The 57,671-nt window shown below is 40.1% G+C and carries 48 protein-coding genes and 1 tRNA gene (2 of these 49 only partly in view); 43 read left to right on the top strand and 6 right to left on the bottom strand.

Annotation, left to right across the window (positions count from 1 at the left end; translation table 11 throughout):
• The 6 genes in view from ABDW32_RS11765 to ABDW32_RS11740 are tightly spaced (at most 28 nt apart) and all read left to right on the top strand, a layout consistent with a single transcriptional unit that may run on beyond the window.
• Nucleotides 1–305, top strand: partial view of a stage II sporulation protein M gene (locus ABDW32_RS11765; RefSeq protein ID WP_343562584.1) — the end only. It extends 658 nt beyond the left edge of the window; the window shows 305 of its 963 coding nt (coding positions 659–963); its start codon lies off the left edge, out of view; it ends in the stop codon at nucleotides 303–305.
• A complete protein-coding gene (locus ABDW32_RS11760; RefSeq protein ID WP_343562582.1) occupies nucleotides 296–1,207 on the top strand; it encodes an ABC transporter permease in 912 nt (303 codons plus the stop codon). The genes ABDW32_RS11765 and ABDW32_RS11760 overlap by 10 nt, the downstream gene beginning before the upstream one ends.
• 28 nt (nucleotides 1,208–1,235) lie before the next feature.
• The gene (locus ABDW32_RS11755; protein WP_343562580.1) at nucleotides 1,236–2,081 is read left to right on the top strand and encodes a DUF4129 domain-containing protein; all 846 of its coding nucleotides are present in this window, start codon (nucleotides 1,236–1,238) and stop codon (nucleotides 2,079–2,081) included.
• Entirely contained in the window at nucleotides 2,078–3,271 is a 1,194-nt protein-coding gene (locus tag ABDW32_RS11750; protein WP_343562578.1) for a DUF4350 domain-containing protein, read from the top strand. The genes ABDW32_RS11755 and ABDW32_RS11750 overlap by 4 nt, the downstream gene beginning before the upstream one ends.
• Nucleotides 3,268–4,257: a MoxR family ATPase gene (locus tag ABDW32_RS11745; RefSeq protein ID WP_343562576.1), complete on the top strand. Its 990-nt coding sequence runs from the start codon at nucleotides 3,268–3,270 to the stop codon at nucleotides 4,255–4,257. Before ABDW32_RS11750 ends, ABDW32_RS11745 begins: the two co-directional genes overlap by 4 nt.
• Nucleotides 4,257–5,585, top strand: a complete 1,329-nt coding sequence (locus tag ABDW32_RS11740; protein ID WP_343562574.1) for a DUF58 domain-containing protein — start codon at nucleotides 4,257–4,259, stop codon at nucleotides 5,583–5,585. The genes ABDW32_RS11745 and ABDW32_RS11740 overlap by 1 nt, the downstream gene beginning before the upstream one ends.
• Here the strand turns inward: ABDW32_RS11740 and ABDW32_RS11735 are convergent.
• Nucleotides 5,578–5,982, bottom strand: a complete 405-nt coding sequence (locus tag ABDW32_RS11735) for a Dabb family protein (RefSeq protein ID WP_343562572.1) — start codon at nucleotides 5,980–5,982, stop codon at nucleotides 5,578–5,580. The two genes, ABDW32_RS11740 and ABDW32_RS11735, sit on opposite strands and share 8 nt — an antisense overlap.
• A gap of 82 nt (nucleotides 5,983–6,064) precedes the next feature.
• Nucleotides 6,065–7,318 (bottom strand): methionine adenosyltransferase, encoded by a 1,254-nt coding sequence (metK, locus tag ABDW32_RS11730; RefSeq protein ID WP_343562570.1) that lies wholly within the window; start codon nucleotides 7,316–7,318, stop codon nucleotides 6,065–6,067.
• 307 nt (nucleotides 7,319–7,625) lie between these two features.
• On the opposite strand from metK, the gene ABDW32_RS11725 reads away from it, so the two are divergent.
• The 24 genes from ABDW32_RS11725 to ABDW32_RS11610 all read left to right on the top strand — a co-directional run bounded on the left by ABDW32_RS11725 (nucleotide 7,626) and on the right by ABDW32_RS11610 (nucleotide 31,916).
• On the top strand, nucleotides 7,626–8,504 hold the full coding sequence (locus ABDW32_RS11725) for a diacylglycerol kinase family protein (protein WP_343562568.1): 879 nt from the start codon (nucleotides 7,626–7,628) through the stop codon (nucleotides 8,502–8,504).
• Nucleotides 8,505–8,508: 4 nt separating this feature from the next.
• Nucleotides 8,509–8,859 carry a translation initiation factor gene (locus ABDW32_RS11720; protein WP_343562566.1) on the top strand — a complete coding sequence of 117 codons (351 nt, stop codon included), beginning with the start codon at nucleotides 8,509–8,511 and terminating at the stop codon, nucleotides 8,857–8,859.
• A gap of 433 nt (nucleotides 8,860–9,292) precedes the next feature.
• Nucleotides 9,293–10,117, top strand: coding sequence for a MotA/TolQ/ExbB proton channel family protein (locus ABDW32_RS11715; protein ID WP_077437322.1), 825 nt, complete (start codon nucleotides 9,293–9,295; stop codon nucleotides 10,115–10,117).
• A 101-nt stretch (nucleotides 10,118–10,218) separates the two neighbouring features.
• Nucleotides 10,219–10,881 carry a biopolymer transporter ExbD gene (locus ABDW32_RS11710; protein WP_077437321.1) on the top strand — a complete coding sequence of 221 codons (663 nt, stop codon included), beginning with the start codon at nucleotides 10,219–10,221 and terminating at the stop codon, nucleotides 10,879–10,881.
• A 24-nt stretch (nucleotides 10,882–10,905) separates the two neighbouring features.
• On the top strand, nucleotides 10,906–11,463 hold the full coding sequence (locus tag ABDW32_RS11705; RefSeq protein WP_077437320.1) for a biopolymer transporter ExbD: 558 nt from the start codon (nucleotides 10,906–10,908) through the stop codon (nucleotides 11,461–11,463).
• A 33-nt stretch (nucleotides 11,464–11,496) separates the two neighbouring features.
• Nucleotides 11,497–12,387, top strand: a complete 891-nt coding sequence (locus ABDW32_RS11700) for a TonB family protein (RefSeq protein WP_343562562.1) — start codon at nucleotides 11,497–11,499, stop codon at nucleotides 12,385–12,387.
• A 330-nt stretch (nucleotides 12,388–12,717) separates the two neighbouring features.
• Entirely contained in the window at nucleotides 12,718–13,644 is a 927-nt protein-coding gene (locus tag ABDW32_RS11695) for a substrate-binding domain-containing protein (RefSeq protein WP_343562560.1), read from the top strand.
• Nucleotides 13,645–13,669: 25 nt separating this feature from the next.
• Nucleotides 13,670–15,475 (top strand): tetratricopeptide repeat protein, encoded by a 1,806-nt coding sequence (locus ABDW32_RS11690; protein ID WP_343562558.1) that lies wholly within the window; start codon nucleotides 13,670–13,672, stop codon nucleotides 15,473–15,475.
• A 119-nt stretch (nucleotides 15,476–15,594) separates the two neighbouring features.
• Nucleotides 15,595–15,969, top strand: coding sequence for an NADH-quinone oxidoreductase subunit A (locus ABDW32_RS11685; protein WP_343562556.1), 375 nt, complete (start codon nucleotides 15,595–15,597; stop codon nucleotides 15,967–15,969).
• Between the two features lie 66 nt (nucleotides 15,970–16,035).
• Nucleotides 16,036–16,587 carry an NADH-quinone oxidoreductase subunit B gene (locus ABDW32_RS11680; RefSeq protein ID WP_343562554.1) on the top strand — a complete coding sequence of 184 codons (552 nt, stop codon included), beginning with the start codon at nucleotides 16,036–16,038 and terminating at the stop codon, nucleotides 16,585–16,587.
• Between the two features lie 3 nt (nucleotides 16,588–16,590).
• Nucleotides 16,591–17,085, top strand: a complete 495-nt coding sequence (locus ABDW32_RS11675) for an NADH-quinone oxidoreductase subunit C (RefSeq protein ID WP_343562552.1) — start codon at nucleotides 16,591–16,593, stop codon at nucleotides 17,083–17,085.
• Between the two features lie 12 nt (nucleotides 17,086–17,097).
• Nucleotides 17,098–18,333: an NADH-quinone oxidoreductase subunit D gene (locus ABDW32_RS11670; RefSeq protein ID WP_343562550.1), complete on the top strand. Its 1,236-nt coding sequence runs from the start codon at nucleotides 17,098–17,100 to the stop codon at nucleotides 18,331–18,333.
• On the top strand, nucleotides 18,326–18,847 hold the full coding sequence (locus ABDW32_RS11665) for an NAD(P)H-dependent oxidoreductase subunit E (RefSeq protein ID WP_343562548.1): 522 nt from the start codon (nucleotides 18,326–18,328) through the stop codon (nucleotides 18,845–18,847). Before ABDW32_RS11670 ends, ABDW32_RS11665 begins: the two co-directional genes overlap by 8 nt.
• 1 nt (nucleotide 18,848) lies before the next feature.
• Nucleotides 18,849–20,204 carry an NADH-quinone oxidoreductase subunit NuoF gene (gene nuoF, locus ABDW32_RS11660; RefSeq protein ID WP_343562546.1) on the top strand — a complete coding sequence of 452 codons (1,356 nt, stop codon included), beginning with the start codon at nucleotides 18,849–18,851 and terminating at the stop codon, nucleotides 20,202–20,204.
• A 30-nt stretch (nucleotides 20,205–20,234) separates the two neighbouring features.
• A complete protein-coding gene (locus ABDW32_RS11655) occupies nucleotides 20,235–21,254 on the top strand; it encodes a 2Fe-2S iron-sulfur cluster-binding protein (RefSeq protein WP_343562544.1) in 1,020 nt (339 codons plus the stop codon).
• 9 nt (nucleotides 21,255–21,263) lie between these two features.
• Complete coding sequence (gene nuoH, locus ABDW32_RS11650) at nucleotides 21,264–22,307, top strand: NADH-quinone oxidoreductase subunit NuoH (protein WP_343562542.1); 1,044 nt, start codon at nucleotides 21,264–21,266, stop codon at nucleotides 22,305–22,307.
• Nucleotides 22,308–22,319: 12 nt separating this feature from the next.
• A complete protein-coding gene (locus ABDW32_RS11645) occupies nucleotides 22,320–22,829 on the top strand; it encodes an NADH-quinone oxidoreductase subunit I (protein ID WP_108634602.1) in 510 nt (169 codons plus the stop codon).
• Between the two features lie 11 nt (nucleotides 22,830–22,840).
• Nucleotides 22,841–23,338, top strand: coding sequence for an NADH-quinone oxidoreductase subunit J (locus ABDW32_RS11640; protein WP_343562539.1), 498 nt, complete (start codon nucleotides 22,841–22,843; stop codon nucleotides 23,336–23,338).
• Entirely contained in the window at nucleotides 23,338–23,667 is a 330-nt protein-coding gene (nuoK, locus tag ABDW32_RS11635; protein WP_077437306.1) for an NADH-quinone oxidoreductase subunit NuoK, read from the top strand. The genes ABDW32_RS11640 and nuoK overlap by 1 nt, the downstream gene beginning before the upstream one ends.
• Before the next feature lie 19 nt (nucleotides 23,668–23,686).
• Nucleotides 23,687–25,609, top strand: coding sequence for an NADH-quinone oxidoreductase subunit L (gene nuoL / locus ABDW32_RS11630; RefSeq protein WP_343562536.1), 1,923 nt, complete (start codon nucleotides 23,687–23,689; stop codon nucleotides 25,607–25,609).
• Nucleotides 25,610–25,624: 15 nt separating this feature from the next.
• Nucleotides 25,625–27,067, top strand: coding sequence for an NADH-quinone oxidoreductase subunit M (locus ABDW32_RS11625; RefSeq protein WP_343562534.1), 1,443 nt, complete (start codon nucleotides 25,625–25,627; stop codon nucleotides 27,065–27,067).
• Between the two features lie 18 nt (nucleotides 27,068–27,085).
• Nucleotides 27,086–28,462: an NADH-quinone oxidoreductase subunit N gene (locus ABDW32_RS11620; RefSeq protein WP_343562532.1), complete on the top strand. Its 1,377-nt coding sequence runs from the start codon at nucleotides 27,086–27,088 to the stop codon at nucleotides 28,460–28,462.
• 174 nt (nucleotides 28,463–28,636) lie between these two features.
• Nucleotides 28,637–31,129, top strand: a complete 2,493-nt coding sequence (locus ABDW32_RS11615) for a DUF5686 family protein (RefSeq protein ID WP_343562530.1) — start codon at nucleotides 28,637–28,639, stop codon at nucleotides 31,127–31,129.
• A 4-nt stretch (nucleotides 31,130–31,133) separates the two neighbouring features.
• Nucleotides 31,134–31,916: an enoyl-CoA hydratase-related protein gene (locus ABDW32_RS11610; protein WP_343562528.1), complete on the top strand. Its 783-nt coding sequence runs from the start codon at nucleotides 31,134–31,136 to the stop codon at nucleotides 31,914–31,916.
• Between the two features lie 230 nt (nucleotides 31,917–32,146).
• Here ABDW32_RS11610 and ABDW32_RS11605 read toward each other — a convergent pair whose 3' ends face one another.
• Nucleotides 32,147–33,040 (bottom strand): AraC family transcriptional regulator, encoded by an 894-nt coding sequence (locus ABDW32_RS11605; RefSeq protein ID WP_343562526.1) that lies wholly within the window; start codon nucleotides 33,038–33,040, stop codon nucleotides 32,147–32,149.
• A 126-nt stretch (nucleotides 33,041–33,166) separates the two neighbouring features.
• On the opposite strand from ABDW32_RS11605, the gene ABDW32_RS11600 reads away from it, so the two are divergent.
• From ABDW32_RS11600 to ABDW32_RS11565, 8 genes are all read left to right on the top strand, one after another.
• Nucleotides 33,167–34,555 carry a sugar porter family MFS transporter gene (locus ABDW32_RS11600; RefSeq protein ID WP_343562525.1) on the top strand — a complete coding sequence of 463 codons (1,389 nt, stop codon included), beginning with the start codon at nucleotides 33,167–33,169 and terminating at the stop codon, nucleotides 34,553–34,555.
• Nucleotides 34,556–34,624: 69 nt separating this feature from the next.
• Nucleotides 34,625–37,993, top strand: a complete 3,369-nt coding sequence (locus ABDW32_RS11595; protein ID WP_343562523.1) for a DUF5107 domain-containing protein — start codon at nucleotides 34,625–34,627, stop codon at nucleotides 37,991–37,993.
• Nucleotides 37,994–38,001: 8 nt separating this feature from the next.
• Nucleotides 38,002–40,791, top strand: a complete 2,790-nt coding sequence (locus ABDW32_RS11590; protein ID WP_343562521.1) for a sugar-binding domain-containing protein — start codon at nucleotides 38,002–38,004, stop codon at nucleotides 40,789–40,791.
• 247 nt (nucleotides 40,792–41,038) lie between these two features.
• Nucleotides 41,039–41,617, top strand: a complete 579-nt coding sequence (locus tag ABDW32_RS11585; RefSeq protein ID WP_343562520.1) for a sigma-70 family RNA polymerase sigma factor — start codon at nucleotides 41,039–41,041, stop codon at nucleotides 41,615–41,617.
• Between the two features lie 83 nt (nucleotides 41,618–41,700).
• Nucleotides 41,701–42,870 carry a FecR domain-containing protein gene (locus tag ABDW32_RS11580; RefSeq protein WP_343562518.1) on the top strand — a complete coding sequence of 390 codons (1,170 nt, stop codon included), beginning with the start codon at nucleotides 41,701–41,703 and terminating at the stop codon, nucleotides 42,868–42,870.
• 182 nt (nucleotides 42,871–43,052) lie between these two features.
• Entirely contained in the window at nucleotides 43,053–46,367 is a 3,315-nt protein-coding gene (locus ABDW32_RS11575) for a TonB-dependent receptor (protein ID WP_343562516.1), read from the top strand.
• 11 nt (nucleotides 46,368–46,378) lie between these two features.
• Nucleotides 46,379–48,217: a RagB/SusD family nutrient uptake outer membrane protein gene (locus tag ABDW32_RS11570; protein ID WP_343562514.1), complete on the top strand. Its 1,839-nt coding sequence runs from the start codon at nucleotides 46,379–46,381 to the stop codon at nucleotides 48,215–48,217.
• A 19-nt stretch (nucleotides 48,218–48,236) separates the two neighbouring features.
• Nucleotides 48,237–49,589: a DUF1735 domain-containing protein gene (locus tag ABDW32_RS11565; protein ID WP_343562512.1), complete on the top strand. Its 1,353-nt coding sequence runs from the start codon at nucleotides 48,237–48,239 to the stop codon at nucleotides 49,587–49,589.
• 488 nt (nucleotides 49,590–50,077) lie between these two features.
• On the opposite strand, the gene ABDW32_RS11560 is transcribed toward ABDW32_RS11565, so the two are convergent.
• Nucleotides 50,078–50,149 (bottom strand) — tRNA-Glu (locus ABDW32_RS11560).
• Nucleotides 50,150–50,242: 93 nt separating this feature from the next.
• On the bottom strand, nucleotides 50,243–50,902 hold the full coding sequence (locus ABDW32_RS11555; protein WP_343562510.1) for a 4'-phosphopantetheinyl transferase superfamily protein: 660 nt from the start codon (nucleotides 50,900–50,902) through the stop codon (nucleotides 50,243–50,245).
• 166 nt (nucleotides 50,903–51,068) lie between these two features.
• On the opposite strand from ABDW32_RS11555, the gene dcd reads away from it, so the two are divergent.
• Together dcd and ABDW32_RS11545 are read left to right on the top strand one after the other, a co-directional pair.
• Entirely contained in the window at nucleotides 51,069–51,605 is a 537-nt protein-coding gene (gene dcd, locus ABDW32_RS11550) for a dCTP deaminase (RefSeq protein ID WP_120260458.1), read from the top strand.
• 1 nt (nucleotide 51,606) lies between these two features.
• Entirely contained in the window at nucleotides 51,607–52,716 is a 1,110-nt protein-coding gene (locus tag ABDW32_RS11545; protein ID WP_343562507.1) for an MBL fold metallo-hydrolase, read from the top strand.
• Between the two features lies 1 nt (nucleotide 52,717).
• Here ABDW32_RS11545 and ABDW32_RS11540 read toward each other — a convergent pair whose 3' ends face one another.
• The gene (locus tag ABDW32_RS11540; protein WP_343562505.1) at nucleotides 52,718–53,956 is read right to left on the bottom strand and encodes a glycosyltransferase; all 1,239 of its coding nucleotides are present in this window, start codon (nucleotides 53,954–53,956) and stop codon (nucleotides 52,718–52,720) included.
• A gap of 121 nt (nucleotides 53,957–54,077) precedes the next feature.
• On the opposite strand from ABDW32_RS11540, the gene ABDW32_RS11535 reads away from it, so the two are divergent.
• The 3 genes from ABDW32_RS11535 to ABDW32_RS11525 form a co-directional block, all read left to right on the top strand.
• Nucleotides 54,078–56,672, top strand: coding sequence for a phosphatidylglycerol lysyltransferase domain-containing protein (locus ABDW32_RS11535; RefSeq protein ID WP_343562503.1), 2,595 nt, complete (start codon nucleotides 54,078–54,080; stop codon nucleotides 56,670–56,672).
• 76 nt (nucleotides 56,673–56,748) lie between these two features.
• On the top strand, nucleotides 56,749–57,381 hold the full coding sequence (locus ABDW32_RS11530) for an AcvB/VirJ family lysyl-phosphatidylglycerol hydrolase (RefSeq protein ID WP_343562501.1): 633 nt from the start codon (nucleotides 56,749–56,751) through the stop codon (nucleotides 57,379–57,381).
• 76 nt (nucleotides 57,382–57,457) lie between these two features.
• Nucleotides 57,458–57,671 carry the beginning of an Atu2307/SP_0267 family LLM class monooxygenase gene (locus ABDW32_RS11525; protein ID WP_343562499.1) on the top strand. 827 nt of this gene lie beyond the right edge of the window, so 214 of the gene's 1,041 nt are visible here — the first part of the coding sequence; it begins with the start codon at nucleotides 57,458–57,460; its stop codon lies beyond the right edge, outside the window.

The raw sequence follows: 57,671 nt of genomic DNA, 5'->3' as shown, positions 1-57,671 counted from the left end.
CGATTGAAATTGCAGTGATCATTGTCGCTGGAGGTTGTGGTCTTGCGATAGGAAATAGTATCTTGTTTCCAAAATCTTATACCCGATTGGCTTCTTTTGTACAGACTGCGAAAATTGCCATGAAAGTATTGGTCAGTACGATACCATTTTTTATTATAGCAGGTACATTAGAGGGATTTGTCACAAGATACTATGATGTATCACTATGGCTGAGCTTATCCATCATACTCATATCATTACTCGCTATCTTATTCTTTTATGTTATTAACCCCTATCGATTAGCAAAACGGTTTCAATGGAAGTAGAATTTGAATTTCAGAAAGAACGGAAGATAGGCGATTTTGTCCAAAATTTTATAGATCTTTTTAAATTGATCTATAAACATTTTGTATCGACAATATTTGGGCTCTCTGCATTACCGTTGGCAGTAATCGCGTTGGTATATTACTTCCTCTCGACCAAAATTACATTTTCTGCAAATAGCAGCTCGTTTGAAGATATTGATGGGTTTACTTGGGCCTTGTTACTGGTTTTGGCATTACTCGGGCTTGGTTTATATGTCTATGGTATTTCTATTGAATATTTTATTCTGCTGAAGGAACGTAAAAACACACTATTTACGGGAAAAGAGGTTCTGCAAAACTTCCGCGCCAATATAGGTCGCTATTTTATGTTCTTATTTGCGATGATTTTGGCTTTGATCGTTGTGTCTATACCATTGGCAATTATCGCGGCCATCTCCATTTTTATTCCGTTTATTGGGAGTTTTGCGATTGGTATATTGATGTCAATCGTGGGAATCTGGTTATTTAGCTCATTCTTATTTTATCGCGAGGGGTATTCCGATCTGGGAAGCTGTTTTACTGATGCCTATGTTATGTTGAGCAAAAAGCTGATCCAATATGGTGTTGCAACGTATATCGTCAATTTTATCTTCCAAATGGCTGTTATGATGATTTCTGTAATTCCCTTAATCATTATTTCCCTTATTTCTTACAATTTTTTAGGATTGGAAACCGCTTTTTTTGATTCGTCCTGGGGAAAATTATTGATGACTTTTGGGGGGATGTTTATTACGTTGTTTACCCTTTTCTTATATATGGCGGGTGTATTGGCCAATGGTATAATTTATGAAACAGCAAAGGATCTCAAATTTGGTGAACGTATTTATGGCATGATTGATCGGATTGGAGGTCGTGATGACTAGAATATCATTTGTTATTTCCTTTATTTGTATGCTGCTATTAAGTGGCTGTGATCCGAAACCCCAAACAGAGGAATCTGAGGCTTATTCTGCAGACACGGTGGCTGTTGATTCAGTTATTTCCATCTTGGATTCTGCAGATGTCGCTTTAGATTCTGCCGCGACGGACGCTGTCGCAGAATCTAAAGCTGAAGGTAGTAGCAATGCAATTTGGGATCCTCATTTATTTGATTCTATTCCCAAATATAGTCAAGAGCGGACGTTTAAAATGGATCCCTACCCAGAAATTATCAAGCGTTATGAACATGCTGATTTTGTTTATTCTGAAAATATAAAAGATAAGGTTAGTGTATTGCAGCGTATCTTAGCCCGTATTTCGGAATGGCTCGGAAGTATAATGCCTGATAATAGGTATAAATTTAACGAAGAATTCGGATACGTCTTTGCTTTTTTAGCATTGATAGCGCTCGCTTTTGTGCTCTATAAAGTGCTTTATAATAAAAACCAGTATTTCATTAAACATGAGTCAGAAGAAGATGCGCTGAATACATTGACTTATGTGGAGCGAAACTTGATGAACAGCGACCTCCGACCATATATTAATGATGCAATCGCACAGAGAAATTATGCTTTGGCCATTCGTTACCTGCAATTATTGAATATTCAAAAGTTAGCGCAAGAAGGCCACATCAAATGGAAGCATAGTAAAACAAATGCAGAATTTGCAAATGAGATACAGAGCAATTCCTTGCGAGACGGATTCGAGGAGTGTACCAGAATATTTGACCATGTTTGGTTTGGGCAATTTGAATTAGAGGAGTCAGATTTTAGCCGGTATGAACAATTATTTCACCAATATCAAAATCAAATTAAATGAAAGGATCAGTAAAATTTGGATTGATATTATTGGGCATTGTTCTGTTGTTGATCGGTATCATTGACATAACGAGTAAGAAACCGATTATTTGGGATCGCACTTTCGATGCGAAAGATAAAAATCCTTTTGGTGCTTATGTGCTCCGGCATGAATTAAGACATATTATTGATCAGCATAATGAGGATGTAAAACGTCCATTATATCAATATCTGGATAGTATCAAAGGAACAGATAAAAACCTTTTATTTTATACTTCATATTTTTCCTTAGGTGACGCCGCAGAATATAAATTACTAGACTATGTGTCCCGAGGAGGGAAAGCAATGATTATCGCGGAAGCGATTGATCATAATCTTTTGGATACCTTATTCATTAAGATCTTTGACTTTTATGGTTATAGAAAAGGAGTTGATATTAAAAGTCATTTAAGGGTCAAGCTGACGAATGATAACAGTAAAATTCATTATGCAAAATCAGATTTAAGTGTGGTCTTTAGTAAACTCCCTAAGAACACGACTATTCTGGGAGGAATCACTTATCAGGATTATTTATTGCCTAATTTCGTTGAGGTACAGATAGGCAAGGGCAAACTGTATTTGCACCTGACTCCTGATTTATTTGGAAATTATTATCTGCTGAATTCAGCCTCTCAATACGCGTATGCGGCAAAGTCATTATCTTATATAAACGATAAACCGATTGCATGGTACGATTTTAAAGCTAACAGGGACCAGTATAGTACACCATTGCGAGTATTGTTAACCAATACGGGGTTAAGGCAAGCATGGTATATATTATTGTGTGGACTTATCCTTTTGCTTGTGTTCAAGAGTAAAAGGGAACAACGAGCAGTGGAGATTGTCAAACCGGAACCTAATCTTTCCAAAGAATTTTGCGAGACAATTGCGACCTTATATTACGAAAACGGTAGCCCAGGTAATATGGTTGGTAAGAAAATAGATTATTTCTTACATGATATACGAAACCGTTTTCATATGGATACCCTTGCGTTAAGAGAAGAGCGGTTTTGTGAGGAATTGGCAGAAAGATCAGGGGTATCTCTAGCTGAAACACAATATCTAATCGGTCTAATCATTCGAATGCAGGGCACACAGCAGAGGGATTTGGAGGGATTAAAACAGATTAATGAAAATATAGAAGATTTTAAACATAAAGCAAAAATGATATGAGTGACTTCGATAAATATATATCTTTTGAAAATCGGATTGATATATCGGGTTTGTATGATAAAATGGCTCAAGTAAAGTCGGAGGTAAAAAAAGTTATCGTTGGACAGGATAAATTGATTGATATGTTATTGATTTCGATTTTGGCGTCCGGACACTCTTTAATAGAAGGTTTACCTGGTGTTGCGAAAACTTTATCGGCCAAATTGATTGCGAAGACCATCAGTAGTGAATTTAAACGAATTCAGTTTACCCCCGATTTGATGCCCTCGGATGTAACAGGATCATCTATACTTGATCTAAAAAGCAATGAATTTGAATTTCGAAAAGGGCCTATTTTTGCCAATATTGTTTTGATTGACGAGATCAATCGTGCGCCGGCGAAAACGCAAGCTGCTCTTTTTGAAAGTATGGCTGAACATCAGGTTTCAGTCGATGGAAACACGTATATTCTGCCTGTTCCATTTATTGTGTTCGCTACGCAAAATCCAATCGAACATGAGGGAACCTATCGGCTACCTGAAGCACAACTGGACCGTTTTCTTTTTAAGATCAACGTGGATTATCCGGAACTTGAACAGGAACTTGAGATTTTAAAAGAACATCATGCACAAAAGGCATTGAATAAAGAGGATCAGGTCAACAATGTGGTTTCAGCGGAGGAGATTTTTTCGTTTCAGCAACTTATCAAATCAATTTTTGTACACGAAGAATTGTTGAGTTATATTGCTCAGGTAATCATAAAAACGCGTACCAATCCAAGCTTAACGTTAGGGGCTTCGCCACGGGCTTCTATTGCCTTGCTGGAATCGGCCAAAGCATCTGCGGCTTTGAGTGGAAGGGATTTTGTGACACCTGAAGACATTCGGAGAGTAGCTGCTGCGGTTTTAGGTCATCGGGTGATGCTGACTCCTGAGCGAGAAATGGAAGGTTTTACAACTTCTTATGTTATTGATCAAATCATTAATTCTGTAGAAATTCCAAGATAATGGGGAAATTAAGGCAGCTCTTTCTAAGCAATCAGTTTTTCTATTCCTTGTTGGGGATAGCAACATGTTTTGTAATTTCTTTTTTTATAAAGGGGTTGTTTCTTGTTGCCTGGATTGTGTTTTGGCTGTGGCTGGCTGTATTGATTTTTGATTTTATCTTATTATTCGCAGGCAAAGGACGTATCGAAATTACAAGGGTATATCCCGAGAAATTGTCGAATGGAGATGAAAATCAGATGAAATTAATTGTCAATTCCTTTTATCCGTTTCGTACAGCGATTGACATTTTAGAAGAGTTTCCCATACAACTGCAAATGCGGAACAATGAATTTTTTACTCGATTGTCCCCATACCAAAGCACTGAAATTTCTTATTTAATGCGACCAACGCAAAGAGGAATCTATGAATTTGGTCGATGTATGGCGCTGGTGAAACGTTTTGGCTTTTTTAAAAGGAGATTTGTAACCAATCAATCGAAACAAATCCCATGTTATCCATCCTACATCCAATTGAGAAAGTATCAGCTTTTGGCGACGAGTAATAGGCTAAACGAATTGGGAATAAAACGTATCCGCCGCATTGGGTCAGCAATGGAGTTTGACCATGTCAGGGAGTATGTTCAGGGAGATGATTACCGTCATATGAACTGGAAGGCGACAGCAAAGGTCAAAAAATTAATGGTTAATCAGTATGAGGAGGAGAAATCCCAGCCAATCTATTCATTCATAGATCTGGGGCGCGCTATGCGAATGCCTTTTGATGGTCTTACACTATTGGATTATGCCATTAATGCTTCACTTGTTCTTTCAAATGCAACAATATTAAAGCAAGATCGTGCTGGATTGTTGAGCTTCTCGAAAGATGTGAATGTTTTTATTCCTGCTGAAAAGAGAAATAACCAAATGCTTAAAATTTCGGAAGCACTATATCAGGTGACTACAAATTTTGAAGAACCTGAATATGGCAAACTTTATAGCTATGCAAAAGCGCATATTAATAAGCGTTCACTGATTTTTCTCTATACTAATTTTGAGACATTAGACTCCTTGAGAAGACAAATGAATTATCTTTCCATGTTAAACCGGAGTCATATCATTGTTGTTATCGTCTTCAAAAACGTTGAAGTGGAAGACTTGGCTAGAAGCACTCCCAAAAAGACGATTGAAATCTACAATCAGATTATTGCTGAGAAATTTATCTATGAGAAGCAGCTTATCGTTCAGGAACTGATCCGTAATGGATTTCAGACCATCTACACTGCACCAGAAAATTTGACAATAAATTCCATCAATAAGTATCTAGAAATAAAGGCACGTGGACTTATTTAATGATGGAAGTATCTTTAACCATGACTTTAGTCCAAAAATGCTGATATTTTTCAATTGCTTTTAAATGGATAGGGTGTGTTTCATATACAGTAATGTCATTAAGATCCTTGAATGTAACAATCAATGTATAGTCGAAGCTATTATCAACAACTGGTCGTGCATTTGTTGGCGCTGGAATGCCATAATTGAGTGTTTTAATCCTGTCAATTTTTCGGAGTTCTTCAAAAAAACCGATAAAGTCCTTTTTATCTTTCTCACTGATGTCTTTCTTCAGCCAAAAATTCACAACATGGATAATTGTATTGGATTGCAGGTCATTATCTGACTGCGTCGGATTTGCCCATGTGGGTGCGGTGACAAGCACCATAGGTGCAAGCAGAAAATTACGTCTTTTCATTATGATACGGTTTAGAATTGTTAAGATACGAAAAAAGGGAAACAATATTGTTCCCCTTTTATATTTTGAAAGATCTAGCGTTTTATAAACCAAACTCTGCCTTTACTTTATCAATGTAATCCAATTTTTCCCAAGTGAACAGCTCAACTTCGACCTGTTTTTTCTCCCCTGTAGAGCTTTCGAACTCTTTGGTGACTTTCCTTGGTGTTCTTCCCATATGCCCATACGCAGCAGTTTCGGAATAGATTGGATTTCTAAGCCCAAGACGTGTTTCGATGCCATAAGGAGTCATATCAAATAGGCTCGCTATTTTATCAGCAATCTGACCATCTGTGAGATTTACTTTACTTGTGCCATAGGTGTTGACGTAAATTCCCATAGGATCCTTTACACCGATCGCATAAGATATCTGAACGAGGATTTCGTCAGCTACCCCAGCAGCTACTAAATTTTTGGCAATATGACGTGTGGCATAAGCCGCGGAACGATCTACTTTGGAAGGGTCTTTTCCAGAAAAAGCACCACCACCGTGTGCACCCTTACCCCCATAAGTGTCCACAATAATCTTACGGCCGGTAAGACCAGTGTCGCCATGTGGGCCACCGATAACGAATTTTCCAGTAGGATTAATATGGAACTTGATTTCATCATTAAATAACAGTTGAAGCTCTGGTTTTAACTGTGCTTTAACACGGGGAATCAAGATGGTTTTGATATCATGTGTAATCTTATCCAACATGATTTGTTCACTGTCGAAATCATCGTGCTGTGTCGAAATAACAATGGTATCAATTCTTTTTGGTTTATGGTCATCGCCATATTCCAGTGTTACTTGCGACTTCGCATCTGGGCGCAAATATTTTATTTCATTGTTTTCCCGACGTAGCTCGGCTAGTTCGTATAAAAGACGGTGGGAAAGGTCCAGCGCTAGTGGCATGAAGTTCTCGGTTTCATTATTTGCATAACCAAACATAATACCTTGGTCACCAGCCCCCTGCTCTTGTCTCGTCTTACGATCTACACCCTGATTGATATCTGCAGATTGCTCATGGATTGCAGATAATACACCACAAGAATTTGCTTCAAACATATATTCAGACTTAGTGTAGCCAATTTTTTGGATGACAGAACGTGCTATTTTCTGTACATCTAAGTAGATGTTTGATTTAACTTCGCCAGCAAGAACCACCTGTCCAGTAGTCACTAATGTCTCAATAGCAACACGTGAATCTTCATCCCATGCTAAAAAATTGTCTATTAATGCATCTGAAATTTGATCCGCTACTTTGTCCGGATGCCCTTCAGAAACAGATTCTGACGTAAATAAATAAGCCATGCCTTACGTAATTTTTAATATTGGATTTGCGCTAGAAATGAAATAACAGCAAAGTGATAAGAGCCGTGATAGCGAGGGGTTTTTAGCACTTTTTTACTGTGGTTGCAATCTCCTTGTCGTTGCTTTGTGTATGCAACAGCACGCAAATCAGTCCACATTCTATTTTTGTTGCGACAAAGCTACGATACTTTGTGGGATATTTAAAATCAAATTTGTCTTTTAATTTTAAAAAGCGCACAAAATGCTGCTGGAACGGTACAAAGATTACATTATTTTAAGAAATTGGTAATTTCCGTTATCTTTGGATATGTCAGAACGTAAACAAATATTGTTTGTTATTAACCCTATTTCAGGAGGAAAACGTAAAACGTCCTTTAAAAAACAGGTATTGGATGTGCTGGATTTGCAGAAATTTGATCCTACTTTTCAGCAAACCGCAAGGCCCAACCATGCTTATGAAATTGGATTGCAAGCTATCCAGGAAGGGTATGATGCGGTAATCGCCGTCGGTGGGGATGGGACGATCAATGAGTTGGGCTCTGCTTTGGTTGGTTCCGGGATACCTTTGGGTATTATTCCGGAGGGTTCAGGTAATGGTCTGGCACTTTATTTAGGCATCCCAATGAATGAAGCGGCAGCGATTCGCCGTATAAATCGTTTTGAATCGATCGAAGTCGATTGCGGTGTCATTAATGAACGCCGTTTTTTTAATATTGCGGGACTAGGCTTCGATGCCTCAGTAAGTGAAAATTTTGCCAACGAAAACATCCGTGGTCCTCTGGGCTATATGAAATCTGTTTTTAATGTGCTCAGCAAATATCAGCCGGCACATTATAAATTGACGATAGATGGACAGGTGTATGAAAGGCAGGCTTTTATGATTAGTGTGGCTAATTCGCCTCAGTATGGAAACAATGCTTATATCGCGCCACAAGCTTCAGTCAATGACGGTATACTAGATGTCTGCATTGTACATAAGTTCCCCTTGTATATTTTACCTAAAATGATTTTTCATTTGTTTAATAAGTCTGCGGACCAATCAAGCTATGTGGAAATTATACCAGGAAAGCATATCGAAATTGAGGTAGATTCTATTTCACCAGTGCATGTAGATGGTGAGCCTATTGAGCTAGGAGATAAGCTTAATATTTCAATTATGCCGAAAGCGATAAAAATTATTTGTTAAAATCATGAGTAAAAATAAGAAACAGTCCTACGAAGGCGTTGTATATTCGACAGACGACAGTTATAATTATCAGTTTGCTGATTCTTTACAGGAGATGGAGACATTACCTATAAATCAGCAGAATCTTAAAGTACAACTCGACCGCAAAATGCGAAAAGGCAAAGTTGTTACGTTAGTAACTGGATTTGTGGGAAAAACGGCAGATCTTGAAGTCTTGGGTAAATTATTAAAACAAAAATGTGGTGTAGGCGGGACTGTTAAAGATGGAGAGATTGTAATCCAAGGTGAATTTAAGCAAAAGATCTATGAGTTGTTACTTAAAGAGGGATATCGCGTGAAATTGGTTGGTGGTTAAACAACTATATCTGTGCGAATCGTATTAAATCTAATGGATTGTTTATTAGGTGAATATGATGCATAATAGATGTAGAGAGGTTGTAAAAAACATGAGTAATCACTTACTTTTTGTCGCTTAAATTCCTCGTTTTTCTTGCATATCAAAAAAAAAATGGTTTTCATTGTAAAATAATTATTGCTACTAAGCGATTTAGCTGATGAGTAATAAGGATTATATAACGGGAACTGCTGAGAAAAATAACACTAATAATGGTGTATTCAGTTTGAAAAAACAAATTTGATTTTTTTTATATATTTGAGATGAATATTTTAAATTTGACATTAAATATTAAATTTGCTTTGCAAAATTGATTTCAAAAGCGAGTAAGAGTGCATATAATTTAAACAACATTATATATTTAAACAACAGTAAAAAACTAAAAATTAGAAAAATGGCAAACGCACCTAAAACTGCTGCAAAACAAGAGAGCAACAACGGAGGATCTTTCTTTGCTCAAGCTGCAATCATCATCTGTTTCATCGTGGGTTTCTGTGTATGGAAATTTGTGATGGGTAATCCAACTAACTTCGTTGATAACAACCCTGAAAATGCTCCTAATCCAGGTAACTACTTAGGAATGGTTTACCATGCTGGGGCTATCGTACCTGTTTTGCTTGGTTTATTCTTAATGGTTTGGGTTTTCTCAGTAGAACGTTTAATCGTTATCAACAAAGCTTCTGGTACTGGAAATGTAGGAAACTTTGTTAGAAAAATTCAATCTTTGATTAATGGTGGAAACATCGATTCAGCTATCGCTGAGTGTGACAAACAAAAAGGTTCAGTTGCAAACGTAGTAAAAGCTGGTTTATTGAAATACAAAGCCGTATCAGCTGACACAAATGTTGACACTGAAAAAGCTACTATCGCAATTCAAAAAGAAATCGAAGAAACTACAGCATTAGAAATGCCAATGTTAGAGAAAAACTTGAACGTAATCGCAACATTAGTTTCTATTGGTACATTATGTGGTCTATTAGGTACAGTAACAGGTATGATCAAAGCCTTCTCGGCATTGGCAACCGGTGGCGCTCCAGATTCAGCTAAATTGGCGAATGGTATCTCTGAGGCCTTGATCAATACAGCTACAGGTATCGCGACTTCAACATTCGCTATTGTATTGTATAACATCTTTACTGCAAAAATCGATAAATTAACTTACTCTATCGACGAAGCTGGTTTCTCAATCGTACAAACATACGCTGCGAACCACAAATAAGAACTGTGATGAAAATTTTTGATTTTATTTTATGGAAATCAAAAATGTAAAGCATCATAGGATAGAAGATTGAGTTTTTAATTTAAAAAGAAGAATTTAAAATGGGTAAAGCAAAAGTAAAAAGAGCCAGTACGTCAATCGACATGACAGCGATGTGTGACGTATCGTTCTTGCTGCTTACGTTCTTCGTATTAACGGCGACAGCGCGCCAACCGGAAGCATTGACGGTGGATACCCCAGCATCAACTACGAAAGATAAATTACCTGACTCTAATGTGGGGATGATTACAATCGGTGATGGTGGAAAAGTTTTCTTCGGAACGACAGATCAACAAGTTCGTGTAAAAGCTTTAGAAAGAATGTCTGCAAAATATGGCATTGGCTTTTCGCAAGAGGACTACGATCATTTCAAACTGATGGAAAATTTCGGTGTACCAATGTCTAAGTTGAAAGGGTTATTGGCTCTGGATGGCAGCAAGCGCACTGAAAAAGGCGTACAAACTGGTATTCCAATCGACAGTACAGAGAATACTTCCAACGAGTTGTATTACTGGGTACAAAACACACGTTTAGCTGCTGAAGAAGTAAATAAAGAAAAAGAGTCTGCGGATAAGAACTTTGTTCACCCAGGTCCTTTGAAGATTGCTATCAAAGCTGATGCGAATGAAAAATATCCTTCTGTAAACCAGGTTATTGAAACATTGCGTAATCAAAAGCAAAACAAATTTAGTTTCATCACTGGCATGCGTGCTGAGGAAAAATAATTGACGATTTAATAAGAACAAAAAATGGCAGAATTAAATCAGGATAGTGGTAAAAAGGGCAAAGGCGGGAAAGTTCGGTCCAAGAAAAATGGCGGTAAGGTCGATCTTACAGCCATGGTGGATTTGGCCTTCCTATTGATTACCTTTTTCATGTTGACCACATCTTTAAATAAACCACAAGCGATGGACGTGGCGATGCCAGATAAAAATAAAGTTAAGGATGAGCCTCAGCCTGATTTGTTGACAGCTGACAACCGTTCATTAACAGTTTTATTGGGATCTGATAACAAAGTCTCTGTGATTTACGGACAAGTAAAAAATCCTATCGAAGGACCAACAACTGTTGGTTACGGAGCTGATGGTATTCGCAAGGTATTAATGGAGAAAAAAGCCTATGTACCACGCGTTGCAGGCGGTAAGGATTTGATCGTTATCATTAGACCGAGTGATAAAAGCACGCAGCGTAACTTAGTTGATATTCTTGACGAAATGAAAATCGTTGATATCAAGCGTTACATGATTGCTAAAATCAGTCCAGAAGAAGTGGAGGTTTTAAAACGTGACAATATCTACAATGATTAATCATTATTAGGTAGCACGATAAAGTATAAAAATATGATAGGGTCAAAATTAGATATTTTTAAGAAAGAATGGCTTGAGGTCGTTTTTCAGGGACGTAACAAGGAATACGGAGCGTATGAGCTGCGTAAGCTTGCCCCTAAAGCGACTAATAGAGGATTACTTGTCGTTATCGGTGTAGTAGTTCTTGCCAGCCTTCTTCGTCTTTTCGGAGATAAAATTTTTCCGAAGAAACCTGTTGAAGCACCTCCGGCAGTAACAGAAGTTACCTTGGAAGACCTTGAAGAGATCAAGCCACCAGAACCACCAGAAGAGGAACCACTTCCACAAGAACCAGAAGAGAAACCTCAGCAAGTGGCAATGGATGTGCCGAAAGAAGATCTGATTCGTTTTCCTGAGCCAAAAGTAGCTCCTGCAAATAAAGTTGTAGAAGAAGTGGCTTCACAGGAAGAGTTGAAGGATCCGAATAAAACTCCGGCACGTATTACGTTGAAAGGTAGTCCAACAGGTACTTCAGTAGCACGTGGTGAGTTTGGTTCAAAGAAACAAGATGGTGGAATCACTGGTGTTTCAAAAGGTGATCCAAACGGGGATCCAAACGGGGATAAAATCTTTACAGCAGTAGAGGTTAATCCTGAGCCAATTGGAGGTATGAAAGCATTTATGTCCTGGGTTTCTTCTAACTATGATTATCCACAAGCGGCACAGGAAAATGGTGTTAATGGTGTTGTGGAAGTTTCTTTCGTTGTTGAGAGAGACGGTAGTTTGACAGATATAAGTGTTAAACGCGATTTGAAATATGGTACAGGCGATGCAGCTGTTAAGTTGTTGAAGAAAGCTAAGAAATGGAAACCGGGTATTCAAAATGGTCGTCCAGTACGTGTAGCTTACACCTTACCAATTCGTTTGAATCTTCAGACACAATAGAATGACAGATTTTAATTCGAATAATAATTCTAATTATAGACAGAAATCGCCTTTAAAGCGATTTCTGTCTATTTTAGGACTATTTATGTTTGGCTTTTATTTTGTTTTGGGCCTATTGATTATTTTTTGGGATAATTTTCCCATAGAAATTAATCCAACTTACAAAACCGTTTTTGGCGTTGTATTGATCCTTTATTCTTTTATGCGGTTTGTACGGCTTTGGCAAAACAATTTTAATTAGCTGCTAGCAGCCTTTTTAAATTTCAAACAACTCTCTTCAAAAATTAAACTATTCTTTTATTTTAGTTGTCTTATTATATGATGTATTGTATGAGAAAATATAGTGTAATTCTTGTGATGCTCGTCGTTAGTTTGGGGACGTTGGTTTCCTGTAAGGATCGGGCAAAGAGCAATAAAGGGAGTGAAGATATCCTTACTGGCAAATTGCCGGTCTTGGTTGATCAGACGTTGTTCCCGATCATCAAGGAGTCTGCAGATGTTTTTGAAAGTTCATATCCGAATTCCAGTCTTGAAATTATGGCAAGGCCAGAAATCAAAGTCGTTAATGCTTTATTGTCGGATTCAGCTTATGTGGTTGTATTGACTAGAAAATTAAATGCCCAGGAGAATGACTATTTTAAGAAACGTGGTATCCAACCTAAAATTTTTCAGATGGCATCTGACGCTGTGGTATTAATTAATAATCGTAGCAGCGCGGATACTATAATGACCCAAAAGAACGTTAAGTCTTTGTTGGAAGGCAATTTAGCTGGACAACGTTTGATTTTTGACAATGCGAATTCTAGTACTTTACGTTTTTTAAAAGACTACTACAACATGGGAAAAATTGATCCGAAGGCTATATCAGCAATGAAAGATAGCGAGGATGTGATGAAGTACGTCAGTGAAAATGCTAATGCTGTGGGGGTTATCGGTTATAATTGGTACTTGAAAGCAGTTGAAAAAAATTCGCAATTATTGGATAAAATTCGTACATTGAGCATCGAAAATGTTAGTGGGAGGGCAGACAAGGCACATTTTTATAAGCCATCACAGTCAACCATAGCCGACGGACTGTATCCGTTCATAAGACCGGTTTACATCATGAATTATCAACCCAATATGGGGTTGGGTTTAGGCTTTAGCGCTTTTTTGACAGGAGATCGCGGGCAACGCATTGTATTAAAAGCAGGATTGGTTCCTGAAACAATGCCCGGACGTGAGATCATTATTAGAGATGAGAGTTATATTAAATAGATAATAAATAGTACAAAAATAGATTATGACAAACAGTAAATTATTATTTAGTCTTTTATTGGCTGGATCTGTGGGCACAGTAAGTGCGCAAAGTTTGAAAGATGCTAGAGCAGCCATCGAGGCTGAAAACTATGGTAAAGCGAAAACTATTCTTCAACAGTTAGTGACTAAGCAACCTAAGAATGGAGATAATTATTTCTATTTGGGTCAAGTTTATTTGGTAAACGACAGAGCGGATTCTGCCGCAGCGATTTTCAACCAAGGTTTGACTGCCGATCCAAAGGCGACAATCAACAACGTAGGTTTAGGTTATGTTGACTTATTGAAGAAAGACAAAGCTAGCGCTGAATCCAAGTTTGCTTTGGCAACTGCAAAATTAGGTAAAAAAGATTACGAACCATTATTGGAGATCGGTCGTGCATATATTAATACACCCGAGCCCGATTACGCAAAAGCTTTGGAATATTTAACCCAAGCAAAAGCAAAAAATACAAAAGATATTGCGATTCCTTTAGCATTAGGAGATGCTTATCGCGGCTTGAGAGAAGGTTCCTTGGCTTATACCAGCTATGGTGATGCGATGGATATCGATGCAAACTCGGTTAAAGCGAAAGTTGGTCAGGCAATTATCGTTCGTGGCGCACAAGCTTATGATGAAGCTGTAACTCAATTGGAGGCGATTGCGGCTGAAACACCAACTTATGCACCTACGTACCGTGAATTGGCGGAAACTTACTACCAATGGTCAAGAATGCCCGGAACTTCGGATGAGAAATATGTGGAGTTGAATAAAAAGGGTGTTGCGCAATACAAGAAATACCTAGAAACAGCTGGAGATAATTCGTTGGAGGCAAAAATTCGCTATGCCGACTTTTTGGTTTATTCTCGTCAATATGACGAATTACAGACTGTTTCAGAAGAGTTAGCCAAAAATCCGTCGGTAGATCCAAAAATCTATCGTTATTTAGGATATATTGCTTTCCAAAAAACAAAAGATTATTCGAAAGCATTGGAATATTTGAATCAAATGTTCAGCAAAATGGAAAAAGACCGTGTAATTCCTTTGGATTACATGTACTTGGGAATGGCGCAAATTGCTGCTAATAGCCCGAAACCTGCTGCTCCGGCTGCGGGCGCGGATAGCACTGCCACTGCTGCTCCTGTTTTGACTCCTGAAAATACGGCAAATATTCAAAAAGGAATTGCTGACATCAAAAAGGCAATTGACGGTGATAAAGAATTATTGGGTGAAGTTGCAGAATTAGCGTTTGCGAAATACCAAGATCAAGAGTTGCAGACAGCGGCTTCTTTATTTGAATTGGTTGCGCAGTATAAAGACAATCCAACCTACTTATACGATGCTAATTATTTTGCAGGAGAGGCTTATTATCAAATAGGTGCTAAAGAAGAAGGTGCAAGCAAAAACGAAGAAGGTGCAATTGTAAACCAAGAGCAAAAAAATAAAGCGATTGCAACATTGAACAAAGCAATCACGTTTTTGAATGTTATTGAAACTACGGATAATAAAGAGGCTCAAGATAAGTATCTGATTAATGCACTTTATTATAAAGCATTTTCAGCATTGACTGCGGATAATCTTGAAAGTCCGAAGGGTGACTTCGTACCAATGTTCCAAAAGTTGATCGATACGATCAACCAAAGGGGAGCGCAAGAGAAAAATAAAAACTATTTGATTGATGCTTATACTTACATTGGTCTTTTCTATTATATGAAACAAGATGTAGCGAAAGCGAAGCAAAACTTGCAGAAAGTACTTGAATTAGACCCAGCAAATGAAGGTGCAAAAACGTATTTAGATGCTTTAAAATAAGCTTAACTAAAATCATTCTAAATTAGGCTCGGATCTCTTGATCTGAGCCTTTTTTGTTTTGAATTTAGCTATGGAATCTCTATATTTAAAGACAGTTACCAATATAAATTCTGATTGAGATGGAGCACGCCAATAGTATGCCGATAGATTACTTACCTATATTTATACAGCTTATTGTAGCCGTAGGATTCGGAGTAGGTACCATAATTATTACACACCTTATCGGGCCAAAAGTCAGGACCGAAAATAAACTGGGCGCATTTGAGTCTGGTATTGAAGTCGTCGGAAATGCGCGGCAACCTTTTTCAATTAAGTATTTCTTGGTAGCAATCCTGTTTGTCATTTTTGACGTTGAGGTTATATTCATGTATCCATGGGCTGTCAACTTTAGAGAAATGGGCTTTCAGGGCTTAATCGAGATGTTTATTTTCATGGGATTGCTCTTATTGGGCTTTATCTATGTTATTAAGAAAAAAGCATTGAATTGGGACTAAGTTAGTGTCCGCTAATAATTGGCTACAAGGGCCGATTGTACTTAAACCTTTATAAATCGTCTTTTCATGAGTGATATAAAATTGGCAGAAGCTCCTCCGGGAGTAGAAGGCGCAGGATTCTTTGCGACCAGCTTGGATAAAGCGATTGGGCTGGCGCGTGCAAACTCGTTGTGGCCCTTGCCTTTTGCGACATCCTGTTGTGGTATTGAATTTATGGCTACGATGGGTTCTACCTACGATTTGGCTAGATTTGGAGCTGAGCGACCAAGCTTTTCTCCACGTCAGGCAGATATGCTGTTGGTCATGGGGACCATAGCAAAGAAGATGGCCCCCGTCCTGAGACAGGTGTATGTGCAGATGGCTGAGCCGCGTTGGGTGATTGCTGTTGGAGCTTGTGCTTCTAGTGGCGGTATTTTTGATACCTATTCAGTGTTGCAAGGTATTGATGAAGTGATCCCTGTAGATGTTTATGTGCCTGGTTGTCCTCCCCGTCCCGAGGCTATTTTGGATGGGGTCTTGCGGTTGCAGGATATCGTCAAAAATGAATCGTTAAATAGACGGAATACACCTGAATACAAGGCGCTATTAGAAAAATACGGTATATATACTAATAAATAGAGGATGGAAAACAGTTTTTTATTGGAGAAGCTCCAAGGGAATTTTCCTGCTAAGATTGTGGAAATCCCAGATGAACATCATCTATTGACAGTTCTTGTAAATGTGGAGGATATTATCGAAGTATTGCGCTTTTTGAAGATGGATAATGAATTACAGTTTATTCATTTAACGGATATTACTGCTGTGCATTATCCTCATCTTGAGAAAGAGTTTGCTGTTGTGTATCATGTCCATAGTCTGATCCATAATATCCGTATACGAGTAAAAGTTTTGTTGGATGGTCCAAATCCAGAAATACCAACGGCTACAGTTGTTTGGAGAGGTGCAAATTGGATGGAGCGTGAAACCTATGATTTTTTTGGAGTAAATTTTTTAGGGCATCCGGATTTGAGAAGGATTCTGAATGTTGACGAGATGGATGTGTTTCCGATGCGAAAGGAATATCCGCTGGAGGATCCAAATCGCGTAGATAAAAAAGATTTGTATTTCGGCCGTTAATTTTTATACGATATGAGCGAGTTTATAAGCAAGATAACATCTAATCAGCCTGTTTTCGAGGATAATGATCCACAGGATGAGTTGATCACCCTGAATATTGGCCCTACACATCCCGCTACACATGGTGTCTTCCAGAATGTTGTACAGATCGATGGAGAGCGTATCGTCAGCGGTATCTCGACCATTGGTTATATCCATCGTGCTTTTGAGAAAATTGCTGAACACAGGCCGTTTTATCAGATCACTCCACTGACGGACCGTTTAAATTATTGTTCTGCGCCCATTAATAATATGGGCTGGCATATGACAGTTGAAAAACTGTTAAAAATTGAAATTCCGAAGCGTGTACAATATATGCGGGTTATTGTGATGGAACTTGCACGTATAGCAGATCATATTATTTGTAATGGGATCCTTGGTGTTGATACGGGTGCCTTTTCGGGATTCTTGTATGTGATGCAAGAACGCGAGTTTATTTATGAGATTTTCGAAGAGATTTGTGGTGCGCGTTTGACAACAAATATTGGTCGTATCGGTGGATTTGAGCGCGACTTTAATGCTGTGGCATTTGAGAAAATCCGCGAGTTTTTGAAACGTTATCCACCCGTATTAAAGGAATTTGAGGAGATGTTTGTACGTAATCGAATTTTTATAGAACGAACTTCGGGCGTTGCTGCTGTCTCTCCAGAGGAGGCGTTGGATTATAGTTGGTCTGGGCCAATTTTAAGAGCCACTGGTGTAGATTATGATGTGCGGGTACAAAATCCATATTGCTCTTATGAGGAGTTTGACTTTGAAGTTCCTGTTGGTACAACAGGTGACGTATATGATCGATTTATGGTCAGAAACGAGGAAATGTGGCAATCACTTCGCATCATTGAACAGGCATTGGAAAAAATAGAGAAGGAGCCTAAAGGCGTATTTCATGCGGAAGTCCCAGATTTCTATCTGCCACCGAAGGAACAGGTGTATACCAATATGGAGGCACTGATATATCACTTTAAAATCGTCATGGGCGAAGTAGATACCCCTAAAGCTGAAGTGTACCATGCCGTGGAGGGTGCAAATGGTGAACTTGGTTTTTATTTAATCCATGATGGCGGTCGCTCGCCCTATCGTCTTCACTTTAGAAGACCATCTTTTGTCAACTATCAGATGTTTGCGCCCATGAGTGCAGGCATGTTGATTTCAGATGCGATTATTAACATGAGTAGTCTTAACGTTATAGCAGGAGAATTAGATGCTTAGTGTAAAACAACATAATGAGAATGTAACTTTTTCTCCCGAATTGCTGGCTAAGTTTGGAGAAGTAGTAAGCCGTTATCCGGAGGGGAAACAGAAATCAGGGCTATTGCCTATTTTGCATTTGGTTCAAGCCGAATTTGGCTGGGTTAGTGCAGATGCAATGGATCAAGTCGCTGTTTATCTTCATATTTTACCCATCGAAGTCTATGAGGTAGCAACCTTCTACACGATGTTTTTGTTGGAACCTAAAGGTAAATATGTATTGGAGATCTGCCGTACCGGTCCTTGTTGTTTAGTTGGTGCTGAGCGGATCATGGGGCATTTGGAACACAAACTTGGCGTAAAGGAGGGAGAAGTAACGGCAGACGGACTTTTCTCCTGGCGGGGTGTGGAGTGCCTGGCAGCCTGTGGATTTGGCCCTGTGCTACAGATCGGACCTGAATATACTTTCTATGAGAATTTGGATGAAGCTAAGGTGGATGAATTGATTGATCATTTAAAAGCTAAAACAGAATAATATGGCACGTAAACTTTTGTTGACACATATCGATGTCCCCGGCATCAATACCTTTGAGGTTTATCGTCAAAAAGGAGGCTATGTAGCTGTTGAAAAAGTAATAAAAAACATGTCTCCTGAGGAAGTGGTGGAGGAGGTGAAAAAATCCGGACTGCGTGGAAGAGGTGGAGCAGGTTTTCCTACAGGTATGAAATGGTCCTTTCTGGCTAAACCGGAGGGGGTGCCACGTTATTTGGTCTGTAATGCGGATGAGTCTGAGCCAGGTACGTTTAAGGATCGTTATTTGATGACCCATATTCCGCACGCGTTGATCGAAGGAATGATTGTTTCCAGTTTCGCTCTTGGTGCAAATACATCCTATATCTATGTGCGTGGTGAAATGATGCCACAGATCAGAATCCTGGAACGTGCTATCGCTGAAGCAAAAGAGAAGGGATTTTTGGGTAAAAATATTTTGGGTTCAGGATATGATCTAGAAATCTATGTCCAGCCAGGGGGTGGTGCTTATATCTGTGGGGAAGAAACTGCTTTGTTGGAATCTTTGGAAGGAAAACGTGGAAATCCGCGTATTAAACCACCTTTCCCAGCTATAGCCGGATTATATAACTGTCCTACAGTCGTAAATAATGTGGAGTCTATTGCGGCAACCGTTCCCATTATTAACTTGGGCGGGGAGGAGTATGCAAAAATCGGTGTCGAGCGTAGTACAGGAACGAAATTGATTTCAGCCAGTGGTAATATCGTCAAACCTGGGGTATATGAAATCGAACTTGGTCTACCGGTAGAAGAATTCATCTATTCGGATGAATACTGTGGGGGGATTGCCAATGGAAAGCGGATGAAAGCTGTTGTAGCCGGAGGTTCGTCGGTACCTATTCTTCCAGCAAACCTTATCCTGAAAACAGCTTCCGGAAATAGTCGCTTGATGACTTATGAATCATTATCTGATGGAGGTTTTCAAACGGGAACCATGTTAGGTTCTGGTGGCTTTATTGTATTTGATGAAGATCAATGTGTCGTTCGTAATACCTGGAATTTCGCCCGTTTCTATCATCATGAGAGCTGTGGGCAATGTTCGCCTTGTCGTGAGGGAACTGGCTGGATGGAAAAAGTGTTACATAAAATTGAAAGTGGACATGGATCGATGTCCGATATTGACTTGCTTTGGGATGTACAACGCAAGATTGAGGGGAATACGATCTGTCCATTGGGTGATGCGGCTGCTTGGCCTGTTGCTGCAGCGATCAGGCACTTTAGAGATGAGTTTGAATGGCATATACTACATCCGGAGGAGTCACAAACAAGAAATTATGGATTAGCGCATTATGCGGATCCTTTACAACCAATTGTATCATAATAAAAGCTGTAACGATAAATTATAAATATCATGGCAGAAGCGGAAGATGTAAAGTTTAAGGTCACAATCGACGGTATACCAGTAGAGGTCGCGCCGGGGACTACCATATTGAATGCAGCACGGCAAATTGGTGGTGACATCGTTCCGCCGGCAATGTGCTATTATTCTAAACTGGAAGGAAGTGGCGGGAAGTGTCGGACATGTTTGGTGAAGGTCTCCAAAGGCTCCGAAAAGGATCCTCGACCGATGCCAAAACTCGTGGCATCCTGTCGGACTACGGTGATGGATGGCATGGAAGTGCAGAATATTACCTCACCAGAAGTCGTGGAGGCAAGAAAGGGCGTCGTTGAGATTCTTTTGATCAATCACCCTCTGGATTGTCCGATATGCGACCAGGCTGGAGAATGTAAGCTACAGGATCTAGGATACGAACATGGGAGTGCCGATACACGTTATGAGTTTGACCGCCGTACCTTTGAACGAATCGATCTGGGGGACAAAATCCAATTGCATATGAACCGCTGTATCTTATGTTACCGTTGTGTTTATGTGGCGAATCAATTGACGGATCAACGCGTGCATGGTATTTTGGGGCGTGGGGATCATTCGGAAATTTCTACTTATATCGAAAATGTAATCGACAATGATTTTTCGGGGAATGTGATTGATGTCTGTCCCGTTGGGGCTTTGACTGACAAAACTTTCCGTTTCAAAAACCGGGTCTGGTTTACAAAGCCGATAGATGCGCATCGTGATTGTCCGACATGTTCTGGTAAAGTGACTTTATGGTATAAAGGCCAAGAAGTGATCCGAGTGACGGCAAGAAAAGATGAATTTGGTGAGGTGGAAGAATTTATCTGTAATACCTGCCGTTTTGATCAGAAGAAAACTAGTGACTGGATCTTGGATGAACCAACAGAAATTGATCCACAATCTGTTATATCGGCCAATCATTATGAGCTATTTAACCCACCAAAAGTAGTTAAGGAGAACCCGATACTTCAACAGCAAAATCGAGAACAGTTGGCTAGAACAGAAAAATTGAAATAAGCACGTATCATGGAATGGTCTTTTGTTATAGAAAAATTAATATTGGTATCTGTAATCTTCGTTATTACTTTAGTGATTGCGATGTATTCTACACTTGCCGAGCGTAAAATTGCAGGTTTTATGCAGGATCGATATGGTCCGGACCGGGCTGGTATATTTGGAATTCTGCAACCGTTGTGTGATGGCGGAAAATTCTTCTTTAAGGAAGAGATTATTCCGGCTGGCGCACATAAGGTCCTTTTTATCGTCGGGCCGACCATTGCAATTATCACGGCCTGCATTAGTTCGGCTGTTATTCCCTGGGGGCAGGAATTGCAGATTGGAGATCGTGTAGTCTCGCTACAGGTGGCCGATGTCAATGTCGGTATATTGTACATGTTTGGTGTGATCGCATTAGGAGTATATGGCATCATGTTGGGCGGATGGGCCTCCAATAATAAATTTTCGCTAATGGGCGCAATTCGTGCAGCATCACAAAGTATCAGTTATGAAATTGCGATGGGCCTTTCCATTATTGCATTGTTGATGGTGACCCAAAGTCTGTCGCTTAAAGAAATTGTGGCGCAACAATCTGGCTTCGTAAATTGGAATATCTGGGCGCAGCCACTCGGATTTATTATTTTCATGGTCTGTGCATTTGCGGAGTGTAACCGTGTTCCCTTTGATTTACCTGAATGTGAAACTGAATTGGTCGGCGGTTACCATACAGAGTACTCTTCCATGAAATTGGGACTTTATATGTTCTCCGAATACATTAATATGTTTGTGTCTTCGGCATTGATGGCATCGCTTTACTTTGGAGGGTATAATTTCCCCTTTATGAATGACCTAGGGCTGTCCGCAAACTGGATCACCATTATTGGTGTCGTCGTGTTTTTCCTTAAAATATTTGGATTTATCTTTTTCTTTATGTGGGTACGCTGGACATTACCACGGTTCCGTTATGATCAATTGATGAATTTGGGCTGGAAGATGCTGATCCCGCTGGCTATTGCCAATATTGTACTTACAGGGGTATTTACATTGATAAAAGATACTTATTTCTCATCATAAGAAAGGATTTTTATGCAACTAAGCAATCGTAAGAAAGTAATCGAACAAAAGCCAATGACCTTTTCGGAAAAAATTTATTTTCCGGCAATTGTCAGGGGGCTGCGGATTACATTGAGACATTTTTTTAAGAAAATTCCTACTGTTAAGTATCCTGAGGAAATAAGGCCTTATTCGAAGAATTTTAGAGGTCAACATTCGTTGAAGCGTGATGAGGAGGGAAGGGAGCGCTGTACCGCCTGTGGATTATGCGCCTTGTCATGTCCCGCCGAAGCAATTACAATGACCGCTGCTGAACGTAAAAAAGGCGAAGAACACCTTTATCGCGAAGAAAAGTATGCATCAGTTTATGAAATTAATATGTTACGTTGTATTTTCTGCGGTCTTTGTGAAGAAGCCTGTCCAAAAGAAGCTATATATTTGGATGGTCCACATGTGACGGCAGATTACCTACGTAAGGATTTTATCTATGGGAAGGATAAGCTGGTTGAGCCAACCTTTGATATTACCAAATTAAAGAGCTAATTCAAGAAATTATGACAGTATTTTATTTTGTAGCCTTCTTGTCTATTTTCTTTGCGCTGATGACCATCTTTACAAAGAACCCTGTGCATAGTGTATTGTACCTGGTCATTACCTTTTTCACATTCACAGTGCATTACATCTTATTGAATGCCCAGTTTTTGGCTGTGGTCAATTTTATTGTCTATATGGGGGCGATCATGGTACTCTTTTTATTTGTACTCATGTTGCTCAATTTAAATAAGGATACCGAACCGATGAAATCCAATCTGGTCAAATTTATGGGTGTTATTGCAGGTTGTTGCTTATTGGTAACCTTTTTTGGAGTTTATCGTGTGTTTGAGATCTCCAACCCCTTGACTGTCGTTAATCCTGAAATTGGATTGGTGAAAAATCTGGGCAAGGTATTGTTTAACGAATTTTTGCTTCCGTTTGAATTGTCTTCTTTATTGTTATTGACGGCCATGATAGGAGCAATTTTATTAGCTAAGAAAGAACCTAAACAAATCTAATGGAAACAGTTGTTCAACAGTTGCAGGGCGTACCGATAAATCATTATTTGATTTTTTGCACTATTATTTTTGCTATTGGTGTGATCGGCGTATTGATCCGTCGTAATGTAATCATTATTATGATGTCCATCGAATTGATGCTTAATGCTGTCAATCTGCTATTAGCAGCTTTTTCTGTGCAGCATGGCGATTCATCGGGACAGGTGTTTGTCTTCTTTATTATGGCACTTGCAGCCGCGGAAGTCGCTGTCGGGCTGGCTATTATTATTATGGTATATCGGAATACGAAGTCTGTGGATATCGATTCCTTGAATAAACTTCGTTGGTAGAACTTAAGAAATAAATACGATGAGTGAATTAATTTGGTTGATTCCCCTTTTGCCCTTAATCGGGTTTATAGTGAATGGATTAGGCAGAAATGCATTTTCCAAGAGTATGATCGGTGCTTTGGGCAGTGCCGTGGTTCTTATTTCTTTCGTCTGCAGTTGCCTCCTTTTTTCTGAAGTATACCAATCAAGACAGGCAGGACAAACAGGAATTATCGAGCAACATCTATTTGACTGGATCTCAGTGGGACATCTCAAAATAGGTCTGTCCTTTTTGGTGGACCCATTAAGTGCAATTATGTTACTAATAGTCACTGGTATCGGTTTCTTGATCCATATTTATTCTATTGGGTATATGCATCATGATAATGGATTCGGTAAGTTTTTCGCCTACTTGAATCTATTTATCTTTTTTATGCTGCTCCTGGTTTTAGGCTCTAATTACCTCGTCATGTTTATTGGTTGGGAAGGTGTAGGTCTCTGTTCTTACCTGCTCATCGGATTTTGGTATAAAAACACGTCTTATGCCAATGCTGCGAAAAAGGCGTTTGTGATGAATAGGATTGGTGATTTAGGATTCTTGTTAGCGGTATTTTTGATCCTAGGAACTTTCGGATCACTTGAGTTTTCTACGGTATTTGCGGGGGCAAAGAATTTTGCTGTTGGTGACATCGCTGTTGTGAGCATCACTATATTGTTATTTATTGCAGCAACAGGTAAATCGGCACAAATTCCTTTATTCACTTGGCTGCCGGATGCCATGGCTGGTCCTACACCCGTATCCGCTTTGATACACGCGGCGACTATGGTGACAGCAGGTATCTATATGATCGCGCGATCCAATGTATTATTTGTACTGTCACCGATTACGTTGCAGCTGATTTCCATTATCGCGATCTGTACTGCCTTGTTGGCCGCTGCAATCGCAATAACACAAAATGATATTAAGAAAGTACTAGCTTATTCTACAGTTTCGCAATTGGGTTATATGTTTCTCGGTTTAGGCGTGGGGGCATTTACCGGTGCTTTTTTCCATGTATTGACTCATGCATTCTTTAAAGCCTTATTATTTCTTGGTGCAGGATCGGTTATTCACGGAATGAGTGATGAGCAAGATATGCGAAAAATGGGTGGATTAAAGAAAGTAATGCCCATTACTTATATCACCATGCTCATTGGAACGATAGCAATTGCGGGTATCCCTCCATTTTCGGGATTTTTCTCTAAAGATGAAATATTGGCCAATGCATTTGCTGCAAATCCGCTCTTATGGGGGCTCGGATTTTTGGGCGCTTTAATGACGGCATTCTATATGTTCAGAATGTTATTCATGACATTCTCTGGCTCATTTAGAGGCACCGAGGAACAAAAACATCACTTACATGAATCACCCAAAAGTATGACAATCCCTCTAATGATATTAGCTGTGCTTTCGGTTGCCGGTGGAGTGATCAATTTGCCCGCAGCACTAGGTGGAAACCATTGGTTGGAAAATTTTCTTGCACCGGTTTTTGCTGAGGGGAAAGCATTGATTCCCGCTGCACATCATTTGGAGCATAGCACCGAATATATGTTAATGGCTGTTTCAGTAGTGGGGGTATTCATTATGGTTGGACTTGCCTACAATGTTTATGTGAAGCGTCAGCAGATACCTGCTGGCGATGAAACTCCACGCGGCTTTCTGGCAAATCTCTCCTACCATAAATTTTATGTGGATGAACTTTATGATTCGGTCGTTGTACGTCCGATCAACTGGCTATCAACTTTCTTTGGTCAGGTTGTGGATCAGCGTGGTATTGATGGTATTGTTAACGGAGCTGGTAAAGCAACATTCGATACAGGAAAAGTACTCCGCTTGCTTCAAAATGGAAATGTTGGGTTTTATTTATTGATGATGGTAATTGGAGTGATTGCTATTTTCGTTTATGGATTTTTGAGTCTTTAATATTTAGTATAATCGATGGATAACCTTTTTTTACTTATTTTATTGCCCTTAATCAGCGCATTGATTTTAGCTTTATTAAAGACTAATGTGGCCAAGTCAATCGCATTGATTTTATCAATAGTATCGCTCGCATTGACTATCCCGTTCCTTTGTCAATTTGATTCAAATGGCGGAATGCAATTTGAACAAAATTGGGAATGGATTTCGGCCTTGCATATTCATTTTCACCTTGGAGTAGACGGGATCAGCTTGCCGCTGATACTGTTGACCAATGGGTTAATGCCTTTCATTATTGCGACAACCTTCTCTAAAGACTATAAGGGGAATTTTTATGCACTAATGGCTTTTATGCAAGCTGGACTATTGCTTGTATTTATGGCGTTGGATGCTTTTACGTTCTATGTGGGTTGGGAAATCGCTTTGATTCCGATTTATTTTATCTGTGCACTCTGGGGCGAAGGTGACCGTATTCGGGTTAATTTAAAGTTCTTCATTTATACTTTTTTGGGAAGTCTTTTGATGTTAATCGGAATTCTTTATCTCTATCAACAGGTGCCAAATCACGATTTTGAATGGACTTCTTTTATCGCTTTGGAGCTGGGGGAAAACACACAACGTTGGTTATTCTGGGCATTTTTTATTGCCTTTGCGATTAAGATTCCCATCTTTCCGTTTCACACTTGGCAGCCGAATACATATACAAATGCACCGGCGGCGGGAACCATGTTATTGGCGGGTATTATGTTGAAAATGGGGGTATATGGTTTAATGCGTTGGTTATTGCCCGTTGTTCCTACAGGGGTGGCATTGTATGGACAATTCGCGCTGATCTTATGTGTTATCGGGATTGTTTATGCTTCTATTATAGCGATTAAGCAGGACGATACCAAACGGTTGGTCGCTTACTCTTCCATTGCACACGTAGGATTGATCAGTGCGGGGGTCTTTACTTGGAATGCAAATGGTCTAAGTGGTGCAACGTTACAAATGTTAAATCACGGTATTTCGGTCATTGGACTTTTTTATGTGTTGGATATTGTGCAGCAACGTACGCAAACACGTCGTCTTTCAGAACTTGGGGGAATTGCGAGCAAAGCTCCAAAACTAGCGGTCTTTTTTATGATTATCTGTATGGGTGCAGTGGGACTGCCCCTAACCAACGGTTTTATTGGTGAGTTTCTTTTACTGAAGGGTGTATTTCAATATGGATTCTGGTTTGCGGTTTTCGCAGGACTAACGTTGATATTAGGTGCTGTATATACGCTTCGCCTTTATCAGCAGACAATGTTGGGGGAGGCAACGGATAGGACGATGCAGTTTGAAGATGTAAAAGGAGGAGAACTCGTTGTATTGGGTTTGATTTCCGTTTTGATTCTTTATATCGGTATATTCCCGAATTTCCTATTGAATCTTTCTGCGGGTTCGGTGGAAGTTTTAAGTACATTTTTAGGCAGATAAATAGATATTTCAATTTGTATGGGAGCTATAATTACACTTTCAATATTAGCATTAGTTGTTCTTTATCTCGGCTTGTTCAAAGCGAAAGCCTTGCTTTTGCCAGTTTCCATCCTTGGATTCTTGGTAGCGATCGGTTGTCTATTGAACGATTGGACAGCAGACAAGGGGCCTCTTTTCAGCGGGATGGTTCATTTTGATCATTATGCGATTGCATTTTCAGTCTTATGCATCGTCGTTACTTTGTGCATATTTATTATTTCAAAAGGGTATTTTGATGAAGGGGGACAGGTTGCAGAGTATTATTCATTGTTGATATTTTCTTTGAGTGGAGCTGTATTGGTAAATAGTTATCACAATTTCTCCATGCTCTTTTTAGGCATAGAAATTATGTCCGTAGCGCTTTATATCTTGGTAGGTATCCGTAAGCGGGATAAAGCGTCAAATGAAGCGGCGCTGAAATACTTTTTGATGGGTGCATTTTCTACCGGATTTTTGTTATTTGGAATCGCGTTATTATATGGAGCTACAGGGTCATTTGATCTGGATGAAATAAAAGCCTATGTTGTGAATAATCCGCATGCAATTTCACCTTTATTCTATGGAGGTATCCTATTGCTTATTGTTGGGCTGACCTTTAAAGTTGGGGCGGCACCATTTCATTTTTGGACACCAGATGTGTATGATGGGGCACCTATCCTGATTACAAGTTATATGAGTACGGTGGTGAAAGTGGCTTCTTTTGCTGGTTTATTACGATTATTCAGTTATAGCCTACTTCCTTTACAAGATTTTTGGGAGCCGGTATTCTTGATGATCGCGATTATTACATTGTTTATCGGAAATATTTCGGCTTTAATGCAATCTTCTTTCAAACGTATGCTGGCTTATTCCAGTATTTCTCACGCAGGTTATATGCTGTTTGCGATTATAGCTGTTGGCGCTTCTTCGGCAAATAGTATTTTCGCCTACGGACTAGCCTATTCACTTGCGACTATTGTTGCATTTACGGGATTGATCCTCGTAAAGAAGACGACAGGGTCTGAACATTTTGAAGCATTTAATGGATTGGGAAAACGAAATCCCATGTTGGCATTTGCAATTACAGTAGCTATGCTTTCTCTGGCAGGTATTCCATTGACAGCTGGATTCATCGGTAAATTTATGATGTTCTCCTCGGTCATGGAAAGCTATCATATCGTATTATTGATTTTAGCAGTCATCAATGCCGCTATTGCAGTCTATTATTATTTAAAAGTGGTGGTTGCAATGTATTTTAGAGACAGCGAAGAATCCTGTGTAAACGTGCAATGGAATTACTCATTCGTCCTTTTGCTTGCTGTTGGATTGACTATCCTTATTGGGGTGTATCCGGACTGTCTATTAAAGTTAATATAAAGTTTCTGTTAAAATACTTGTTGTTTATTAAAGCATAGCGATTTCGTTATGCTTTTTTTATATTTATTGACATAACTCTTGAATACAAATTGTATATTGTAAAAAAGAAATCCTATCAGTTTGAAGATGGTGTTTAAAGTGTGTGTTAAATCTTTTTCAATAAGCTTTTTTAGTGTGTTACTATTCCTGCTGTTCGGGGGAAAAGTGATTGCGCAGGAATTTATCCGTGGAAAGGTTGTCGATGCACAGACGGGGAGAGGAATTAGTCGCGTTTCCATCGAGTGGGTTGGGGAAGATGGCGGTGGTGTTAGTGATACGCTGGGGTACTTTAAAATTCTGGATAAGAAGCAATACAAGCAATTGGTATTTGGGGCTGTAGCTTATGAACGAAGAACAGTTGATGTACGCCGTGGACGCGATTCGTTGATGACCGTACGTTTGACTGCAAAAGATAATACTTTGGATATCGTCGTTATCAATCGAAAAAATAGGAAGCCCAAAGATCCTGCGATCGCACTGATAGAACAAGTTATCGCCCATCGTCCGCAAAATCATTACAGTCGTATTCCAGAGATTCGTTTTGACGAATATGAGAAGACGCAGTTTGGTTTTGTGAATCCAGCAGATAAAGCGAAGAAGTTTCCCAAGCCGTTTCGATTCCTTTTCGAAAATATAGATTCGACAGTATTTAGGGGACTCACGATTGCGCCATTCTATCTGGAGGAAAATTTTGCGAATGTTTATTCTTCATATGATCCTAATCGAAGCAAAAAGATTATTACCAGCCACAATCAAACCGAACTAAACCCACGTTTTTTTAATAATGATAATTGGCAGACGCGCTTCCAAACGATACTTCGTGATGTGGATCTCTATGAAAATACCATACAAGTTGCCAATAAGGGTATATTGAGTCCGATAGCCACAGGCGCAACTGCTTTTTACAGATATCGAATACAGGATACTGTTCAAATAGCGGGAAAAGATTATATCAAACTCCACTTTGAAGGCAAATCCAAGATTGATTTATTGTTCTATGGTGTACTTTTCATCTCTGATGATACGCGTTATGCTGTTCATCAGGCAACCCTAAATATTGGAAAGGCTGCAAATATCAACTGGATCAACGATGTACAGATTGACCTGAGCTACAGCGAATTTAAAAATGGTAGCATGCTGCCAGTGCATGCCGACTTAAAAATGCTGTTCGGTGGCAGTAAAACCGACGTTTTATATGGGCGTAGGGAAACGAAATATTTAGGGCATCGGACAGATTCAATCTCAAATGACAATTTTGTTGGTGTCCCTGTTGAAAAGAGATACCTGTTGCAGTCTGCTGCGAAGGTTCCAATGGTTCAGGTCAGACCCACACCATTAAGCAAGGCAGAATTAGGTGCCTATCAGAAAGTTGACTCCGTTCAAAACATGCGCTCTTTCAATCAGTTGGTCGCATTAGGTTATCTATTGGCCAAAGGATATTATAATGCCGGGAAGGTGGAGTTTGGACCCCTAGAGTATCTCTATAGCCGAAATAACTATGAGGGTAATCGTATTCGATTGAGTGGTCGGACAACGCGTTTATTTTCCGAGAAAGCATTTATAGAAGGCTATACCGCTTATGGCGACAAAGACAAAGAAATAAAATATTATCTGAGTACAGCATTTACGTTAAATGGTGAACGTATTGTCCAATTTCCTGCGAACTACCTGCGCTTTACGGTACAGCATGATGTGATGGAGCCAGGGCGCAATTTAGGTTTCCTGAAAGGGGACGGATTTTTCAGGTCCTTTGGAAAGAACAGACCAAATAAATGGCAATTCAATGATATCTATCGCCTTGATCATCTGATTGAATTTGGAAACCACGTTAGTATTGGAACGGCATTTACACACACGCGAAGACAACCGAAAGGCGATTTGTTTTATGTCAATAGTTTACCAAGTGCGGATACGATCCGTCGTGTAAATACCAACGATCTACAAGTTATTTTGCGCTGGGCTCCAAATGAAGATTTCACTTATCATAATCTGGATCGTGGGACGGTGGAAAACAAATATCCAATTTTTACTCTTCAATATAACAAGGGGCTGAAAGGTTTTTGGGGAGCTGATTATAGTTATGATGCTTTGCGATTTAGTGTGTTCAAAAGATTATTTTTATCTCCGGCCGGTCAGGCTGATCTTCAGTTTTCAGGTGGAAGGATCTGGGGAAAACATTTGCCTTACACTTTATTGGAACTTCCCGAAGTCACGAGAGATAAATCTGGACCTTTGGTAAATTTTGATTTGATGGCTACTTCGGAATTTGCATCGGATCAGTTTTTAAAATTGACCTATTATCACAATTGGAACGGATTTTTCTTCAATAGAATCCCTTTATTTAGAAAACTGAAATGGCGTGAGGTGACAGGCTTCAAAGCTTTCTATGGAAAATTAAGCGATGTGAATAATCCATTTGTTACCCCTGAAAATATTAAATTTGAAGCGGATAAAAATGGTATCATTCAAACAAAAGCGGTCCGTGATAGACCCTACGTTGAAGGTTTGGTGGGCGTGGATAATATTTTTAAATTGCTTAGATTAGAGTATAAAAAGAGACTAAGCTACAGAGGGGGAGAAGGGGTTCCTTCGGATACCTTCACGGCATCCATACATTTTAATTTTTAGCTTTATGATCCAATATTCGAACTTAAAATATGAGGTTAAAGATAGCATAGGCTATATCATAATCGCTCGCGAGCCTCAAATGAATGCCCTGAATCAGGAGACACTTGATGAATTACAGGAAATTTTCAAGCACTTTAATGCTGATAATCATGTGCGCGGTATAATTTTGACAGGAGCTGGACACAAAGCTTTTGTCGCCGGTGCAGATATCAAGGAGTTTACCGACCTATCTGTCGTTCAGGCGCGTTGGTTGAGCGAGCGCGGTCATATCATATTTACAGATCTTATCGAGGCAGCTCCAAAACCTGTTATAGCTGCGATCAATGGTTATGCTTTAGGAGGAGGCCTTGAAATGGCATTGGCCTGTCATATGCGTATCGCTTCTGAGAATGCAAAAATGGGACTTCCGGAAGTTTCACTGGGATTAATACCGGGTTACGGAGGTACACAGCGTCTGTCAGCGTTAATAGGAAAGGGACGAGCGATGCAGATGATCCTGACCGGCGATATGATTGATGCGCAAAAAGCTTACGAAATGGGCATGGTTAACGAAGTGGTCCCGCAGGAAAAGCTAATCACTAGAGCAGAAGAAATCCTTCAAAAAATATTTACACGGTCACGTGTTGCGGTTGCCAATGCCATAGATGCTATCAATGCCGCCGGAGATAAAAAGCGAGATGGTAGTAAGGTGGAGATGGATGCATTTGGTCATTTGTTTGGAACAGATGACTTCAAAGAAGGGGTTTCCGCTTTTCTCGAAAAAAGAACGCCTAAATTTCCCCTTTAAAAGTAGCCCCACCTGTGGGGTAACGCGACGTAGCAACGCTATAAATTGTAGGTTGATCTTCTTTCACTGAAGGGGATAAACTTTCAGAACCTTTCTGAAATAGCCTCTTTCTAAATGGGGTACTATCAGAAATTGTTATGGCTATTGCATATGAAATATGGTTTCAAAGAAAGTTGTTTTTTTCGTGAAAGGATCAACGCTAACAGGAAGGCTTGTCAAATTTTTTCAATCTATTTCTGATACTTTTTCCGGTAATCTTGAGGGGACATCTTCATCTCCTTGGTAAAAGCTTTGGAAAAATGAAATGGATCATAAAAGTTCAATTTGAAAGCGATCTCTTTAATTTTCAGAAACGTGAATTGTAAATACGAACAAGCTCTCTGCATGCGTAATTGATTGTAGTATACCATGGGCGGATAGGATGTTTTCTGCTTGAAAAGGTTAATCAAATGCGATTTTGAATAATTAAAATGCGCTGAAATTTCATCTAAACTAATGTTGCTCTCCAGATTGTCCTTCATAAACATAATGATATCCTGAATGATATTATCATGTTTAATTCGATTGTTCTCCTCGTATTGCGCTGAATATTTGATAGATGCCAAAAAATATTGAAGGCAGAAACTCGTGTATTCTAAATTTTCTGGGCTATAACCCATTTCTAGATTTTGGTAGATACTTTCAAACAGCTGAAAACGATCAGTATGTTTATTTGAGTCTGTATCATTGATATGAATGATCTGCCCCATTATGTTTTCAAACAGGGAAGCCTCAGTACCCTGAAAATGAATCCAATAAATACTCCAGGGATCATTGGCCTTGGATCCGTAGGAGTGTGTTGTATTTTTTGGAATGATATAAAGATCGTTCCGAGAGAGATTATATAGCATTTCGTCCTGTTTGATCCAGCCACGGCCTTTCTCACAATAGATCAAAATATATTCTGTACAGCCTTCCTGTCGATCGCGATAATGCTTTTTTGCTGTCGGATAGTAGCCGATATGTGTGATGTGCAATTTTGAAGTGATATTATTCTGTGCTTGATAGTTGCACACGGAATAAGGAAGCACAATAGCCTTCTCGCCTTTGAATCCTTCTGCAATTACATCCGTATCTGGAATCATAAGTTAGGAAATTTGGTGTATGCTGTAAAAATAATAATATTTTACATGTTTATCGTGCTCACTTACATGATTCTCATACAGTATTCCTGTAATTTTACGTCAATAAATCTAAATATGTAAATTCTTATGCAAAAGACTGCGACGACGTATTTGCTGTTAATCACTTTTGTGGCCGCTATTGGTGGGTTTCTTTTTGGCTACGATTGGGTTGTCATTGGAGGGGCGAAACCTTTCTATGAGGCATATTTTCATTTGGAATCTGATCCAGCGCTTCAAGGCTGGGCGATGTCGTCAGCGATTGTCGGAAGCTTTATCGGCGTATTACTTTCGGGAGGCTTGGCAGATCGTTATGGACGAAAGCCATTGATTTATACCGCTGCAATTCTATTTATTATTTCCGCGGTAGGGACAGGCATGGCTGCTGACCTTAACATATTTATTATCTATCGGGTGCTCGGAGGAATAGGTATAGGTGTAGCTTCCAATTTAGCTCCGATGTATATTGCCGAGATAGCACCTGCAGAGAGCCGTGGAAAATTTGTTTCGATTAACCAACTGACGATTGTATTGGGTATACTAGCAGCGCAAATTGTCAATTGGCTGATTGCAAAACCAGTATTGCCTGACGAGATTATAGCTACAACCTGGAATGGACAGCAGGGATGGCGATGGATGTTTTGGGCAGGTGCGATTCCGGCAGTTATTTTTTTATTGCTACTTTTCCTGATTCCGGAAAGTCCGAGATGGTTATACAACAAGGGAAAACATGAAGCGGCCAGACGTATCTTTTTGCGGATGGGCGGTGATTATTATGCTAAGGAAAACATGGCTGCCATTGATGATGCCAAACAAAACCAAGATACACCAAAGAAAAGGAAGCTATTTAAGGGAAAATTATTGCAGTTGTTGCTGCTGGGAAGTTTTATCGCAGTGTTTCAGCAATGGTGCGGCATCAACGTGATCTTTAACTATGCACAAGAAATCTTTACAGCCGCGGGATACACAGTTTCGGGAATGCTCTTCAATATTATTATAACAGGCGTTATAAATGTCATATTTACTTTCGTAGGAATGTATATGGTCGATAGGGTCGGGCGTCGCGCATTAATGTTGTTTGGTTCTGCGGGACTTTTTGGTATTTATGCGGCTTTAGGTGCTTGCTACTATTTCAATTGTAGCGGAATCTTTGTACTTCTTCTGGTATTAGCTGGAATTGCGGTTTATGCAATGACATTGGCGCCGGTGACCTGGGTTATCATTGCTGAAATTTTTCCTACAGCGGTTCGGGCTCAAGCTATGGCTATAGCTACCTCATTATTATGGATAGCATGTTTCGTCCTTACCTATACCTTTCCGATGTTGAATCAAAGCTTGGGAGCGGCAGGCACATTCTGGTTGTACGGAATTGTCTGCTTGATTGGCTATGTCTTCTTGTGGTGGCAATTGAAAGAGACCAAAGGCAAAAGTCTGGAGGAAATTGAACAGGAATGGTCTGATGAAACCACAATACCCTGATTTGCATATAGGAATCCATTTTTATAATTAAATCAACTTACAGTATATAACCTAATAGCTCTTTAGAACATGACAGAATTGACACGTTACCTGATTAAATCTACAGTCGATCAGCGCGGCATCGTAAAAGTTTGGGAGGAACCTGTGGCGATACCGACTTATGAGGTTGGTACGATGGAAAAAAATCCGATTTTTGCTGAAAAACGTGTATATCAAGGTAGCTCCGGTGTGGTATATCCTTATCCCATTATTGAAAAAATTAGTGATGAGAAACAGGATAAGATCTATCAGGCGCTATTTATTGAAAATGAATATATCAAAGTGATGATTCTGCCTGAACTCGGGGGAAGGATCCACATGGCCTATGATAAAGTCAGGGAACGGCATTTTGTTTATTATAATGAGGTTATAAAGCCCGCTTTGGTAGGACTTACTGGCCCTTGGATTTCTGGCGGGATCGAATTTAACTGGCCTCAACATCACCGGCCGACTACTTTTATGCCGACAGAATATTTAGTTGAGCATAATGCAGATGATAGTGTGACCGTATGGTGCAATGAAATCGAACGGATGTTTCGGATGAAGGCCATGCAGGGATTTACACTTTATCCCGACAAAGCCTTTATTGAAATAAAAGTGCAGGTCTACAACCGCACAGCTTTACCACAGACCTTTCTTTGGTGGGCTAATCCAGCTGTTGTCGTCAATGATGATTATTATTCTGTTTTTCCACCCGACGTAAACGCTGTGTTTGATCATGGAAAAAGGGAAGTCTCAACATTCCCGATTGCGACAGGAACCTATTATAAATACGATTATTCAGCTGGCGTTGATATAGCCCAATACAAGAATATTCCTGTTCCGACATCCTATATGGCTATTCAATCAAAGTACAATTTTGTGGGTGGTTACGAAGCAGGAGACACCAATGCGGGTATGTTGCACGTTGCGGACCACCACATTTCTCCGGGAAAGAAACAATGGACATGGGGGAACGGTGATTTTGGTTTAGCTTGGGACCGGAATCTGACCGACGAAAATGGTCCTTATATCGAATTAATGGCCGGTGTTTACACCGACAATCAGCCCGATTTTGCTTGGTTACAGCCTTATGAGGTGAAATCATGGTCACAATATTTTATGCCTTATGCGGCTGTGGGGCATGTGAAGAATGCAACGAAAGATCTTGTCCTCAATATGGAGGTCCATCAGCAGCTTGCAGACATTATTCTATACGCTACAGCTGCATATGAAGGACTTAATATTGTTCTGAAAGATAAGCAAGGGCGAATATATCTGGAAGAAAAGATCAATTGTTCCCCCCGGGATATTTATAAACAAACTGTTTCCGATTTGCAGGGTGATCCATTGGATTTAATTCTATCGGTTTACGATAGTGATCAAAACGAGATGCTGCATTATCAAATGGAAAAACAAAAAGATATTACGGATATCCCGGAACCGGCACAAGCCGCCTCAACACCAGAGGAAGTTCAGTCCATCGAGGAATTGTTTTTGACAGGACAGCATCTTGAACAATATCGGCACGCAACCTATAACCCTGTGGATTACTATCTTGAAGCATTGCGACGGGATCCGCATGATGTACGATGTAACAATGCAATGGGGGCTTTTTTATTGAGAAATGGAAAGATAGCCGAATCCATCCCTTACTTCCGTACCGCAATTGCCCGACTGACCGAACGTAATCCAAATCCTTACGATGGCGAAGCCTATTATAATCTAGGTTTAGCTTTACAATTATCCGGTGAACTGGAAGTTGCCTATGCTGCTTTTTACAAGGCAACCTGGAATGCCGCTTGGCAGGATGCCGGTTATTTTGGTCTTGCACAGATCGATTCAAAGCGTGGACAGTGGGATGTTGCTCTGGAAAAAATAGAACGTTCAATAAACCGAAATTGGAAGCATCATAAAGCGCGGCAATTAAAGGCTTCAATTTTAAGAAAACTTGGACGTAAAGAGGAAGCATTGAATTACATAAAAGATTCTTTGGAGATAGATCCATTTAATATGGGCTGTCAATTTGAATGGTACTTGCTGACCAAAGACGAGACGATATTATCACCTGTTCTAGATTTATGTAAAGTGAATGTACAGAGTGTGGTCGAATATGCGTTGGATTTTGCTCAAGCGGGTCTGTATGAAGAAGCCATCCAATTATTGGAAAAAACAATCGATAATCCGCAGACGGTATATCCAATGATCTATTATGCGCTCGGCCATTTTAACACCTGTATCGGACAAAATGGTCAAGCAAAAGCCTATTATGACAAAGCTCGTATCATGGATCCGACTTATTGCTTTCCCAATCGCTTGGAAGAGATCATTATACTTCAAGACGCAATCCTGTACAATAATGACGATGCAAAGGCATATTACTATCTGGGGAATCTTTGGTACGGTAAAAGACAACATCAAGATGCAGTAGAATGCTGGGAGCAAGCTATACAACTGGATCAACAGTTTCCTACAGTTTTCCGGAATCTGGCTTTAGCCTATTATAACCGAATGAACCGAAAGGTGGAGGCTGTCGCTTTGCTGGAAAAGGCATTTGCATTGGATGAAACAGATGCACGATTGTTGATGGAACTGCACCAACTCTATAAGAAACAAGGGTACAACTATGCGGAAAGATTGGCGTTATTGGACCGCTATGCAGATCTTGTTGTTAGCCGAGATGATCTTTTCTTGGAACGCATTACACTTTTCAATCTTCTGGGCCGATACGAAGAGGCTCGGCAATTATTGGCTTCCCGACAGTTTAAACCATGGGAAGGTGGAGAAGGGAAAGTGTCCCGTCAATATACAATCTGTCATCTGGAACTGGCAAAAGAAAGATTAAAAGCCAACGATCCAAAGAGTGCCTGGGGCCTGTTAACAGCTATTGATAGCTATCCACATAATCTCGGTGAGGGTAAACTGATTACAATGGAGGAGAACGATATTTATTACTACAAAGGTGTCGCACACCGTTCATTGGAAAATGAGGAGGAAGCAACAGCCTACTTCATCAAAGCTACCCTGGGGGCTCAGGAACCTCAGCAGGCTCTTTTTTATAATGATCCACAACCAGACAAGATCTTTTTTCAAGGGTTGGCCTGGCTTGAACTCAAACAGGAAGAAAAAGCTGAACAATGTTTCCAAAGCCTAATTGATCATGGTAAAACCTATCTGGACAAGCCTTTTAAAATTGATTATTTTGCAGTTTCATTGCCAGATATGGATATTTGGGAAGATGATCTCGATCATAAAAATAAGATTCATTGCCTATATGTAATAGGTTTAGGTTACTTAGGTAAAGGAGATTTGGATCTGGCTAAGCATTATCTTACACAGGTGAAACAATTAGAACCCAATCACCAGGGATGTTTATCAATACTGCGCTCTTTTATAGCGGAGGTCACCCTAAATAATTAAATTCAGACATGCATCGTTATCTCATTTTATTGCTTGCTCTTCTACAGAGCTACTGCGTTTTGGCAGTCGGAGGGCATCAGCTCAATCTTGCCGGACAATGGAGTGTACAACTTGATCCAAAGGATGTGGGAGTGAAGAACGGTTGGACTAATAAGTCTTTCACAACCCTCATCCAATTACCAGGGACAACTGACGATGCGGGACTAGGAACTGCGAATAACTTAACGCCGGCACTCACAAAACCCCAACTTTCCCATCTGACAAGGAAACATCGGTATGTGGGGGCAGCCTGGTACAGTAAGGAGCTGTTTATTCCAAAAGGCTGGGCGGGTAAAGAAATGATCCTGAAACTGGAGCGGATTATATGGGAATCCAATGTCTGGGTTGACGGAGTAGAAATTCCGCAAAAACAGCGCAGTTTGGTAGGTTCACATGAATTTGATTTAAGTTCTTTTTTAAAAGCTGGAAAAAAGCATCGTCTGACTATTCGCATTGATAACCGTAAGAAGTTGGCGATTAGTGTCGATGATATGGCACATGCTTATACAGATCATACCCAGATTATGTGGAACGGAATACTCGGTTCAATGTATATTGAAGCAAAGAACCGAGTTCATGTCAAGCAAGTAAGTACTTTTCCGATGTTGACAGCAAAACGTGTAGACCTGCAGGTGGTTCTTTCAAATCAAACACAAAGAAATACCAATAGTACACTCCGTGTAAGAACCAAATTTAAAGGCGAGAGCAAATATCTTCCGACAATAGAAAAGGAGGTTTTATTAGCGCCTGGTGATTCCACAGTTCAATTGAGCTATGACCTGGGCGCAAATATGCGGTCATGGAGCGAATTTTCACCAAATCTCTATGACGTAGAAGTGCTGTGCCAATCGGGCGAGGGCGTCAGTGCGGTGAGTACATCGTTTGGTATGCGACAATTGTCAAAGGAGGGAACAGTGATGAAAATCAATGGGAAGCCGCTGTTTCTTCGGGGGACATTGGAATGCAGCATTTTTCCATTGACAGGGCATCCCCCTATGGATAAGGCAGGATGGAAGAAGGTATTTATGACAGCGAAGGAATGGGGACTCAACCATTTGCGGTTTCACTCTTGGTGTCCGCCGGAGGCAGCCTTTGCTGTTGCTGATGATATGGGATTCTATCTACAAGTTGAACTACCTATCTGGGAAAATAATGCAGGTAAGGATGATACCGTGCTACGTTTTTTATATGAGGAAGCCGATAAGATGATCCGGCAATATGGGAATCATCCATCGTTTTGCTTCTGGAGTATGGGAAATGAGTTGAGTGGCGACTTCGAAGCCCTTAATGCACTTGTAAAAAACCTGAAAGAGAAAGATAAGAGGCATCTATATACGGCGACATCATTTACTTTTCAACAAGGACATGGGATTGTCGGCGAACCCTTTGACGATTTTTTGATTACGCAATGGACGGCGAAGGGATGGGTGAGAGGGCAGGGGGTCTTTAATAGTGAACCTCCTGTCTTTAATAAAAATTATAGTGCTTCATTGGATGGCGTTTCAATTCCTGTAGTTACTCATGAAATTGGACAATATGCTGTTTATCCCAACTTAGAGGAGATCAAAAAGTATACAGGTGTTTTAAAGCCCTTAAACTTTATTGCTGTCGCCGAAGATCTTAAACGTAAGGGTTTATTCCATAAAGCGAAGGCATATACCATGTCTTCAGGCAAGTTGGCAGCGATTCTCTATAAGGAAGAGCTAGAACGGGCCTTAAAAACACCGGGCATTAGTGGTTATCAGCTATTGGATCTCCATGATTTTCCGGGACAGGGTACAGCTCTGGTGGGACTATTGGATGCTTTTTGGGATAGTAAAAATATTCTTTCGGCAGCCGAATTTAGACAGTTTTGTGCGCCGGTAGTTCCTCTGCTTCAGTTTTCCAAAGCCGTATATACCAATAATGAAGTATTTGCGGGCATTTTAGACATCAGCAATTATGGTGCTGCAACAATGAACAATCAATTGGTCGAGTGGTCTATGAAAGATGGTACAAAAATTATTGCAAAAGGTCACTTTCAAACCGTCGTCGGCCAGGGATACAATGGGAATGTAGGTCGCTTTGAAGTGCCACTGCAGGCAATACAACAGGCCAAAAAGTTGACAGTCCATATTAATCTAAAAGGTACCGACTATGAAAATCATTGGAATATATGGGTGTATCCAAAAGAAAACCAAATTGATTTTGCGGATGTAAGCTATACAAGAGAGTTGGACGAAGCTTTACGGTTGTTGCAGGCAGGTAAAAAGGTTCTTTTAAATCCTGATTGGAAAAAAATTATAGGTATCGAAGGCAAATTTGTGCCAGTATTCTGGAGTCCGGTACATTTTCCGAAGCAGGCTGGGACAATGGGATTGCTCTGTGATCCAAAACATCCTGTATTCGCACATTTTCCGACAGCGGGACATACCGACTGGCAATGGTGGGACTTACAGATCAGATCGACAACAATGCTGATGGATCAGATTAAAGGCGGTGAAACCCTTGTAGAGATGATAGATAATTTTGCTAACAATAGAAAATTAGCCTCACTATTTGAGGGGACAGTTGGGAATGGCAAACTGATGGTAGCCTCATTTGATCTTGCGACTGATTTGGATCAGCGACCTGTTGCAAATCAGATGCTGCAATCCATACTTACCTACATGAATAGTTCGAAATTTGCGCCAAAAGTTATCGAAAATCCTGAGGTATTGCAGCAGATTTTACACTATAAAGAATTGCAAGAAAAGGCTGCTCCCGATGCTATTTATTAGTTTGATGTATTTGTTTTAAGGTCTGTATATCAATAAGTTCAATAAAAAAAATGGAAGTTGCAGGACTAGGGCGAAGCCAAAAGTTAATATACAAGCTGATGCGCGTACAATTTATTTTTATGAGAAAATGAAACTTTAAATGAAAAAAGCAGTGCTATTGAAATAATTGCTCGATTGTCTCAATAAACTGATTTTTTACCGGAATAGAAAAACGACCAATAATACTGAAGAGCTGGGGGCTCGGGTTATGAGAAAAGAATTTAATGAAGCGAATTTGATTCAGGGTCTTGCTATGGGAAGTGAGGCCGCTTTACTACAGTTTTACCGGCTGTATGCAGATCGAATCTTTGACGTTTCCTTTCATTTGCTGAAAGATACGGGCTGGAGCGAAGATGTTGTTCAGGAGGTGTTTGTTAAGCTATGGACCAATCGTATGAGCATAAGGCAAGATGTAGATCTTTGGCCATTTCTATATGTTTTAACCAAAAGAGAGTGTTTTAACAAACTAAGGAGTATTAAGCGTTCGCATGCTGCTTTTGAGCTATTAGCATATCACATCGAAAGTCAATCTGAGACCGCAGATCGGATGGTCGAACGAAAAGAGCTGTCCGAGGAAATTGAAGGTTACCTTTCACAGTTACCGGTTCAACAAAAACTTATATTTACTTTGAGCAGGGTAGATGGGGTTCCCTGCCAACAAATAGCTGAGGAATTAAACCTCTCTAAAAACACGGTAAAAAATCATCTTGCCAGAGCGTCGAAATCCCTGAAACAGGCCCGGTCTGGAAAAAACTTGTTATTATCTCTATTTTTTTATTTTTTTTAAAAAAAGAATATTTCATGTAGTCCTTTTTTGATTTTGGGGTGTACTGCCTAAAATAAACTTAGAAAGTACGAACCAATTTGACCATGCAAGAAGAAAGACAACGCTATTTGCTGACCAATTATTTCCGAAATACAATCTCGCGGGCTGAATTAAAAGAGATGTTAGATAAATTAGATGATCTTGATGAGTTCCAGTTCTCCTCGCTATTTGAGAGTTTAGAAGAGAAAATCCCAGTTCGTTCAGAACTATTTGATAGGGACAGCTTGGCCGAGCAACTTTCCCATTGTATTCAAGAAGACAAAGAAGTATTATCATACAGTGGAAGAGGTAGAATAAACTATGTCAAGTGGGGTAGTTTTGCTGCTGCGGTTGTTCTTTTTTGTTTTTCAATCGTATACTTTGTCAAGCGTGAAGCGGCGTCCCTAACACATCCCCAAGATGTTTTAACGAATGAGATAGCGCTCCCTGATGGCAGTGCACCTATACTTACACTGTCTACGGGTGAACAATATTCGATTTCTGCCGATAATCCCGAATCGTTGAAAAAAGGTAATCTAACCATTATCAGGGACAATGATGGAACGTTGCTATATCAGCTTAAACAAAGTGGGCGTGGTTCTGAAAAACGGACATTTCATAGTCCCAAAGGAAATGCTTTGACCTTACAATTGATTGATGGGACGAAGGTACATTTGAATTCCGGATCCAGTTTAACTTACCCTTTACATTTTGAATCAGACAATAGAATAGTTTTCCTAGATGGTGAGGCCTATTTTGATGTTGCCCATGACCCCGCGAAGCCCTTCATTGTGGAAACAAAGCAAACACGGATTAAAGTCCTGGGAACACAGTTTAATGTGTCTTCCGATTTAACGAAGACCAAGACCCTCACGACTTTGATTAAAGGTAAAGTAGAGGTGAGCTTGGGCAGCAGCCATAAAATTCTAACCCCGGGTATGCAAGCGGAGTCAGATCCACAACAGCAGCATATCGTGTTGAAGCAGGCTGATCTAAAAGAGATTTTGGCTTGGCGTGATGGCTTTTTCCGCTTTACGGAAGATGATATAGAAACTGTGCTTCAAAAAGTAAAAGAGTGGTATGATATCAAGGAGATCAAAATACAATCTACTTCAACTGATACATTTACTGCTATGATGAAAAGAACTAAGAAGCTTTCAGATTTACTCAAGCAGCTCGAAAAGATATCCAATTATAAATTTAAAATTCAGGATGGGAGGGTCCTTGTTATGTGACAATGCGATATGAGAAGCTAAATGTAATCGGAAGTGCTCGCAACACTCCCGATTGATGCTTAGCAATTAAATAGACCTAATTGAATTATAAACCATTTAACACCAAACGTATACAAATGTATAAAAGGAATAGCAAAAGTTGCTTTTTTAAACAGAAATTCTTCGTAAAAGCATTTATCAGGATGAAAGTATGTATACTAATCCTCATCATCTCCATGGTGCATGTCCATGCAGCTAGTTTTGGTCAACAAGTAACCTTGGATATAAAAAACGGACATTTGGTGGATGTCCTGGATGAGATTCAAAAACAAACCGGGTACGAATTCTTGTACAATAATAAATTAGTCAATAAACAGAAGCGGGTGACCATTAAAGTAAAGAATAGAAACTTTAAGGAAGTCCTGCACGAGTTTTTGAACGAAAGAAACCTTACTTATGAGCTAAATCTGAATACGGTTTTGATCGTTGCAAAACCATCATCTCCTACCCTGCCACTAAGTGTCGCTCGGTTACAGAAAAAAAAGATTACGGGGGCCGTTTCAGATGCCAAGGGGAATGCATTGGAGAGCGTCACCGTTGCGGTCAAGGGGACAAATGTAGCAACAAAAACTGATGCACAAGGACGATATACCCTGGAAGTAGAAGATCAGCACAAGATACTTATATTTTCTTTGGTGGGCTACCAGTCAATTGAACATACAATAGGTAGTTCCAACCAAATCAACATGACCTTAGTGGCGGCAGTAAGTGATTTGGAGGAAGCGGTAGTTGTCGCGTATGGAAAACAGCGAAAACTCAGTGTAATAGGCGCAATATCCTCGGTCTCGCCAAAGCAATTGAAAACCCCAGTCGCAAAAATCAGTAGTGCTTTAGCCGGGCAGATGGCTGGAGTGGTCACTGTACAGGGATCTGGAGAACCCGGATCAGGCACTTCTTTCTGGATTCGGGGAGTAGCGAGCTTCGGAGAAAGCACAGGCCCATTGATTTTAGTAGATGGTATCGAACGGCCTATGGACTTGGTGGATCCCGAAGATGTGGAGTCTTTTTCCATTCTAAAAGATGCGACAGCAACGGCCGTGTATGGGGTGCGCGGGGCAAATGGAATCGTACTTATTACAACAAAGCGAGGTAAAAAGAGTGATAAGCCACTTATCAATGCACGTATCGAACGAGGTATATTACAGCCCGGTGTTTTACCAAAATTAGCCAATGCTGCACAATGGCTGGATTATTATAATGATATCAACTACGAAGCTTCGGGCAAAATTCAACTGTCTCAGGAGGAAATTGACAAGTATGTGAACAAAGTAGATCCAGATGTCTATCCTAACGTGGATTGGATGCAAGAGATATTCAAGAAAAGGACTTCCAACGAACGATTGAATGTAAATGTTACTGGAGGTGGTGATTTCATTAAATATTATGTGTCGGGCTCTTATATGAAGGAAAATGGTATCTTTCAGCCCAGGAGGACATCAAACTATGATCCTTCGGTAAACTTTGATCGGATCAACTTCCGCTCCAATGTAGATATTAAACTTTCTCGTTCCACAGAGGTAAATTTAAATCTTTCAAACCAGTACGAAACAAAAAATAGACTGGGGGTGGACCTTTGGCGGATGTACGAGATGGTATTACACACAACGCCAGTAGCGACTCCAATCCAATTTTCTAATGGTGCTTACGCTCAACCTCAAGGGGGGAATAATCCCTATTATGCCCTTAATACAACGGGATTTTCAAAAGACTTTTGGAATAACGCGCAATCGTTGATCGGGGTAACACAGGACTTTTCTGAATTGATAACACCTGGACTAAAAGCGAATGTTAAATTTTCTTGGGACGCTAAAAATTCTTCCACATTGGATAAACGGAAGAGCCCGACAACCTATTATGTTGATAAGGCCAATCCCAGAGACAGTGAGGGGAACCTGATTTTAAAGGATAATGGCAATGGTAGTGATTATTTAAGTTTGGCAGATTGGCACTCGGGCGAAAGAGCGACCAACTTCGAAAGTTCGCTAATGTATGATCAGTTATATGGTGGAAAGCATAGAGTAGGCGGACTATTTCTTTTTTCTATGCGCGAACGGACGAATAATTTTCCCAGTAATGATTACATCGCGGCTTTCCCTTATCGGAATACAGGTATTGCCTCTCGTCTGACCTATTCCTATCAGGATCTTTATTTTATTGAGGGCAACTTTGGTTATAATGGTTCTGAAAATTTTGCTCCAAAGAAACGTTTTGGTTTTTTCCCGTCCTTGGCTTTAGGTTATATTCTGAGTAACGAAAACTTCTTTCAGCCCCTATTACCTGTTGTCAATTTTTTGAAGTTACGGGGATCTATCGGTCGGATCGGTAGTGATAAGATTGGGGGAAGCCGTCGATTTGCTTACAATTCCGAGATGAAGTTGGAAGGAGCTTATTCTTTTGGTATTGGCGGGAAAAACTGGATACAAGGCATCGCTACGGGTTATCCAGGGAATCCGCTTGTAGCTTGGGAAAGCGCGTTGAAACGGAATATTGGACTGGAATTAGGGTTATTCAATAAACTGACGATCCAGGCGGATTATTTTGCAGAGAAAAGAGACGGGATTTATATCGTTCAGGAAAGCGTCCCTTCGATTGTAGGGATTAATGTAAAACCTTATGTCAATATCGGTCAAATGGAAAATAAAGGTATTGAAGGCTCTTTTGAATTTAATCATCAACAAGGCGAATTAGGTATACAAGCAAGGGGTAATATTACGTATAACAGAAATAAAAAACTATTCGATGACAAGCCTACTCCAAGATGGCCATATTTATCGGAGGTAGGGCAACGTTGGGGACAGCAACGAGGCCTGATTGCTTTGGGGCTTTTTGAATCCGAAGAGGAAATTGCACATAGTCCAATTCAGCGGTATGGTGATGTTATTCGCCCTGGTGATGTGAAATATCGAGATATCAATGGTGATGGAGAAGTCACAGATGAAGATATGGTAGCAATCGGTGACACTGAAATGCCACAATTGAATTATGGATTTGGGGCGAGTGTTTCCTGGAGGGGTTTTGACCTTGCGGCTTTCTTTCATGGTGTGGGCCAAATAACTCGAATTATAGCCGGGGGGCCTTTATACGGACAAACAGGAAATATTTGGGGATATGGACAAATTTATGCTGATGTAGCGGATAACCGCTGGAGTGCCGATAATCCAAATCCAAATGCAGCTTATCCGCGATTGTCATTTAATATTGCCAATAACTCAAGGCCATCTACTTTATGGCAACGGAATATGAGCTTTATGCGCCTAAAGAATTTAGAATTTGGATATACTTTACCTAGACAATGGACACAAAAATGGAAAATGTCGGCTGTCCGCTTCTATGCGCAGGGAGTGAATGTATTTACATTCAGTAAGTTCAAGATGTGGGATCCCGAACTGGAAACGGTTTCTGGGAGTAGTTACCCTCAAATGCGTGTGTTTAATATAGGTTTAAGTGTAACACTTTAATAAAAGAAACGATGAAAAAATATTTATACTTCCTGTCTTGCCTTTTGCTACCAGTATTCTTCAGTGCTTGCAGCAAATACCTTGATGTTGATTTGGAAAATCAAATGACACTCGACGAAGTCTTTAACAAACGTAAGACGACTGAACAGTACCTTGCTCAGGTATATGGCTATCTGCCTATAGAACATGATATGTTCTATAGTGAAGGTGGAAATGTTCCGCTTAGTGATGAAGCGCTATTCTCGTGGGTCTCCTGGGTACCCTGGCTTAATTTTGCTAATGGGGCTTGGGGAGTAACAACAACTGATTATGCAACCTGGGAACATAACTATAAAGGGATCAACCAGGCAACAGTCTTTATCAATAATGTTGATAAAAATGTAGAATTGAGTGCATCTGTAAAAAGCACAATGAAAGCGGAGGCTCGTTTTTTAAGAGCATACTTCTATTATTTATTGCTTAGACGATACGGTCCAGTATTTGTCTGGGGAGATCGCGCTGCCGATGATAAAATTGATCCAAAGACTGTAGATCGCATGCCGTTGCAGACCAATGTAGATTTTATTCTCTCCGAATTTGATAAGGCAACGGCTGTATTACCACTGGAAATTACAGATCAGGCATGGTATGGTCGTATAACCAAAGGCGCTGTAATGGCGGCGAAGGCAGAACTTTTATTGTACATGGCGCGCCCTTTATTTAATGGCGCAAAGCTATATGTTGGCTTAAAAAATAAAGACAGCGAATTTCTTTTTCCCCAGACAGCGGATGCTAATAAATGGGAACTCGCAGCAAAAGCAGCCAAGGATGTTATTGATTTGAATCTTTATTCTTTATATGTAGACACCAAAGAAAAAGATCCTTTTCGTCACGCGATAAAATCCTATATGGGGATTTATTTTGATAAATGGAACTCTGAAGTAATATGGGGGCGTTGGTCAGATGATGGATTTAACTATAATGTACGCACGGCTCCTCCAAAAGTAGTGACTATAGGTTACGGAGGGTATGCTCCTTCACTTAAGCTGGTTGATGCATATCCAATGGCGAATTCAGGACGTTATCCGGTTATAGGGTATGGGGCCAATGGACAACCGGTTATTGATGAGAAGTCAGGGTATAAAGAGGTTGGCTTCACGGACAACTATGTTCATCCTTTGGATAATTTTGCTTCATTTAAAGCTCATAACAGCTGTGTGGGACGGGATGCAAGATTCTATGCATCCATTCTAGCTAGTGGCATGTATTGGACAAATCCCAAGCCTCAACCTAGACAGGTAACATTTTTTGAAGGCGGTACTTCATCTTATACAAAAACAGGAGACTGCGTAAAGTCAGGCTACCTCTGGCGGAGAATGAGCGACCCGACCAATGACATTGAAGCTGGAAATTGGGGACAATTTGCTTGGCCTTATTATCGCCTTGCGGAGATATACCTTAACTATGCAGAGGCATGTAATGAAAAACCAAATCGGAATGAAGCCGAGGCCTTAAAATATGTCAACTTCGTTCGCCAACGTAGCGGCCTGAATAATTTGGAGACAGCCTATCCCGAAGTATTGGGGGATAAAGAAATGCTTAGAACACTTCTTCGGAAGGAACGGATGGTAGAGCTCGCATTTGAGGGACATCGCTACTTAGATTTAAGGACTTGGATGACAGCGGAGCAGGAAATGAATGAACCTTACTATACACGTAATGTAGCGGCAACAAACTACGAATCTTCATGGGAAAGGACGAAGGATGTATTTCCTGGCAAACGGACCTTCCAGCCTAAGCACTATTTCTTCCCGATACAACAAAAGCAGCTGAGCGAAATGATTCATATTACACAAAATTATGGATGGTAGTTATTTATTAAAACTGAAGATGATGAGAAATTATATATCCTATTGTGTTTTTCTATTTGCACTATTTCTAACGAATGGGTGTCAGAAGGATGACCGGATGAATAATATGGTAGACGATACCATATATATCCGCGACTATAAAGAGAATAAGATAACCGTATTTGATTGGGGGAAATTTGATTATAATGTGACAATAATTAAGGCCGGTATCGGACTGAAACCTACAACAGTAAATTTTCAGATCGACGAAGCTTATCTGGCAGATTACAATGCAAAGGCGGGGACGAATTATAAGCTGCTTCCTACGGATTGCTATACAATCAGCAATTCTGCTTTGGCATTTGGAGAAAAAGATACACAACGAGATGTCCATTTTGTCTTCGATAGTGACAAGATAAAGGCCTTACAAGGAAAATACAAAGAGGAATATGTGCTTCCCTGCCGCATTGTGTCGGAGGGAGATTTGTTAAAACCGCTTAAACCAGAGATGGGGGCGGTTTTGCTCATACCTACTGTCAAGGATCCTTTTGTGGAGTTTATCTCGCCGGGGCTACAACTTGATTTGGTCAAATTGACACCGACAGGTGCTGAACAGGTAAAAGGGGAAGCGGTGGTTACGACAAATTATCCCAATCGATGGGATCTCGATTATGAAATCGAGGAATATCCAGCAGCTTTAGAGGCTTATAATGCAACGATAAAGGAAGAAGAAAAGGAAAAACGATTCAAATTGCTTCCAAAGGCAGCTTATCAATTATCACAGATGCCCTATAAAATTGAAGCCAAGAAAAATAAGGGAAGCTTCAATTTTACGATTATCCGGAAGGGACTTGTTAGCGGAACCACAAATTTATTTGGAGAATATGCCTTGCCTTTGCGGATCAAATCTGTTTCAAAAAATAGTATTAATCCAGAGGCATCGACGATATTGATCCCCGTTTCATTTCAACCACCGGATATCGCCCGTGCAGGGTGGAAGGTAATTCAGGCTTCTTCGGAATGGATCGGTGGGGGGGAAAAAGAAAATATCCTGGATGGCAACGTGGATACCTACTGGCATAACATTTGGATGGGGGGAGAACCGCCACTACCACATTTCTTAATCATCGATTTGGGTAAAGAGCATGAAATGATGGCAATTGAGCTTGTAAGAAGAGCAAACAATGATTTGAAAACGGTATTATTTGAGGTCAGCACCGATAATAAAACTTATGTTCCAGTAGGTAAAATTGACTTTGGTATAAATAATCCAAAACATACACTTATGACCAATATTCCGACGACGAAAGCACGTTATTTGAAATGTATAGTTACTGAGAGTAACCGTCCCCCTTCGTCTGCTATCGCCGAAGTATATGTAAAAGGTCTGTAGCGATATCTGATATTTTATCGTATTATCTATAGGTAGATTATTGTAGGGTTGTTCGTCTTTTTCCGAACAGCCCTATTTCTTTTAGAAGGGATGTGCTCGCAATAAGTTCTATTTGTTAAACAATAAGGGGTATTTTATTTTTTTATACAAAAAGTCGTGCTATTCGATGATTTTGTTAAGCGACCAGGAAGTCTTGCAAAGCAATAACGTTTATTTATTAAACAATAAGGACGTTTATTATTTAATAAAGACCCTGTGCTCTTATCTCATCTTTCGGGTTTCCATTTGATTCTCAGTCATCTCAAATTGAATCGTGCTATGTCGTTTTGCTTCTTCAGGCTCCCGTACAATTTTTTATGCGTCTTATTTAAAGGTGAATGCGAAAATAGAAAAATGAGACACTGTATAATTATTTTTCAGTTACACATCTTTATCGGAGTTAAACAAAAAATCCTGCAATTTTGATTTGCAGGATTTTTTGTTTTAAGTAGCCCGTAGGGGAATCGAACCCCTGTTTCAAGAATGAAAATCTTGCGTCCTAACCCCTAGACGAACGGGCCATTTCCTTTGTGATGCTGCAAATATAGAAGCTTTTTCAATAAGCACAAAAAAAAAGTGCGCTTATGTCGCTAATCCACTGAAATTGAGAAAAATTATTTTTTTAAGCGGCCTTTGCCAACGGCATATGCAAGCATATATTCATTGAATTTTTCATAATGTACCTCGAAAGTCTGCCGATCGTGGTTGCTGTCAAGTTCAAGTTTTAAGACACCTTGTTTTTGGTATTCGAAAGGTTGTATGGTCATGTTGTTTAAGAAAGAAACCCCTGAATTTCCCTGAAGTTTATAGATTGCCTCTTTGGCACACCAGCAGGCATATAGCTGCTCGTATCGTGCATCGCATTGTGTAATAAAAGCGAGTTCGACGGGTTTGAGAAACTTATGCTGGATCCGTTCAACTTTCGTCTTAATGATTTCCATATCTATACCTACTTCTCCTTGGGTACTTATTATTGCTGCGGCATAATCAAAAGAGTGTGAAAGTGATATCTTTTGTGGGAAATTGGCAAGATAGGGCTTACCATTAGCATCGGAAGGACAGTCAATATAACGCGAAGTATTCAATAAAGTCCGCAACAACACACGGGTAGCCAGCCAATGTAAGCGTCGCTTACCCTTATTAAAGGAGCCTAGTTTGGCCTTCTCACGCTCATCCAGCTGCAGTTTGGACAATAAATCATCATCCGATTCTTCAATCCGCCAAATAGCAAATTTGGTTTGGCTATCTATTTCACGTAAATACACAAGACTCATATCCAAATTTAAAAAACAAATCGCAGATATCGCACAATCAATGCCGAGCGATCTGAAAAATTGATGGGTTTGTTTTTTAAATAAAAAAATAGCGTAAAAATTTGCGTGAGAACCGTATTTTTGAATTTATATAGCATAGCCTGATGCTCTTGCTATCTTGATACACATGATTTTATCGGATAAAAGAATTCTTGAAGAGATTGAAAATGGCAGTATTGTCATTCAACCATTTGATCGTAAGTGCTTAGGAACCAATTCCTACGATGTGCATTTGGGTAAATATTTGGCAACTTATGCAGATCGCGTATTGGATGCCAAGAAGCATAATGAAATTAATCATTTTGAAATTCCAGAAGAGGGTTTTGTATTGGAACCTAATACCCTTTATTTAGGTGTTACGCAGGAATATACAGAAACACATAAGCATGTTCCTTTTTTGGAAGGAAAATCGAGTACTGGCCGTTTAGGAATTGACATCCATGCAACAGCTGGTAAAGGCGATGTAGGCTTTTGTAATACATGGACATTGGAGATCTCTGTTGCGCAACCCGTCAGAGTCTATGCCGGTATGCCAATCGGACAATTGATTTATTTTGCTGTAGAAGGCGAGATAGAGACGTTTTACAATACAAAGGGTAATGCAAAATATAATGGCAAGACTATCCGTCCTGTCGAATCTATGATGTGGAAGAATAGTTTCTAAAATGAAAAACGTTGGATGGATTATTTTAGGGATGCTATTGATCATCTTGGTTAGTGGGCTGCTCTATTATTTTGTCCATCCGATGTTTGGCGGAAGTTTTAAAGGTGCACGATTGGAGCGGATGAAGCGGTCTCCTAATTTCAAAAATGGCGTGTTTCATAATCTGGAGGTGACACCTTCCTTGAAGAGTGATGTAAACATTGTCTCTTTAATGTGGAATTTTCTTTTCAATAAAAAACCGGGGCTGAAGCCACTGAGTGTTTTACCAGCCATGAGATGTGATCTGCAAAATCTGCCGTCACAAGATATTCTGGTTTGGTTTGGCCATTCATCCTACCTGCTGAAGATTGATGGTAAATTATTGCTCGTAGACCCTGTTTTCAGTGAAAATGCCTCGCCCGTTCCGGGGAGTAACAAAGCATTTAAAATTGCTGTAGATTATACAGCGGCAGATTTCCCAAAAATTGATTACCTATTTATTTCCCATGATCATTATGATCATCTTGATTATGAGACCATAATCAAATTGCGCGAAAAAGTCGGTCAGGTCATCTGCGGTTTGGGGGTGGGGGCACATTTCGAATCCTGGGGTTATAAACCAGAGCAGATTATCGAAGGCGATTGGTATGATCAAATACAGCTTATGCCTAATTTTCAAGTAACATTTACGCCTGCTAGACATTTTTCCGGCCGTAGATTCACTCGAAACAATACTCTTTGGACATCCTTCGTCCTGACGACTGCGAAATATAATTTATTTTTAGGAGGCGATAGCGGTTATGGAAAACACTTTAAGACAATCGGTGAACGATTTGGGCCATTTGATCTGGCTATTTTGGAAAACGGGCAATATAACGATGCGTGGCACTATATTCATTCGCTGCCCGAAGAATGGGGGCTTGAAACCAAAGATCTGAACGCTAAAGCCACGCTGCCTGTTCACTCTTCAAAATTCGCCCTGGCCATGCATGGATGGAAGGAGCCGATGGAGAAATTTTATGAGAGTGCTCAAAAGGAGAATAGTAAACTGATTACTCCTAAGATAGGAGAACTGGTCGATCTAAATAAACTCGATACACTATATACCCCTTGGTGGCGGGAGGTCAATTAAATTATTGCTTGTTCTTTTCAGCGATCCACAGCGACATATATTTTGTGCTCTGCACGGTATGATGCAGGAGTATCTGGCTAATAAAGTTCTGCTTTCGATGTTTATCCAGCTGCACTTTAAGTAAAGATAGATTGGTCATAAAATCCGCTTGATATTTCCGTTTTTCATAACGCTCGTTAATGATACGAATGCCCTGGGTCTGGGCTGTTTTCCACGTGTACTCATCGTTATAAAGTTCCGTTGTTTTTATACAGAATGTTTCAGGATTATCTTCGATAAAGCCATTCCAGGGTAGATTGCCCTTCATTGCTTCGGCACCAATGGACGTTGTGACAGAAGGTGTACCACTATGCATGGCATCGATAAATTTGCCTTTCACCCCTGCTCCAAATTGGATAGGAGCAACCAATAACCTGTAATTGGACATGGTGTCCTTGGCAGATCCCGCTCGCCCCTTAATATGAAAATTCTCCCTTGGATTATGCAGCTGAAGTACTTTTTGGGTAGGGTAGGCTCCATAAATATGTAATTCTACTTTCGGTAGCATTTTTCGAAGAACAGGCCAAATTGTAGTTTTAAGATATTGTACAGTATGCCAGTTAGGCTCATGGATGAAGTTACCAATAAACAGCAGGTCTTTCCGTTCTTCGAACGGCTTCCATGCATTAATTTCTGCAGCCGTAATTTCATTTTCAAGAAAAGGTAAGTAATAGAGTATATCCGGTGAGATTCGAAATAGCTCAGTGAGGATTTTCATTTCAGACTCCGAAATGATTAATGATAAATCGCACCGTAATATCGACGCAATTTCTCTTTTTGCGGTGTCGGTAAACAATTCCTCAAAGGAAAAATTGTCCTTGTTTTTGATACAGGATTGTCGTGCCTGTCTTAAGAAGTGGAGATCCTCGGTGTCAAGTATCCGAAGGGCATCCGGGCATTGCTGAGCCACCCGCCAGCCATATTGTTCCTCCACCATAAAGCGGTCAAAGACAACAATATCAGGTTGAAGCGCTGTAATAAATCCGTCAAAACTGTCAGAGTTTAATACAATGGGTTGTTCGTCAATACCTAGGGATTTTAAAGCAGCGCTATAGGGAGACTTCGCTGCTGCGGACGCAAATGTAATTTGATAAGAACGATCCAGGAATGTCTCGATCAATTGCATCATCCGAAAACCGGCAGCTGATGATGTTGGCTCCGGCCATACCAGTCCGATAAACAAAACCCTTTTCTCTTTCATGGACGAAAATTACAGATTAATGTCAAAAGAATTGATGAAAACTTAACAATTTATCATTTTCAAACGATTAGCTTTATTTCGTGTTTATAATAAGGTTGGTTATTATACAATAAACGATAATATGGGCAAAACTATTGTTCAGCGCATTCGACATTTTTCGCCAAAAACCTATTGGAAGGAACTAATAGCCGTTTTAGTCATTTTGTTAGCCTTTGTTTTCCTTAGAAATGAGAGAAAAGAGCTGGCGGCCATCATTCCTCAGTTAAAGGCCGCAGATCTGACTTGGGTTTCAGTTGGCGTTGGCATAACCTTGCTCTATGTTCTCTTACAAGGTCTGATGTATGTGCAGAGTTTCAAAGCTATTGGCCTTTCGATCAGTTTGAAAATTGCCATTGATCTATTCTTAAAAAGAAACCTGCTTAGTGTATTCCTCCCAGCAGGTGGTATTAGTTCCCTCGCCTATACCACCACACAGTTGCGAAAGCGGAAGCTAAATACGACGCAAATTCATCAGGCTGGTGCCCTCTATGGTTATGTGGGGCTACTAACCGTTTTTCTGATCGGTGTCCCCGTGATATTATATACCATTTGGGACAATAAAAATTTTGGGAATGCTTGGATTTCATTGTTGATCTTAGGTGTACTTTTGGCCGTTGTATTTTGGTTTGTGTGGTCCTTTCGTACACATAAAGGGCTTTATCGATGGGTAGAATTAAGATTTCCGGCAGTAGCCTCCAATATAGACGAGATATTTTCGGGAGAAGTGAAGATGAAATATCTCTTAGGGACGGTATTGACTTCAATCTTCGTGGAGTGTTGTGGGATAGCTCATGCATTTGTCAGTATGTATGCTTTGGGTCTACATCATTCCTTTGAAGCAGCAGCCATAGCCTATACAGTATCGGTCGTTTTGATGATCGTGTCCCCTTTTTTACGGGGATTGGGGGCGGTGGAACTGACCATGTTATATATCTTCAAAGCATACGGCTATGGTCAGCCTGAAGGTTTGGGCATAACCATTCTTTATCGGGTATTCGAGTTTTGGCTGCCACTATTGTTAGGGGTGATTGCGTTCGCATGGCGCGGTAGGCAGCTTTTAGCGCGTGTAGGACCAGCCTTGTTGATCTTCTTTTTGGGTATGGTAAATATTGTTTCGGTACTGACGCCCCCATTGGCTGATCGTATGAAGCTAGAGCGGTTTTATTTACCTCTCGAAGCTATCCATGCATCTAAGTTTATGGTATTTGTTCTGGGGGTAGGCTTGTTGGTTACCTCAGCCTATTTGATCAAAGGCTTTCGCGTGGCATTTTGGATAGCCACTGTTTTCAGTGCGCTTTCTTTATTTGGACATGTGTTTAAAGCCTTGGACTATGAGGAAGCATCAGCAGCCTTGTTAACCCTTATCTTTTTGGGAATTAGCTATAAGCAGTATCCAATTAAAAGTAATATTCGTTGGGTAAGGATCGGATTCGTAACATTTACAGTCGGATTGATCGGGGTCTGTTTATTTGAAATATTAAGCTTTTACTTTATTGATAAACAGCATTTTGGTGTTGAGTTTACTTGGCGGCAGTCTATTTATCATACCGTAAGAAGTTTTCTGTTATTCGCTGATGATGATTTGATGCCTCATACCAATTTTGGACAGGAATTCCTGCGAATTACGCAAGTGCTGGGGATTTTTTGCTGGTTTCTACTCATCTATGCATTGGCCCGCCCGCGCTTGATTGCGGATGAGGATTCAAGTCTGTCTGAACTGGAACGGGCGCAACAGCTATTGGACGAATTTGGGCAGTCACCGATGGATTTTTTCAAATTGGGGAAGGACAAAGTTCTTTTTTTCTCTGAGATTTCAGAGGGTTTTACAGCTTATCGACTAGCAAATGAGTTCGCCATCGTATTGGATGAGCCGGTCTGTGAACAAGGGGATAAGGAAGAACTGGTTGAGGAGTTTGATCGGTATTGTTATGCAAATGGATTAAAAGCTATTTATTATCGGGTTGATGAAAATAGTCTGGTTCATTTCTCATCGCTTCGCAAACAGAAGATAACGATCGGCCAAGAAGCGGTTTTGGAATTAGAGACATTTACAATGGAAGGAAAAGATCGTAAATCACTGCGTAATGGGCTTAATGCGATTCAGAAAAAAGGGTTTACCACATCCGTATTGAAAGCGCCGCAGCAACGAGAGACATTGGATGAGCTTAAGATGATTTCTGACGAATGGCTGAGGGAATTTGATAAGAAAGAGATGGTCTTTTCCCAGGGAATGTTCGATGCCGAAACGCTCGTTGAGCAAGATATTATTGTCCTTAAAAATGATAGTGACAAAATTGTAGCCTTCCTGAATATTATTCCTGATTATGCCAAGGATGAATGCACTTATGATATGCTCCGAAAGTCACTGGAAGCGCCCGGGGGCAGTATGGATGCGCTAATAGTCGAGATGATCAGTTACGCAAAGGCGCAAAACTATAGCTATTTGAATATGGGAATGGTTCCAATGACGGGGTTGGGAGCGACAGATAGTCCGGCAGAAAAGATTATGAAATTTGCTTCCACACGCTTGGGAAACTTCAAACATTATCATAGTTTGCGCGATTTTAAAGAGAAGTATGCGACCTTTTGGGAAAACAAATATCTTATATTTGATAATGATTTTGATCTGATACAGCTCCCTGTCGCATTAGTGAAGGTGATGAAACCTAATGATTAATATGCTTTTGGAGCATTATTTAGCAAGCATTACTGATCCTATGAAGAAGTTAGCCGTTTTACTGATAATTGGTTGCATGGCATTTCATGTACTTGCCCAACAACGTTTGATCGAAATGAAATATTGGAATAATAAAGCAGTATTACCTTTGGTGCTTTACTTGAGTGGAGATGGTGGATTCAATTCTTTTTCAAATAAGATATGTCAGTTGATTGCTGATGCGGGTTACGCTGTGGCTGCAATTGACTCCAAGAGTTATTTCTGGAAGAAAAAGACAGCGAAGGATATCGCCGCAGATATCTCGAATACACTCAAAAATCATTTTTTGAGAAGACAGAATCAACAACTTTTTATTGTGGGCTATTCTTTTGGAGCAGATGCAGTACCTTTTATCATAAACCGTATTGACCCTTTGGTAAAGAAAAATGTGCGAAGCATCGTCCTGTTGGAGCCCTCGGTGTCAACAGATTTGGAGATTCATATCGCCGATATCCTGGGGCGCAGTAGTGCCAAACGTAGCCTTGATGTTGTCGCAGAAATTAATCGGATAGAAGGGATTAAAACGAGTATTGTTTTGGGAGATGATGAGGCCGAGTTTCCGGTAGAGAAGATTCGATTGAAAAACTTTAGCAAGAAATATCTTCCAGGAGGACACCATTTTAGTGGCAATGCAGATAAAGTGGTTAAGACAACCCTTTCTCTTTTTTAGCATTTCTTATCCTAGATCAAATAAATTGATAAAAAGACCCGGTAATTTTGAATTAGTTTTTAAATAAAGAAGACATATGGAATTAGGAATAGGAATGTTTGGTGACTCCAGGATAGATCCTGCTACCGGTCAGATCCAGGCCGCACAAGATAGAATGAAAGAAATTATTGAAGAAATCAAACTGATGGATCAGGTCGGGTTGGATTTCTTTGGTATCGGTGAGCATCATCGGGAAGATTATGCTGTCGCTGCTCCTGAAATTATACTGGCAGCGGCTTCCACAGTGACCC

The organism is Sphingobacterium sp. (assembly GCF_039596235.1).
Taxonomy (GTDB): domain Bacteria; phylum Bacteroidota; class Bacteroidia; order Sphingobacteriales; family Sphingobacteriaceae; genus Sphingobacterium.
This window is presented reverse-complemented; position numbering and strand designations above follow the sequence as displayed.

Bases quoted from the DNA above. Each gene is read 5' to 3' on its own strand.
- ABDW32_RS11760 (WP_343562582.1), top strand. From the start codon at position 296: ATGGAAGTAGAATTTGAATTTCAGAAAGAACGGAAGATAGGCGATTTT.
- ABDW32_RS11755 (WP_343562580.1), top strand. From the start codon at position 1,236: ATGCTGCTATTAAGTGGCTGTGATCCGAAACCCCAAACAGAGGAATCT.
- ABDW32_RS11750 (WP_343562578.1), top strand. From the start codon at position 2,078: ATGAAAGGATCAGTAAAATTTGGATTGATATTATTGGGCATTGTTCTG.
- ABDW32_RS11745 (WP_343562576.1), top strand. From the start codon at position 3,268: ATGAGTGACTTCGATAAATATATATCTTTTGAAAATCGGATTGATATA.
- ABDW32_RS11740 (WP_343562574.1), top strand. From the start codon at position 4,257: ATGGGGAAATTAAGGCAGCTCTTTCTAAGCAATCAGTTTTTCTATTCC.
- ABDW32_RS11735 (WP_343562572.1), bottom strand. From the start codon at position 5,982: ATGAAAAGACGTAATTTTCTGCTTGCACCTATGGTGCTTGTCACCGCA.
- metK (WP_343562570.1), bottom strand. From the start codon at position 7,318: ATGGCTTATTTATTTACGTCAGAATCTGTTTCTGAAGGGCATCCGGAC.
- ABDW32_RS11725 (WP_343562568.1), top strand. From the start codon at position 7,626: ATGTCAGAACGTAAACAAATATTGTTTGTTATTAACCCTATTTCAGGA.
- ABDW32_RS11720 (WP_343562566.1), top strand. From the start codon at position 8,509: ATGAGTAAAAATAAGAAACAGTCCTACGAAGGCGTTGTATATTCGACA.
- ABDW32_RS11715 (WP_077437322.1), top strand. From the start codon at position 9,293: ATGGCAAACGCACCTAAAACTGCTGCAAAACAAGAGAGCAACAACGGA.
- ABDW32_RS11710 (WP_077437321.1), top strand. From the start codon at position 10,219: ATGGGTAAAGCAAAAGTAAAAAGAGCCAGTACGTCAATCGACATGACA.
- ABDW32_RS11705 (WP_077437320.1), top strand. From the start codon at position 10,906: ATGGCAGAATTAAATCAGGATAGTGGTAAAAAGGGCAAAGGCGGGAAA.
- ABDW32_RS11700 (WP_343562562.1), top strand. From the start codon at position 11,497: ATGATAGGGTCAAAATTAGATATTTTTAAGAAAGAATGGCTTGAGGTC.
- ABDW32_RS11695 (WP_343562560.1), top strand. From the start codon at position 12,718: ATGAGAAAATATAGTGTAATTCTTGTGATGCTCGTCGTTAGTTTGGGG.
- ABDW32_RS11690 (WP_343562558.1), top strand. From the start codon at position 13,670: ATGACAAACAGTAAATTATTATTTAGTCTTTTATTGGCTGGATCTGTG.
- ABDW32_RS11685 (WP_343562556.1), top strand. From the start codon at position 15,595: ATGGAGCACGCCAATAGTATGCCGATAGATTACTTACCTATATTTATA.
- ABDW32_RS11680 (WP_343562554.1), top strand. From the start codon at position 16,036: ATGAGTGATATAAAATTGGCAGAAGCTCCTCCGGGAGTAGAAGGCGCA.
- ABDW32_RS11675 (WP_343562552.1), top strand. From the start codon at position 16,591: ATGGAAAACAGTTTTTTATTGGAGAAGCTCCAAGGGAATTTTCCTGCT.
- ABDW32_RS11670 (WP_343562550.1), top strand. From the start codon at position 17,098: ATGAGCGAGTTTATAAGCAAGATAACATCTAATCAGCCTGTTTTCGAG.
- ABDW32_RS11665 (WP_343562548.1), top strand. From the start codon at position 18,326: ATGCTTAGTGTAAAACAACATAATGAGAATGTAACTTTTTCTCCCGAA.
- nuoF (WP_343562546.1), top strand. From the start codon at position 18,849: ATGGCACGTAAACTTTTGTTGACACATATCGATGTCCCCGGCATCAAT.
- ABDW32_RS11655 (WP_343562544.1), top strand. From the start codon at position 20,235: ATGGCAGAAGCGGAAGATGTAAAGTTTAAGGTCACAATCGACGGTATA.
- nuoH (WP_343562542.1), top strand. From the start codon at position 21,264: ATGGAATGGTCTTTTGTTATAGAAAAATTAATATTGGTATCTGTAATC.
- ABDW32_RS11645 (WP_108634602.1), top strand. From the start codon at position 22,320: ATGCAACTAAGCAATCGTAAGAAAGTAATCGAACAAAAGCCAATGACC.
- ABDW32_RS11640 (WP_343562539.1), top strand. From the start codon at position 22,841: ATGACAGTATTTTATTTTGTAGCCTTCTTGTCTATTTTCTTTGCGCTG.
- nuoK (WP_077437306.1), top strand. From the start codon at position 23,338: ATGGAAACAGTTGTTCAACAGTTGCAGGGCGTACCGATAAATCATTAT.
- nuoL (WP_343562536.1), top strand. From the start codon at position 23,687: ATGAGTGAATTAATTTGGTTGATTCCCCTTTTGCCCTTAATCGGGTTT.
- ABDW32_RS11625 (WP_343562534.1), top strand. From the start codon at position 25,625: ATGGATAACCTTTTTTTACTTATTTTATTGCCCTTAATCAGCGCATTG.
- ABDW32_RS11620 (WP_343562532.1), top strand. From the start codon at position 27,086: ATGGGAGCTATAATTACACTTTCAATATTAGCATTAGTTGTTCTTTAT.
- ABDW32_RS11610 (WP_343562528.1), top strand. From the start codon at position 31,134: ATGATCCAATATTCGAACTTAAAATATGAGGTTAAAGATAGCATAGGC.
- ABDW32_RS11605 (WP_343562526.1), bottom strand. From the start codon at position 33,040: ATGATTCCAGATACGGATGTAATTGCAGAAGGATTCAAAGGCGAGAAG.
- ABDW32_RS11600 (WP_343562525.1), top strand. From the start codon at position 33,167: ATGCAAAAGACTGCGACGACGTATTTGCTGTTAATCACTTTTGTGGCC.
- ABDW32_RS11595 (WP_343562523.1), top strand. From the start codon at position 34,625: ATGACAGAATTGACACGTTACCTGATTAAATCTACAGTCGATCAGCGC.
- ABDW32_RS11590 (WP_343562521.1), top strand. From the start codon at position 38,002: ATGCATCGTTATCTCATTTTATTGCTTGCTCTTCTACAGAGCTACTGC.
- ABDW32_RS11585 (WP_343562520.1), top strand. From the start codon at position 41,039: ATGAGAAAAGAATTTAATGAAGCGAATTTGATTCAGGGTCTTGCTATG.
- ABDW32_RS11580 (WP_343562518.1), top strand. From the start codon at position 41,701: ATGCAAGAAGAAAGACAACGCTATTTGCTGACCAATTATTTCCGAAAT.
- ABDW32_RS11575 (WP_343562516.1), top strand. From the start codon at position 43,053: ATGAAAGTATGTATACTAATCCTCATCATCTCCATGGTGCATGTCCAT.
- ABDW32_RS11570 (WP_343562514.1), top strand. From the start codon at position 46,379: ATGAAAAAATATTTATACTTCCTGTCTTGCCTTTTGCTACCAGTATTC.
- ABDW32_RS11565 (WP_343562512.1), top strand. From the start codon at position 48,237: ATGATGAGAAATTATATATCCTATTGTGTTTTTCTATTTGCACTATTT.
- ABDW32_RS11555 (WP_343562510.1), bottom strand. From the start codon at position 50,902: ATGAGTCTTGTGTATTTACGTGAAATAGATAGCCAAACCAAATTTGCT.
- dcd (WP_120260458.1), top strand. From the start codon at position 51,069: ATGATTTTATCGGATAAAAGAATTCTTGAAGAGATTGAAAATGGCAGT.
- ABDW32_RS11545 (WP_343562507.1), top strand. From the start codon at position 51,607: ATGAAAAACGTTGGATGGATTATTTTAGGGATGCTATTGATCATCTTG.
- ABDW32_RS11540 (WP_343562505.1), bottom strand. From the start codon at position 53,956: ATGAAAGAGAAAAGGGTTTTGTTTATCGGACTGGTATGGCCGGAGCCA.
- ABDW32_RS11535 (WP_343562503.1), top strand. From the start codon at position 54,078: ATGGGCAAAACTATTGTTCAGCGCATTCGACATTTTTCGCCAAAAACC.
- ABDW32_RS11530 (WP_343562501.1), top strand. From the start codon at position 56,749: ATGGCATTTCATGTACTTGCCCAACAACGTTTGATCGAAATGAAATAT.